Here is a 57,671-nt window from a genome sequence, read left to right on the forward strand (position 1 = left end):
ATCAACGGATGGAAGTGACAATGAAAGATAAGATGGCAAAAGGGAATTTATTTCCAAGTGTCGAAACCTTTAGATGATCTACTTTCACGATGTAACCATTGAATCTTGTCGGATTATGATTTCGAAACGGAGCCTTTCGCTAAATGGCAGGATTGTTGAAGACTTGATTTCGAGACTTCTGTGTTGTGGATAGGGCTGCGGGGAATGACTCGCTTTCCGCGGGAGCGCGGTGAGCCTCCTCAGGCTAACGCCTTGCGGGGTCTCACCCTGCACTTTTTTCCCGCAGGAGTCTCGCCATTCCCCTCCGCCCCTTTGCCATGGCAGATTCTCTAAATCACTACTGGAACAATCAGCTTGAATGACTGAGGAAAGTAGATCATATAACCTCACCACAGCAGGCATTCAGAATTTATAAGCTTGATACAGAGCACTTTATGCCTGCCTTAAAATGGGGAAGAGGGAACAATTTCTCTAGGTATAGGGGTCGTTTCTCTTTACTATGAAAGGGGTGGTTGGGAAGCTGCGAGACTCCCGCGGGAATGGATTGGCTGGCGAGACCCCACAGGACGAAGTCCGAGGAGGCTTGCCGCCATCCCCGCAGGAAAGCGAGTGGCTTCCCAGCCGCCCCTAACGCTCAACCAGGCAATGAACCCCCAGAACATCTCGAAGCTGAGTCTTCAAGAAAAGGGAGCTTTCGTTGAATAGCCAAATATAAAAAAGAGGAACTTCCATAAAATTGGAAGTTCCTCTTTGCGGTAATATCAACACTAAACTTTAACAGAGCCACAAACATAGAAGCGTAGCAAACGAAAATTTTTCAGAACAGATTATTTTGAGACACGAAATACAGCTGATATGATAAATGTTGATTGTTAACATGAATGAAGCATAATAAACCATAAAGAAATGGGGTCTTCTAATGGCAACCAATTTAACGGACGCTAAATTTTCCGTTCTTGACCTTGCCCCTGTCATTGAGGGGGGGACACCGGCAGATTCTTTCCAAAACACCGTAGACCTTGCCCAGCATGTTGAAAAATGGGGATTTACAAGGTACTGGATGGCCGAGCACCATAATATGCCTTTCATTGCAAGTTCTGCAACTGCAGTGGCGATCAGTCATGTACTCCATCACACAGAAACGATCCGGGTTGGTTCTGGAGGGGTCATGCTCCCGAACCACGCCCCGCTCATCATTGCCGAACAATTCGGAACACTTGAGACGCTTTTCCCAGGCCGCGTAGATTTAGGTCTTGGACGGGCTCCTGGAACAGACGGAATGACAGCTCGCGCTTTACGACGAAACCTTGACTCTGATCCGAACGAGTTCCCCGCCATGCTGGATGAACTAAGAGGGTATTTCAATGGGGAACACCACATTCGCTCCATCCCAGGTGAAGGGTTGGACATCCCTATATGGTTGCTGGGTTCCAGCGGTTTTAGTGCCCAACTTGCCGGTCAACTCGGTCTTCCTTTCTCGTTTGCGAGTCATTTTTCACCAAATAACACGCATGGAGCCTTAAATTTATACCGCTCCAGCTTCCAATCCTCTGAGGCCCTTGATGAACCTTATGTGAAAGTAGGCGTCAACGTAGTCGCAGCAGATACAGATGAAGAGGCCAAAAGACTGGCGACATCTCTTCAACAACAATTCCTGAACCTTGTACGCAATACGAACCATCTCCTTCAGCCGCCTGTGGATGATATGGATGAAGTATGGACAGCTCAGGAAAAAGCAGCCCTAAGACAGCAGCTAGGCGCCTCTATAATCGGAAGTAAAGAAACCGTACGAAAACAATTGGAGAATTTCCAACAAGAGACAGAAGCAGACGAAATGATGATCATCTCTCAAATTTACGATCACCAGGCCCGCGTCCGTTCTTATGAAATTGTTGCTGAAATCATGAACGAACAGTAAGTCCCACCTTCCAAACGAACGATAAAAAAGCCCTCTGGGATTCAGAGGGCTTTCTTTCATAAGACGAATGCATAAAAGAGATACACAAAAACCGCTACCGCCAGGAAGAAATTAAAACATGCATGCGGGACCTTCCTTTTTTCCAAATCGACCATCCCACTTATCCATGACATACAACCTAACATCAATAACATGAACGGCAGAATCCGAAAGTCCTCCGTCCATAACCCATATCCGCTCATGGTCAATACAAGCACCCCAAACACATACTTCATCATTTTCAAAACTCGTGGTCGTGTGGATGCTATTTCCATGTCCATACCTCCTTTGCACAAAGCTTCATTGATAATGCATAAGAGCTTGGAAAAAATGATCTGCTGATTGCAAGTGTCGACTCCATTCAATCGACGCGTTAAAAATAATAGATAGTAGTACACCTACAGGAAAAACGGAGGCCGGCCATGCTTCCTTTAGTATCCGCTTCTGTTTGATGAACAGAAAAGAGTAGAACAAAAGGATCAGTCCAATGGCCACACCCAGAATCCACAAAGTGATGCGTTGACTATGCGCATCTCTCTACACTCGTCCTAAACGCCTCCAAGACCGCCTCATTCTCACCAGTTTCCTTGATCGCCTTCGATTGCTGCCGTCCTTCTACCATCCATATGTATGTCTCTTGATTTTTCTTCACCTGATAAAAAAACTCACTCGCTCGTTCTTCACTAATGATCCATGAGGTTTCTGCCTCAGTCACAGAAGGTAGAAGAAAGAAGATCGAAAGAAGCAGGAAGAAACCTCTATTCATGCAGCGCCTCCCTTAAGGAACGAATTCCCTCCAACACGTCCGGATGATCTGTTCCATTCTCTCTCGCATGAAGCAATACCGGCCGAACGGACTCGACAGAACGTCCAAATTCATACATCCAGTCGTAGCGCGGTACCATCCACAAGTGAAAATGGTGGGTCGTATCTTCATTATAAAAATAGTACACGTGTTCAATCCCGAGTACATCCCTTTGGGCTTTTCTTATTTTCGTAATGAAAGTGATATAATCCTGCTGTTCTTCTATCGTCAGTTCATCCAGTCCTTTGACATGACGTTTGGATGCCACAATGACCAGCCCTCTAATTGGATAAGCAACATCCTGATGAGCATGAAAATATTCAGTTTCCGCAATGACTCCCCCATCAGGTTCGACCACACCACTGGTCAACGCACAACTGAGGCACTCCACAGTCACCTTGCTTCCATTTGCTAATGTAATAGTTCTCATTCTTCTCCTCCTGACTTCCCGTGAAATATCATGGAGCTTCTATGAATAAGCCGACTAACCTGCCGATTCCTTTAAAGATCCAACCCGCCAACCGAATGGGAAAGATTAACAACTCAGGGATCCAGGTGAGGACTTCAAACAATATCCCCCATATGTTTCCTTTATTTGAATGTTTCACGTCCCGCTTTGATCGTTTAGTTTTGAAAGTTCCAGGAATAGTCATGACCGATTTCCCTCCCGGTAATTACTTACGGAACGGCACGATTAAACGTTTCAATGGATTGCAAAAATTTCCTTGTCTTAGGAAACACACTCTTTAACAAACTAGAACTATGAAGGAGGTTGAGAGTGATGGGTAAAAGAACTTCACAAATGAACGCAGCAAAGACGAATAACAAAACACCGAAAGAAAGCCTTCCGATTGAAGAAGAAATTGGTCACCGCACGAATAAAAACCGTCCAGTACAAGGACCGGGATCGAATCAATAACAAAAATCCTGAGGGGCTCCCCTCAGGATTTCTTCTGTGGCCTCCGGACTTGATTCCCCCCCTCACTCCATCTTCCCCAGCGCATCATATACTTCCCCAATGGTAGTAAACCCTTCTTCCTTCAGTCCCTTGATACATGAGATCCAGAGTTCGGCTGTAGCCAGACTATCATAATACGCATGATGACGCTGTTTGTTTTGGATACCGAATGCCTTGCAGCCAGCGTCTAAGGTCACTATTGCTTCCTCCTCATGAAGAACCTTGAGCAGGAAGGCCGTATCCACAATCCTATGTTGGAATTTTTTCCTCAATGCCACCCATGTCGCGTGATTCATGAACTGTTTTTCATGGTTTGCATGATGGGCAACCAGCAGGTCGGTTCTCACATATTGAAAAAAATCCTTCAGTGCATCCCTTAAAGGAGGTGCACTTTCCATCATTTCCTTCGTAATTCCTGTCAACGACGCGATTTCCTCCGAAGGAACAACATCCGTATTAACCAGCGTATAAAACCTTTCTGGGTCCATCACCTGGTCCCCTCTGACTTTCACTGCGCCGATGGATAAAATCTGATCCCCTTTGTACGGAAAAAATCCAGACGTCTCCAAATCGAATACTGTAATGTCTAATTGATCAAAAGGAAGGTCGAGCGGGTTCCCGCTTTTCATTTCTCTTTCTAAATTTCTCAAGTATGCCATATTGGAAGGGTCATTTTGATTTAACGAAGAAAATCCATTGCCGATTCTTCCTGATAAATCTTTGACAAATTGGACGAATGGGTTCATGTCGATGCTTCTTTTAAAATGGATTTGGTCATCTGATACAGTCTTTGGGAGGTTCTGACGTGTCTTTTCAATTGCTGTTTTTCTTCTTTCGTCAAATGTTCTACGGTAAGAGTGTGAACCTCACGATAGAGATGCGTTCCTTTTTTTAACGTTAGTCTTTGATTCAGGAACTGCATAAAGCTCTTTTCATAAAAGGAAAGATCCGGATAATGCGTACGAAGGGACTGGAACCTCGATAATGTAGAAGAAGAGGTAAACTGGTGAACAAGAGCAAGGATTCTCATCGCGTTTACGTATGGAAAATATATGGTCTGTTTCAAATCAAAGCGCCCCTTTTTCTCACCGCTGTAGTTTGGAAGCAGCTGCCCAAATACACCCACCCCTTTTTTGACATAGTCGACGTTGTCGATTAACCGAGTTAAAACCTTCGGGTTCTCATCCAGCATTTTAAAAGCGCGACACTTTACTTGATCCAGCAACTCTGTGTGACCCACAATCACCCGGGAGTCGAAGAATATGAGGAAATTCCTAAGCGAATGCCACTCTTTTTCCTTCAGCCACGCAACCGCCTGACGACTGAACATATCGACGGGCTGGCACCATAAAGGGTTTGAGGCCATCACGTTCCCCTCACATCTTTCATAGCCCACAACCGCAAGCCCCTTCTCAACTTCTTCTCCAAGGGTTAAAAAATACGCTTGATTTTTCTCTTCCCCATTATATAGAAGTCCATGATCCTGGTCACTCCATATCGACTGTTCAAATCTTCCGGCACTACCCATGAGAAAAAATGCAAAAGGAGCAGGAGCGGGTCCCTGCTCCTTTTCAATTTTTTCTTTCGCCAAATGAAAGGTATGATGAATCAATTGGTCGTGAAAAGCATTTAATTGAAAGTGGTCCTCCATTACGGAAGGAAACATTTCCGTCCTCCATCGTTTAATGTCTTCATAAGTCTTGAACATCCATTCCATCCTTTTTTAATTCCGTCGTCATTATGCTCCCGACTTTGTTTTTTTCGGGGGTGTCAAATTCTCAGGATAACCATAACCACCATGCTCACTCAAATCAAGACCCATAATTTCTTCTTCTTCGGAGACGCGTAGTCCTCCCATTGCTTTGTCCATGACTTTCAATATGATGAAAGAGACGACAAAAGCATACAAACCACTACTTACAACTCCCAATGTCTGGACCCATAACTGCTCGAAACCACCACCATAAAACAATCCCGGACGCCCAACTGAAGCAAGTTCAGGCGTAGCAAACAATCCATTGGACAACGTCCCCCATACTCCAACAACTCCGTGAACGGACAGTGCAAAGATGGGATCGTCAATTCTCCGTTTATCAAAGAATCGCATACTGAAAAAGACAATGCCTCCACCGATTAAGCCAATTAAAACTGCGGCCCATGGATCTACAAAAGCACAAGACGCGGTAATGGCCACAAGACCAGCAAGAGCACCGTTCAGTGTAGTCGGTACATCCGCTTTACCTGTAACCGCCCAAACCATCAACATAGCACCGATCGCACCAGCGCCGGCAGCAAGCTGTGTATTAAGTGCAACATATCCAAAGAAAGCATCCGCTACACCGAAAGTACTTCCTGCATTGAACCCAAACCAGCCAACCCATAAAATTAGAACACCTAAGGCGGTAAATACCTGATTATGTCCAGCAATCTCATTGGAGGAACCATCTTTATTGTATTTACCGATTCGTGGTTTAAGGATAATGGTAGCCGCTAAAGCCGCCGTGGCACCTGTTAAGTGAACCACGGTGGATCCTGCGAAATCCTGTTTACCGTGCGCCCCTAACCAGCCACCGCCCCAAATCCAGTGAGCGATGACTGGGTAGATGAGAATAGAAAACAATATAGCAAAAATCACATACGCAACTAGTTTGGCTCGCTCAGCAAATCCTCCGAATGCTATGGTCATAGCGATAGCAGCAAAAGCCAGCTGGAACATAAAATCTGTGGATCCCGCCAGACCTTCTCCCATTGTTGTGGCATCGCCGTAAAAGAAATTAGAAAAGCCTACGAAAGCATTCCCTTCCCCATAGATCAGCCCATAACCTAAAGCCCAGAAGACCACGGATACAATCCCTATTGTGAAAACCGTCTTCCCGGCTATATGCCCTGCATTTTTCATTCTTGTCGACCCTGCTTCCAGCAATATGAACCCGCCCTGCATTAGAATGACAAGAATCGTACAGACAATGATCCAAAGGTTATTCATTAAAAATGTCGTGTCCATTCTTCCGACTCCCCTTATGTTAGATTTTATTACATAATATGTTATGTAGCATTGTATCAAAGTCACAATATTTACACAACTGTAAATGTAAGGTTTCTTAACATAATATAAAATTCCATAGGCTGAAAGTGCCTGGAATCTTTCTTTGCTTAACGTTTTTACTCGTTTTACTTCTTTTCACCCTCCTTGAAGCGTCCGTTTGTTTTCCAGATGAATGGTCCTTCCCTTTCACAAATTCAAAATTCAACGAGGGTGCAAATAAAAAAGACCCCTGAAATCAGGAGTCTAATCATTCCACACCATTGACACCGTGAAGCAAATTGAACTTGTTTTGCTTTTGCAGCAACTCTGAGACGGTAACAAACTGATAACCTTCTTTCTTCAATTTAGGAAGGATCTGTTTAAGAGCACCGATGGTTTGAGAACGATCGCCTCCTGAATCATGAAAAAGTACAATATCTCCATTCCTCGTGTTATTCATCACCGTTTTGACAATGTTATGGACACCCGGGCTTTTCCAATCCCGTGTGTCCTGATGCCAGGACCACATCACAACCATATACCCTTCTTCATTTGCCGTATTAACGATAATATCGTTATACACACCACCTGGCGGTCGAAATAAACGTGGTGCATCACCAGTCAGGCTTTCCAGAACGTCTGATGTATTGTCCATCTCATGAATCAGCTCTTCTTTCGTTATCCCTGTAAAATCAGGATGATGAAAACTATGGTTGGCAAGTTCATGTCCATTTCTTACCATTGTTTTGATGATCGAGGGATTTTGCTGAGCTTTTGCCCCGACGACGAAAAAAGTGGCCTTCGCCCCATTTTCCTTTAATATATTGAGAATTTCCGGGGTGAACTCAGAACTAGGTCCATCATCAAATGTAATCGCAATATATTTCGATGATATAGGAACATCCCATATGGCCCTCCCCTGCTCTTCATAATAATTCCGCGGGTGGTCCTTTGCGTAAACGCTTTCAACATTAGTTTGGTTCATACATATAAGAAACATAAGCATCCATATGAGTGTTCTCAAGTGGATCCCCCTTCCTCTATTTACATTCAATCACTGTAAATATGGACGCTGTAATCAGTCCAGCAAACATACAAGTGCCTTTCCATTAGTTTGCAGGTCTGAGTGTTTTATTATCCTGGAAAATAAACGGAAAAAAACACATAAAAACCAGTTCCTGAATGGAAATGGTTTTTATTTTTGAGGCTTAAGAATGGTCCGCTGCAAGGGGGCCCCACCCATCGATACATTTCTCTCAATGAAAATAAAGGATTTGCCGTCGACTTTAAAAACGTAGTCCCCTTGATACGCTACTTCGTGACCTCTTTCATTTAATTCTTTTTTTATAGCCTGGATATACTCTTGATGATTGGTATAGCGTTCATCAAAATCGATTTGCATGTGCCCTTTTCTATACCCCATCAACCAATTAAAGAGAAAAAGCAGCCCGACCGCTGCCACGCCGCTGAAAATCCACATCATGATATCCCTCCTGCATCATCAAGTACGAATAACGGGATACAGAAGTTTCAACCCTATAAAAAAGGCTCTGTTAAAGTTCAGTGTTGATCTTTGCATCAACGGATGGAAGGGACAATAAATGATAGGAAGGTATAGAGGAATTCATTACCAAGTATCAAAACCTTTAGATGATCTCCTTTCACGATATAACCATTGAATCTTGTTGGATTATTATTTCAAAACGGAGTCTTAAGCTAAATGGCATGACTTTTGAAGACTTGATTTCGAGAATTTTGTGTTTTGGATAAGGGCTGCGGGGAATGACTCGCTTTCCGCGGGAGCGCGGTGAGCCTCCTCGGACTACGTCCTGCGGGGTCTCACCAAGCACTCTCTTCCCGCAGGAGTCTCATCATTCCCCTTCGCCCTTTGCCATATAAGTGTCTCGAAACCACTACTTGAAAAATCAGCTTGTATGGGTAAGAGAAGGGAATGATATCATCTCTACCCCATTGTTTAGCATACGCAAATGTTTGATACTACGCACGATCTGCCCGCCTAGGGGAGAAAAATGGGAAACTTACGAATCCATACAGATGTTCGAACCTCAACCATTCAAGCTCACCCTTTTTAAAGTGGCTTCGAGACACTTATAAGGGAAAGGGGGCGGAGGGAAACGGTGAGACTCCTATGGGACGTGTGGGACAGGTGAGACCCCGGAAGGCGTAGCCTGAGGAGGCTCACCGCCCGCCCCATGGAAAGCGAACCTTTTCCCGGAGCCCCTAGCATCACACAAACATCTCGAAGCTGAGTCTTCAAGAAAAGAGCGCTTTCGTTGAATAAGCCAAATATAAAAAAGACCAGATGTCATCTGATCCTTCTGTCTCCATTGAAACATGGACTATTATTTTTCCATCATGCACGGCAGAACCCTGCATTCCGGCTCCTTTTCAGGAATGATATAACCGACCACATCATATCCTTTTCGCTTCAGCAGCCTTGCCGCCAAGTTTTTCTCTACTTCATCAGAAGAGATGAGTACGATGCTGTTTTTGGGAATGTCCTGATGGTGCCGCTCCAAATAAGCCAGCGGAAGACATATGGCATGGTCCAATGAAGCATGGGATGATGTTTGATAATCCCTTGTATCTACAGGGACCATCATGCCATTATTACCCGAGGACAATGCGGATCTATCCATTTTTTTCACATGAGCAGCTGGAAGGTACCGGCGAAGAAAGAAAAGGCTTGCTCCGACAAGTAACGTTACGATTACATACGACATGATGATCCTCCTTTTATCTTGAACTGAAAACATTTTATACCCTGCATGGTATATTTGTCAACTATGTAGCTTCATATTCCCGGGGACTATTAAAACAAAGAATGAGAGCGATTTCCACAAAAAAAGTCTGAAGGATATCCTTCAGACTTTTCAATCTCTATTCAATTGACCATTCGTCCGTGATTTTTCCAATATTTTTTCCGGATGACGACCTTCTGTATTTTACCAGACGCCGTTTTCGGCAGTTCTTCCATAAAAGAAACGCTTTTTGGTGCTTTGAAATGGGCCAGTTTTTCACGGCAGAATAATATCACTTCTTCCTCTGTCAAAACATCCCCGTGCTTCACCACTACTACCGCATGGGGTACTTCTCCCCATCTTTCATCTGGAACAGCCACAACCGCTGCTTCCAGCACTGATGGATGTTCATATAATACGGCTTCCACTTCAATGGATGATATGTTCTCCCCACCACTGATAATGACATCTTTCTTACGATCCACGATTTCGATATTCCCCTCACGGTCCACAACTGCCATGTCGCCTGTATGGAGCCAGCCATCACGAATGGCTTCATTCGTCGCTTCCTCATTTTTAAAATAACCTTCCATCACGTTGTTTGATTTCGTTACAATTTCTCCAATAGAAGCCCCATCGTTCGGTACCACTTCTCCCAGCTCGTCGACAACTTTCACCTGACTGCCGATCATTGCATATCCGGCTTTTGCCTTTAGTTGAAAACGTTCTTCAGCAGGACGATCAATGTCCATCGACCTCAGTTCAGAAGTCGTGATTAACGGTGAAATTTCTGTCATCCCGTATACTTGGATGAATTTCCATTTCAACTCTTCTTCAACCTTGCGTACAAATGCAGGAGGAGGAGCAGAACCTGCAATGACCACTCTAACATCCTGATGTATGATCGGCTCGTCTTTCTCGTAGGCTTCGATTACCATATTCAGCACGGTCGGGGCCATATGTAAAACAGAAACGCTTTGTTTCTTTATCTTTTCCAAGATCATATGGGGGTCTGTTTGGCGAAGCATGACCTGGGTAGCACCATTCGCCGTGTAATAGAAAGGAGACCCCCACCCGTTCACATGGAACATCGGCAGGACATGCAAAAGTGTATCCTGGTCGGAAACGTTCAGGTGATGCATGGATGATAATGCATGGAGATAATTGGAGCGGTGGCTTAACAATACCCCTTTAGGGTTTCCTGTCGTACCACTCGTGTATAGCAGAGAAGCGATGTCATCCTCTGCAACCGAAGCACGATCGTAACTGTCCTCGGAAAAGCTGGCCAGCCAGGTTTCATATCCCTCTGAAGATGAATCCCCATGGACGATTACATGTTGCAGGGAAGGAATCTCTTTTACCACCCCTTCCACAAGAGGAAGCAGCGTATGATCAACCATCAGCACTTTACTTTCGCTATGCTCCAAAATGAAGCGGTAATCCTCTGACTTCAACCTCGTGTTCAGGGGGGTCATGACTGCCCCTAATTGAAAGACGCCGTAGAACCCTTCCAGCATTTCCGTGGAGTTTGGAGCAAGGTACGCTACTTTGTCTCCTTTTCTTATTCCTAAAGATTCGAGCCCTCTGGATAGCTGGTTGACCCTGTTGTTCAACTCACGATAAGTAAATGTACGTTCATCGTCGATAATCGCTGGTTTCCCCCCATATAACTGGACCGCTCTGTCAAGAAACTCCGACAATACCAATGGTACATGCATTAGAAAATCTCTCCCCTTCAGATGATTTAAGCGCTTACACAATATTCTAATTGCAAACCTGTTATATATCAACAGTCCGATTTACATCGTGTGTGTAAACAGTTAAAAAAGACTGCCGGATAGCAGTCTTTTTACATCGATACAGGATCTTCATTGACCTTATCAATTTCAAACCCAAGATCTTTAATCATCCGGTGATCTTCCGTACTTTCCTGCCCACCCGTCGTCAAGTAATCCCCGATAAAAATGGAATTGGCTGGGTAAAGGCTTAATGGTTGAAGGCTTCTTAAATTCACTTCCCGTCCGCCTGAGACGCGGATTTCTTTTGTCGGGTTGATAAAACGGAACAAACAGAGGACCTTTAAACAATAGGACGGAGTAAGTTCGTCAGTCCCTTCCAGAGCCGTTCCATCGATCGCATGCAGAAAGTTAACAGGAATCGAGTCTGCATCAAGTGCTTTCAACGCCCTGGCCATTGCAATAACATCCTGCTTCGTCTCTTTCATACCGACGATTACACCAGAACATGGGGAGATTCCAACTTTTTTAGCGTCATTCACTGTACCTACTCGATCATGGTAGGTATGGCTCGTTGTAATCTTGTCATGGTGATTTTCAGAAGTATTGATATTATGGTTATAACGATCCACCCCTGCTTCTTTTAGCTGAACGGCTTGATCTTCCTTTAAGAGACCGAGGCAGGCACATACCCTCATATCATAATTTTCTTTGATCTCCCTTACAGCTGAAGTTACTATATCGAGCTCACGTTTCGAAGGACCACGACCGCTCGCTACGATACAATAGGTTCCCGACCCCATACGTGAAGCCTTTTCTGCCCCTTTCACAATCGTTTCCCTATCCATCATCCTGTATTTTTGAATAGGCGCACTAGAATCCCTGGACTGTGAACAGTAGCCACAATTCTCAGGACAGAATCCAGATTTTGTATTCACGATCATATTCAGTTTCACTTCATTTGCGTAATACGCTTTTCTAACTTGATAGGCATTATGTAATAAGTCGAGCAGTTCTTCGTCCGAACAATCAAGTACCTCATATGCTTCCTGATCTGTTATTTCTTCCCCATTCAGTGATTTATCTGCTAGTCGATCCCACATAAAAATTCCCCTCTCAACTTTTTGTTAACCTTAAATAATATAAGTTAACATTAAAGTTAGAATATCACACCTTCTTATAAAAATCACGGACATCTTAGCAAAGCACTCCCGCCCAGGGTATTATTCTCAAGAAGATGGAGAAGCAGAAGGAAGACCGCCCCTCTAATGGTCAGGTCTTCCAGTTAAATGGTCTTTATTTCTTTAGAGTTTGTAAGAAATATAAAAACCAGACGGCATGATTCTGCTCATCCGCGGCCGCCTGTCTGAACGTTTCTTTTATTGAAAGGTCCCGGGCCTTTCTTTCAATTTCATAATAAAAATCCGTCGTTTTCTGTTCATCCAAAAAAGCAGTTTCTACCCCTACTTCATACTGATTCGGACACGGCTCCGTGATTTTTGGTGAGGGCTGCCTCCCGGACAATTGCTGATAAACCTTTGTGAACGCATCATAATGACGGATCTCATCCTGGCGAATTTCATTAATCTGCAGCCTCGCTTCCTGAGTCGGAGCGAGGTCAGCCAATGTGTTGTAGCAGGCAATGGCACTATACTCACCATTAATTGCCCTTTCTACATCCTTTACTAAGGACTGGTCATTTTGAGTGCGGAAGAAGCCTTCATATCCATAAGGATTAAACGTGTATCCATACTGATTCCTGTACACACAGATCCCCCTGTTCCTTCATCCAATTATCCTATGACCAACGGGCAGATCATGTCACAGGTCACACCCCTTTTTCCTGAAAATGATTTCAATTCGTTTCTGGTTCCTGATGACCGAATTGATTACCGGGGAACCGAAGATGACCAGACGCATATGGAAGACCTGTGATTCCAATTACCGAACGGAGCAAATATAAATAAAGCGTGACGAAGTTTCCCTTCCTCACGCTTCACACCTTGTTTTTGTAAGTATTCAAATCTTTATTGAAAACGCTCGGATACAATCGGAGCATTTGCTAAAAAGGTCTTCTTGTGCCTTTGCATCTGACGTTCCCCCGATGTTTGCAGCGCTTTCCTGACGAACGCTCCGGGGTACTCGACGACCCACCCTTCCTCATCGATCACGAGGGCGGTTTCGTAATCTCTACAGCGATATTGGAAGATTCGATGCCCTTCATTATCCCCGAGATAAGTATAGACTTGCAGGAGAGGCAGTACTTCTTTTCGCAACACATCAATATAAACCATTTTGAATGTACGTCTTTCACCGATGTTCCAGGATACCCGGTTAATCGGAAGTGTGTTCGAAAACGGTGTGATCGTCAAATCGATGTTAGTTGCGCCATCCAAACTCTCATAATACTTTCCATTCACCCACCATTTATCCTGGTTTTCTGCTTGGATGACAAATGGCTCAGACTCCTCTTCGTAAAATATTTTCACTTTCTTCGTTTTCCAATCACGTCCAAGCTTCATGTCATAAGTAAAACGATGAGGTTCATCTTGATCGACTAGCAACACAGAACCTTTCGCCTCCATATGATCAGGCAACGTTTTTAAGAGTAAATATTCTGCACCTGCAGACTCCAGATGCTGCCACATTACGCGTTGCTCCATACGGTCTCCTCCTCTTTGGATAAATCGACATACCCTTTCATGCGAAGAACTTTCCCGTCTAGTTCCAACCCCATGTACTGCATCCTATTTTTTTCATAAAACCGTCGTGCTTGATGATTCCCCGGTGCCACCCGCAAATGAAATTCATGTAACTGCCGGTTCCTGAGAAAATTCAGGGTGTAATGGTACAGGTACCTCCCTATGGCTTTCCCCCGCTGACTTGGAATGAGGTAGAACAGATGAATGTAACCAATCCTCTGCCCATTGTAGTCTTTTTCGGATATCTCCAACTGACCGATAACTTCTCCATCCTTCTCCGCCATGACAAAACCATCAGAATATTGAGCTGCTTTTTCCCGAGCAAAGGATAAGTAAGCGCACTCATCAAACCCGTCGGTACTTCCGAAACTCACTAGAAATGAATCTTTACGAAAATCCAGAATTGTGGCTTCATCTTTGTCTACATTCATTGCTCTGAACTGAATGATTGTTCCACCTCCATGATTAAAGGGGGTCAAAATGAATCAAACGATCTTGCTCATAGATCATGACTTTATCTCGTGCTCCTCCTCCCCTAAAAATTCGCTGCCCGTATTGAAATTCCTTCCTTATTTACATAGGGAATCAAGAGAGATGAATACTAATACCAACTAAGAAGGACTGAAAGGAGGAAAATAATGTCCTATTCAAAGTGGCGGACACTGAAGAAGGATTTGAAAAAATCACGGAAGACACCAATCGCAACCATGACTTTAGAGGAAAAGAGACTCCTGCAGCGAATTCGCATTCTCACAAGAGAAAACAACCGAAACAATGTGACAAGGACGATGGCTTATTTTCATTATTACGAAAAACATCCCGGCCTTCATTGGGCGCTCCTTGCCCATCTTGTTTCAAGAAATGCTGGTTGGAATATGACGGACTTGAAAGGCGAATACCTTCCAAATATACTGACCAAAAATGAAGAAAACGACTTCTTTATCTTTCTAGAGCGTGGCAACTGGCTTATTTTTCAAGATGCTTACCCCCAGCTGTTGTTATATGAGGAAAGTTTAAAAGCAGAACAACCTCTCTTTCATCTTCTTGATGGATTGAATGTATCCAAATTCATGCTGCCGTTTTGGGAGCGATATTGGGAACAAAAAGATAGTAAAGAGCTGACTCAGGCGCTTATCGTCAATGAGCAGAACTATATTGAAGGTCGTGTCGTCCATAACCCCCGTTACATGAGATCGGTTATAGACAAACTAGTGTTTAAAGCTCAGGATATTCTCTCTATGAATCACATCCTTTTCCCCTATAGCACGACTGGAGAACCAGCGGTCATCGGAGGGACCGTCCATCATTTCTCTGACGTCCATGACCGGGTTCTTCTCGGCCGTTCCCTTTATGAGCTTCTCTATGACAACGAGTCTCGTCTGGAGCAGATAAAGAGATGGTGCACCCTACAAACTCATACAGGATCACGGAAAGATTACTGGCCCCACCTTTTCCATGATGAATACATGGATAAAAGTCCAAAAATATACAGCCCCAAACTGGAACAGGCATGGAAGGACTGTGTCCATACAGCGCCGGAAAAAGAGGACTGGTTTAATAATTTTCGTATGCTTCGTGCCATGAAGAAAAAAGTGAAGAAATTCAGTGGAGATATAGAGCCTGTTTATAACCGGACATTGGAAGAAATCAAGGTCGCTTCTCAAACAAAGGAGACATTGTTCAAACATTGAGGATGATAAGGCTATTTCTAAATCATTGGCTTTATTACCATTTAAAGTTCAGCAAAAAAAGAAATGATTTAGAGCTATTTGTTTGCCTTAGATGCTCCACCTTATAGGTTAAGCTTTACGGCTCTTGTTGCGACCATCGTTTTAATATACGAATCAATGGTTCGGCCACCGCCGAAATCATCTTCGTACATACCAGTAATGACAAACCCTGCGTCCGTCTGTCCTTGCAGTTGATCTTCTAGTGTGTGTCCAAATTCCAGCGTTACCCCCTCTTTCACTTCTTCCTTTTCAAGGGCCGAATAAGGAATGGTTTGGCAAACTTCCAACTGTCCTTCATCCTCTTTGTCTGCATCAAACAAATAAAGGACAGGGTTCATGAAACCTGCAATAAGGCACCCTTCTCTCTTTAAAACACGTGCCGCTTCTCTCCAAACCGGACGGACGTTTTCAATAAATACATTGGAGACAGGGTGAACTATCATATCGAAACTCTCGTCAGCAAAAGAGGATAAATTAGTCATCTCACCCTGCACAGTTTTCAAATCCAGGCCCTCCTTCTGAGCGATTTGTTCATCTTGTTGAAGCTGCCTTCCAGATATATCAAATACGGTCACTTCGGCTCCGGCAACAGCTAGAACCGGCCCCTGCTGCCCACCGCCAGACGCTAGGCAGAGAATTTTCAACCCTTTCAACGAATCAGGAAACCACTCTCTTGGTACCTGTCGATCGGCCGTCACTCCGACCGACCATTCTCCACCACGTGCTTTTTCTATGATGTCGTGAGATACTCCTTGCGTATAACGCACGCCATCTTCTACCTTTTTATCCCATGCTCTACCGTTGTGAGCCGCTGTTCGATTCATTTTTTTCTCTCCTCCATTAACGCTTGGTATGTAGTGCAGGCATAGCATTAAGCGAAATGCACTGTTCTGTTCATGCGCATCCCATATTGCTGCTTCAAGTCATTCATCAGGAATTCCCGGTCTTCCCTTGATAGATACTCAAGATAAATCGTCTCTTCTTCCCCACATTCCAGACGGATAGAAAGCACATCATCTATCTGTTGAATGCGCTGGATCTGTTCATCTTCGATCCTGGCATTCGGATCAGCAATCCCATGTCTAATATCGAGTACATCTTCTTCAATCGTGACATAATCCCGCTCAGGCATACGGTATAAATGGACCATCTGCCATAATCCTAAAAGACAGACCACCACGGATAGAAAAACGATAATCGTGTCGACACGACCATTCAGATAAAGAGACACTCCGGCCGGCACTAAACTTGTAATCCCATGAATCAATGAACCTCTTGCTTTTTTCCTCCACAAATCTGTATTGCTGTATGAATAACTCATTCTCTCCCCCTCTTACCTATCGCAGAACATGCTGGACCTACCATTTAGATGATATTACTTGAATGAAAGCTCACTGTTCATCTATCGTTTGTCCTCTCCTTTTCTTTACGTAGAACTCAGCTGGAACGTTTCAACTTTTCTACATTAGAATAAATCCGAACAACAGAACCAGAGGTATGAATGAACAAAGACCTTCTCTTGGCAAATGGCTCCAGAGAAGGTCTTTATTTAAAATCACTCATTATTCGGCTGATTATTTCTTGAAAGATTTCCAATCAAGGTCACTTTCATTCAATAGTTCCTCAAAGCTTTTGTTCGCTTCTGCACGCTTACGTTCTTCTATGCGTCGCTTTTTCTCCTGTTCTTCACGCTCCACGGCCTGCTGTTTCCATTCCGTCTTTTTGGATTTAAGCTTCGACAGTACATCTTCATTCAGCTGATCCCCAAGAGATCCGGGCTGTTGTTTTTTCTTACTCATACCGTTGCTCCTTCTTTCACATCTTTGATCGGAATAATTGGATTTAAGATGCCATCAGGGCTTGAAAGTCTGAACGTACCTTTTACGAAATCCAACTTCATATCTTTTTTGAAAAAGGTCGCCTGCTGCTGATCGATGATGACATCATAATCGTCATTTTCTACTCGTCGATCCGTAGAGCGTTCCTCCTTTTCCAAACGGATGGTCGGCAGTCCATTGACGCCGCATCCGCATCCTTCCGTATCATAAAAGAGACGGAGCAGTGGACGTTCAGGGTCCTTTATTTGTTCCAACTGGTGGTTTGCATCTTCAGTGATGCGTAACTTCATCGCTCATCCCTCCTGTTCCTTCTATTGTAAAAAAACGACGCTGCCGAGGCAACGGTTCTGTTTTATTCTGCGTAATGGCCACCGACAAGACGGCTGCGATGGCGCGCCGTGCCTGCCTCCGTCCAGGAAACGGCCCGGAGAAGTATATCCTGGCCATAACGTTCCCGAATGTCGTCCATGACATAACCGAGATCTCTTTTCTTATCACGCCCATCATCAAACAAGTCGAGTTGGACATTGGCATCTTCCATAATGTTTCCAAGGGTGATGGAGATCCTTCGTACGACACCCCCGTTGTAAAACCGGTGAAACAGAGTGAGACAGGCATGGTAAATATCCATCGTAATGCTCGTCGGGTGGTCGATGGAAACAGACCGATGGAAGCCCCCGCCCCCTTCACTTTTACTGTAACCGATGCCAAGCGAAATCGTTCTCCCCGCATGCCCCTTTTTACGGGCACGCCGGGCCACTTCCTCACACATTTCCAAAATGACATACTTCACTTCTTCGGGGTCTTGATAATCACGAAGGAGAATTTGACTTTTCCCATAGCTTACCTGGCCATGGATAATCGGTGCACCAGGGTCCGACATGTCGATGCCATTCGCATGGTAATATAGTTGATTCCCCATGACGCCGAATGTTTTTTCAAGACGATCAAGCGGGTATTTCGCTAATTGTCCGACAGACCAGATCCCCATACGGTTCAACCGGTGTTCAAGCCTCGGCCCGATCCCCCACATTTCCGAAAGAGGGGCGACCGGCCACAACTTCTCCCGAAAATCATCATACGTCCAGCGGGCGATTCCTTTCTGTTTCGCTTCCAGATCGAGACAAAGCTTGGAAAGCAACATGTTCGGTCCGATACCGATGGCAGCATCCAGGTGAAATGTTTCTTTCAATTCGTCTACAATCATCTGGGCCGTTTCTTCCGGAATCCCAAATTTCCCTTTATTATTACCGACTTCTAAGAAACTTTCATCGACACTGTACGTATGGATATTTTCTTTCGGGACGAATTTGTGAAACAGGTTTGTGACTTGGGTTGAGACTTCCAGGTACTTCCTCATTTGCGCGGAGACGATGACAATTTCCGGTGCAGAAGGAATTTCAAAAAGACGGCTTCCTGTCCGAATGCCGTACTTCTTTTTCATAGCCGGCGTCGCAGCCAGAACAACACTTCCTCTACGACTCGTATCCGCAACGACAGCGAGCGGCACCGTGAGCGGATCAAGCCCCCGGTCAATCGCTGCACAGCTTGCATAGAAGCTTTTCATATCCACGCACAAAATCCCCCGATCCAGATACCTCCCATAATCGATGTTCGGATTGCCCATAATCGTCCCCACCTCCTTTACTTATCTATACCCTCATTATGCGAATATATGTTCGGTTTATCAAGTGCCAATTCCTGTATAACCAGGTCTTACATATTTTGACGTACCAGGTCATACATAATTTTCCATATCAATCCCTAACAAAAAACCCCTTCTTTCCGTTTGTGGAAAGATAGGGGTCGGGGTGTTGTCGATTATTTTTTGTTGAATTGCTTTTGCATAAGTTTCTCTATCGCGACTGGAGCAAGAGAGTAAACTTTGCTCCCGGAGTCCATCCAGGACGGCATATTGATTTCCCTCTGTTTTGTAAAAAGTTGGTCGACAACGGTTCGTGCTACACGGTTGGGATCAAGCATAATTTTATCGACCGACTTCTCATATTTACCACTCGGGTCAGCCTGCTGAAAAAATTTCGTTCGCACAGGACCGAGATTTACGGACGTGACATAAATGCCGAGCGGCTCCACTTCCATTCTCAATGCATTGGTGAAGCCGATGACCGCATGTTTTGTCGCAGCATAAACCGCTGATTTCGGGGTTGCGATTTTTCCAGCTTGCGATGCAATGTTAATGATGTGTCCTTCCCCGTGCTGTACCAAATGCGGAAGCAGCTGATGAGTGGCACGAAAAAGGGATTTCACATTCACAGACAGCATCCGTTCAATGTCCTGCCAGTTTGATTCCGCCACATGTTCGAACACGGCGATTCCAGCGTTGTTGATCAGTCCGTCAACTGACCCGTGCTCATAACATATCCGGTCGATCGTATCTTTCCATTCCGCATCATTGGATAAATCCGCAGAATACCAAGGACTTTCAATTCCGAAAGCCTCTTCAATTTTTTCAGCGATGATTTCCAGTTTGTAAGACGTACGGGCCACCAGAATCGGAGTCCCGCCTTGGCGGGCGACGTGGATGGCGAGAAATTCACCAATCCCACTTGACGCTCCAGTAATCAGTACTTTCTTTCCTTTTACTCGTTCATTCATCCGATCACCTATTTGCTTGATAAAATTTTTCCTCTTCTACGAAAGTTTCCTTAAGTTTCCCGCTGCTCTCCAGGTAATCCAGTTGTCCGATTGTTTCAGACATCGTTAGTCCGAATTGACTTTCAATATGTTTCGGAAAGAGACGCTTGCATACATCATATGCACGTAAAGGCCCCTCACTAAACATCCGGTAGACCTTCTCGGCCCGATGTTCCTGTTTTTTCAATCGTTCCTGGATCAACTCGTGAGCATGGTCAAATACTTTCCCGTGTCCAGGGTATACCGTCCCAATCTCCCACTTCAACAATTTTTCCATGGATTGACGGTAATCAAGAAGCGGGCGCGGACGTGGATCCCCTGGAAGATAGGGGGGCTCCAATAACGGGTTCGAAGAAATATGGGAGAGCAGATGATCGCCGCCCAGCAAAGCACCATCCCCGCTTCTGAAAAATGATAAATGGCTTTGAGCATGCCCGGGGGTCTCGATCGTTTCCCATTCTTCATGACCCGGCAGAAGGCACCCTTCTTTCAAAGCATGGGTGAGCGTTCCTTCCGAGGTCCATTTCAACGTCTTTCTCAATCCCTTCAGTAAGGGAAAGAAACGATCCGGAACACCGGCTTCCTTATACATCCCTTTGAAAAACTCCTCATAATGAGAAAAATATTCTTCATCCCGTTCAAGCCAGGGCTTCAAATAGGGATGTCCGGCAATCACCTCGACATTCGTCAACCGGTCGACAAGTCCCATGTGATCCGGATGATGATGTGTTAAGATCACCTGTTCAATATCTTCGGCACGGTAACCCACGTCCTTTAATTGTGCGACGAGGGACTCCCAGCAGTCTTCCGTTTTCACACCGGCATCCACCAGGGAAAGACGGTCGCCCTTCAGTAAGTACGCATGCACGTCCCCGACAGCATATGGGGTTGGCAATGTGATTTGAGTAATCGTATCTTTCAATGTCTTCATACACTTCCTCCATACTGAATGATCATTCACTTTCCTTTATTGTAGCATGATTATCCTATCTTTACCTCCCTTATGACAAAGATTACATGCGTCATATAATTCACAATAGTTTTTCTAGTGGGACTTTTTCCAAAAGACTTCAAATAAAAATTACATACCATTATACTTTAACGCGTCATTGTAAATTTTAAAGAAATGTAAAGGTCAATAAGGAGGAAGATCATGGAACAACAGGAAAAGAAAGGGTTGACAATGCGCATACTCGACTGGATTGAGCGCGTCGGGAACAAATTGCCACACCCTGTCACATTGTTCGCAATATTTGCACTCATGGTTGTCGTCGCTTCCTGGATCTTCTCCACGATGAACGTGGAAGTTGAAGACCCAGCGACCGGCGAGACGTTACAAGTCGTCAACTTGCTTTCCAGTGACGGCATTCAATACATGTTTGAGAGCATGGTAGAAAACTTCGTAGGCTTCGCGCCGCTCGGTACCGTCCTCGTTACGATGCTTGGTATCGGAATCGCCGAGCGTTCAGGGCTGATCAGTGCTATGCTTCGTGGACTCGTTACATCCGTACCACGTTCACTGATGACAGCAGCGCTCGTATTCGGTGGTATCATGTCCAGTATGGCAGCTGATGCCGGTTACGTTGTTTTGACACCACTCGGAGCAGTTCTATTTGCCGGTCTTGGCCGTCACCCACTTGCAGGTCTTGCTGCCGCATTCGCGGGTGTATCCGCTGGTTTCAGTGCCAACTTGCTGCTCACATCACTGGATCCATTGCTTGGTGATCTGACAATTCAAGCAGCGGCAACGATTGATCCTGCATACGCTGACACGATTCTTTATACGATGAACTATTTCTTCATGATTGCATCTGTTTTTGTTCTTACGATTGTCGGTACACTTGTCACCGACAAAATCGTCGAACCGCGCCTTGGGGATTACAAAGGTGGCGTAGAAGAAGAAGTCAACTACCTTTCTCCACTCGAGAAAAAAGGGATGATTGGTGCTCTGATCGCGTTCATCGTGACGATCGGGCTGCTATCCCTGCTCGTCGTACCATCCTGGGGACCGTTGCGTAACCCTGATGATTTCTTAGCTTCACCATTTTTCCATAGCTTAGTGCCTGTCATTCTGATCATGTTCTTTGTTCCTGGTTATGTTTACGGGAAGATTACAGACGAGATCAAGAATGATAAGGACGTAGCCAATCAAATGTCTGATACGATGGCAAGCATGGGAATTTACATTGTCCTTGCCTTCACGGCTGGGCAATTCGTAGCCTACTTCAACCATACGAATCTCGGAAAAGTCATTGCTGTCAGCGGTGCAGAATTCCTTGATTCCATCGGTTTCACAGGTATCGGACTTATCATTGCATTCATGTTCGTAGCTGGTTTCATCAACCTGTTCATCGGAAGCTCATCAGCGAAATGGGCGATTATGGCTCCCGTATTCGTACCGTTAATGATGCAGCTCGGCTACTCTCCGGAGCTTACGACACTTGCTTACCGGATTGCCGACTCTACGACGAACATCATTTCACCATTGATGCCATACTTCGCAATCGTCATTGCGTTTGCCCAAAAGTATGATAAGAAGGTCGGTATTGGTACATTGATATCTACCATGCTTCCTTATTCCATTGCATTCTTTGTCATTTGGACATTGATGCTGCTGATTTGGATGCTGACCGGATTGCCGATCGGTCCTGGAGCAGGATTCGAATACAATGGTTAACCCATCCTAAGCAAAAGCGTCCGGAATTGTATTCCGGACGCTTTTTTTAGGACTTACATCTTGACCTGATGCACTGGGAACATGAGATTTCCACCCATACGGATGTCTCATTAAGTATCCATTCATTTTTCCCTCCTGAAAAACTCATGGATAACCCTAGTCAATATTTTCGGTAGCTTTTCAAAGCTATAGGACAGTTCCAAACGTTCGGTCCATTGATGAGGATCCCTTCCAAGTGGACCAATATTGATGATCGGCATTGTAATCGATTCCATCACTTCTGAAGGCCACTCAAAGCCATTGCCGTGGATAGGCATCTGCTTCGTCAAATCTGATAACGAAGAGGTTGAGGAAGTGGGGCCAATAAAGCTCAAGTCGCTTAATCCAGTAAAGTACTCCACTACCTCCAAGTCCTCATTAAACTCTTCTCTCGCATAGTCGATCGCTGTCTTTACCCCGTGCTGAATGTAAGAATCGTCCTGGGAGGATACAGCCGGATAAAAAGGCGGGCTGTAAAAAAGGACGATCATAGGACTGATGTCTTTGCAAATGGAAGCGAGACTTTGGACGAGCGTCGTGGAAAAATCACGGTCTCCCTGGTCTCTCAAATTGACTAACCGGTTCTGTCTGCGGTCGACTTCCATCTTCCCGTAACGTGCCACTGCTTCTTTGTACAATTGGTCATAGGTCAGAATGGTGATGTCCGGATGAAAGGCTGACGACTGCGTTCCTTCCAAATAAAAAGAAGCCTGATGATGGTAATGGTTGATTATTTTTGCTTTTGCGCGCTGCGCTGCCTGCAGGAGTTTTTCATTTAGTTCTGCAATGGACTGCTTCATATAAAGAACATTGTACATCGCAACAGCAGCCTGTGGAGTCTGTACCGAATACTCAAATTTCAAATCGCGCTGCATAAGACTGATGGGCGGAGGCGTCCGTTCTCCATCCACCTTTTCAATAAAGGCTTCATTCAGCTCCATTTCCTGTGCCAAATAGCTGACCATCAAATTAGCATTCAACCCTCCAAAAGGCTCTCCTGCATGGGTTTCTTTTCCGTAACATAAGAACCCGGGCAGCGTCTTTCCGATCGAACCGGTGTACAAATAGTATGCAGGATCACCCGGGTATTTGCTGAACATCGGCTCACCGTTCAGCGCCGCTTTATAGACAAGACCTTCTTTGTCACGGAGATCAGCCAGGGCTGGAAGGGCCGCAAGCATTCCTTCAGAATTCACTTCCTCATCCGGAACAGCTACAAGAAGGAGGTTGCCTTCAAACTCACCTGCCATCGCTTTTTCAAGGAGCGACAGATGGACGGTAAGGCCCGCTTTCATATCCATTGTCCCCCTTCCAAACAGCCAATTCCCTGACTCAAGGTCCCTGGCGGCTTCTTTTGGAAGGTCATCGATATTTTTATGTAGCTCTTGTGTCAGTTCCCTCGGATAAAAAGCGAGGTTTTGATAAGAGCCATAGTCATCCACCCCGACGACATCAACGTGGGAAATCAAGACAAGAGTTTCTTTTGCCTCGTCTTTTTTCACTAAGGCTGTCAGTAATTGACGACCATCCTCCAACGGATGCAAGTTCAGGTGACCGGGGCGTTTTTTATAATAATCGCGATCTTCTAAAATATAATATAAGTATTCGATGATTGCGATTTCTTCATTGCTGTTCGTTATACTTGGATACTCCACGAGGGAACATAGGAGATCCGTCATCTGTTCTTTTGTCTGCCAAATTGTCATGGGGGCTCACTCCTTATTGACTTTTCCTGGATTATCAAACACAATCAAACTCATAAGCTACTTGGAAGAGGTGAACGTCACGATGAAAACCTTGATCTACGCTCATAGAGGTGCGAGCAAGCTGGCCCCTGAAAATACGATGCCGGCATTTGAACTGGCGCGTACAGCCGGGGCGGATGGTATCGAAACGGATGTCCAACTTACAAAAGATCAGATCCCCGTCCTCATACATGATGAAAACCTAAGACGAACAACCAATGGAACAGGGTTCGTACAAGACTATACATATGCTCAGCTGCGCTTGCTTGATGCAGGAAGCTGGTTTTCTCCTAAATTTTCTGACACTTATATTGTAACACTGGACGAGTTTCTACGCTGGTTCCGTGACCAGCCCATGTTTTTGAATGTCGAACTGAAAACTAATGTCATCGCTTACAAAAATATTGAAAGAATCGTCTATGATTCTTTGAAACGTTATCATGTATTGGACCGGACAGTCATTTCAAGCTTCAACCCTGATTCACTTACACGAATGAAAGAGATCAACCCGTCAGTTCAAACAGCGTTCCTCACCTCGACAAAAATGCGCAACCTTCCCCAGTATGCTCGTTCACAGGGGTGTGACGCTCTACATGTCAAACATCGTCTTCTGGATAAGAAACTCGTGAAACGATGCCACAAAGAAAATCTGGATTTGCGAATTTATACGGTCAACCGCCCAACCATGATGAAAAAATGCTACAGCCTTGGAGTTAACGGGATTTTCACAGATGTGCCTCATCAAGCCATCGAATACCGCGACCTTTATCGAAAGCGCAAAAACCGCTGAGATGACTTGGTTCTTAGGCGGACTGGTGATCTTATGGACTTTACTTCTCTTCGATTTCGTCCAGGGCATGAAGAGAATACCGAAATTAGAAGCCACTTCCCCCTCTCCGTCCGTTAACCGGATTTCCATTATAATAGCTGCAAAAGATGAAGAGGATTCGATTAAAAATACGCTTCATACGCTCGTAAACCAGGAGGACGTAACGTTTGAAATCATCGCTGTGAACGACCGTTCCAGTGACCGGACAGGTGAAATCATGGAAGAAGCAGCTGCGATTCACCCAACGATCACAACCCACCACATCAAACAGCTGGCCGGTGGATGGCTGGGCAAAAATCATGCTCTTAAAAAAGGCGCCGAACTTTCGACAGGCGCTTATTTGGTTTTCACAGATGCCGATATCAGATTTGACCCAACCACCCTTGCTCGAGCGATGTCCTTGATGAAGCAACAAAGGCTGGACCATCTGACGGCAGCGCCGAACCTTGAAGCCCACTCCTATGCTTTAAAAGGATTAATCTCCTACTTTTTATTCGGATTCGGCTATTTAAAGCGTCCCTGGACGGCAAATATGGATAAACCGCGGGGAGGAATGGGGATCGGTGCATTTCAAATGGTGTCCAAAGAATGCTATCAGCAGATCGGCACCCATGACATTGTACGGTTCCGTCCGGATGATGACCTTGCATTAGGTCAAAAAATCAAGGAATCGGGCTTTCACCAAAAACTCGTTACCGCTAAGCAACTTTTAACTGTGGAGTGGTATCCTGATTTCAAATCTGCACTCCGCGGGTTTGAAAAAAATGCATTCGCTGGTCTGAATTATTCCATCCCATTGTCCATTTTTTCAATTGCCGGCATCCTCATCTCCCAAGTTCTTCCGTTCGGGATGATGTTTTCTGATAACTTCCTGATTCAAATAATTAGCGCCGTGAACGTCCTTTTGTTATTTTGTTTATATGGTTTAACCACTCATTCGTTTACGACTTATCCAAGGTGGATGATTTTCGGCCTTCCCTTTTATGCCCTTTTATTCGTATTCATGCTATCAAGGGCACTTGCTCTCACCTGGGTCCGGGGTGGAATCGAATGGCGTGGGAACCGGTATTCCACAAAAGAATTGCGAGAGTTTTTCCAAAAATCCGAGGAGGACCATCATTGAAGCACAAATTATTCGACCCTTATACAGTTAAAAATGTCACCTTAAAAAACAGAATCGTCATGTCTCCGATGTGCATGTATTCTTCCGATAATCAGGACGGTCGGGTTGAGCCCTTCCACCTCACCCACTATGAAAGTCGTGCAGCTGGACAAGTCGGTCTCGTTATGATTGAAGCGACGGCCGTTTTGCCGGAAGGACGCATTTCTCATGAGGATTTAGGCATCTGGAATGATGAACATATATCAGGTTTGAAGCAGAATAATCAAGGAATTCATCGTCACGGGGCAAAAGCAGCGATTCAACTCGCTCATGCCGGCCGGAAAGCCAACCTGAAAGATGAAATATTCGCACCTAGTGCTGAGGCTTTCAGTTCGTCCATGAAGATTCCGAGTGAAATGACGACCGAAGACATCAAACGTACAGTGAATGCCTTTCGCATGGCAGCCGGACGTGCCAGAAAAGCAGGGTTTGATATCATAGAGCTGCATGGCGCTCACGGTTATCTGATCAATCAATTTCTTTCCCCTCTTACAAACAAGCGTGAAGATGAATATGGCGGACCAAGAGAGAACCGTTACCGATTCCTTCAGGAAACCATAGATGCTGTGAAAGAAGAATGGGAGGGCCCTTTGTTCGTTAGAATTTCCGGTGAGGAGTATCATGAAGACGGAAACCGGCTGGACGACTTCCTCTATTTTGCCCAGGAGATGAAAGCCCAGGGGGTAGATTTGATTGATGTAAGCTCCGGGGGAGTCGTTCCTGCTTCCATCGATCCATATCCAGGGTATCAGGTCACATTTGCTGAAAAGATCAAACACGGCTCCGGCATCGACACAGGGGCTGTTGGTCTGATTACGACAGGAAATCAAGCGGAGGAAATATTGCAGAATGAACGAGCCGATCTGATATTCCTCGCGCGCGCCCTCTTAAGAAATCCATACTGGGCAAAAGAAGCTGCTGATCAGCTTGGATATCCTTTAGAGGGACCAAGGCAATATACACGTGGCTGGTGATTTTTCTAAACTGTCGGAGATACATCCGGCAGTATTTTTTATGGCATTTCATGTGTGTTCTCCCCCTGCTGGTGGTATGATGATAGGTGTAGGAGAGTGTTGGAAATGGAACTATTTTTTTTAGGCACGGGATCTGGTGTCCCATCAAAAGAAAGAAATGTCTCCTCCCTGGTACTCCGTCTTCTTGAAGAGCGCGGGACGACCTGGGTCTTTGACTGCGGAGAAGGCACACAACAACAAATATTAAATACGAACATACGCCCGAGACGGATTGAAGTGATCTTCATTACCCATCTTCACGGGGATCACATTTACGGATTACCCGGGCTGTTGAGCAGCCGTTCCTTTCAAGGCGGTGAAACGCCTGTAACCGTTTACGGTCCGCGCGGCTTGAAAGATTACATTGATATCAGTCTTGAACTGAGCGGCACACACCTTCGATACCCGCTCTATATTGAGGAAGTTGAAGAAGGAGAACTCTTCGAAGATGAACAATTCATTGTCGAAGCTGTCAAACTTGACCACGGACTTGAGAGTTATGGGTATATCCTGAGAGAGAAAGATAAGCTGGGCGAACTCCAACCGGACAAGCTGAAGGATTTGGGCATTCAGCCAGGTCCAATTTACCAGAAAATTAAAAGCCAGGCCCGGACGGTGTTAGAGGATGGGACCATCATTCACCGGAATGAAGTGCTTGGACCTCCTAAAAAAGGACGGAAAGTAGCTATCCTTGGAGACACTCGTTACCTGCCCGAATTAAAGGAGGTATTAAGAGGGACGGATGTCCTTGTCCATGAGGCAACCTTTGCGGGAGACGAGGAAAAAATGGCTCACGATTACTTCCATTCAACCGTAAAGCAAGCAGCCTCCCTTGCCCAACAAGCCGGCGCAGGAGAACTGATTCTAAATCACCTTTCTTCCAGATATCAAGGGGAAAGTGTTGAAAAGCTCCTTGATGAAGCGAAAGAGATATTCCCGAACACCACAATCGCTCATGATTTCTATCAACATCCGATCAAACGAGGATAAGGGAGGGAACGGTATGCACACTATTGTGAAGGCCCAAAAATCATGGTTTAAAGAAGGACATACCAAAAGCTACAACTTCCGCAAAGAACAACTTTTGAAAATGAAAAAAATGTTGACGACGTTTGAGAAACCGATCCTGAATGCTCTGAAATTCGATATGAACAAATCTGAATATGAAGCTTACGCCTCCGAAATCGCTTTTTTGAAAAGTGAGATCGATCATCATGTGAAGCAGTTGAGGAATTGGATGCAGCCAACCAAAGTGAAAACACCTCTGACCCACACTGGGTCCAAAAACTTCATCCGGAAAGAGCCTTACGGGACTGTGTTGGTTATTGCTCCATGGAATTATCCCATTCAACTCGCTCTAGCTCCGGTCATCGGTGCGATTGCCGCAGGAAATACGGTTATTATCAAACCATCTGAATTGACCCCCACCGTTTCCTGGGTATTGAAGAAAATGGTCGAACAGTACTTCCCCGCTCACTATCTCACGGTTGTTGAAGGAGACAAAGAAGTGACGCAGGAACTTCTAGAACAACCCCTTGATTATATTTTCTTCACAGGTAGTGTACCTGTAGGCAAAATCATTATGGAAAAAGCCAGCAGACAGCTTATTCCGGTCACTCTTGAGCTTGGGGGGAAAAGCCCGACAATCGTTCATAAAGACGCTAATCTCGATCTAGCTGCCAAACGAATCGTCTGGGGGAAATTCACCAATGCCGGTCAAACATGTATCGCCCCGGATTACCTTTACGTTCATCATGAAGTGAAAGCAGATTTGATTCAGGCGATGAAAAAATACATTCACCAATTTTATGGACCTGATCCACTGGAAAATGACGATTATACAAAAATTGTCAACCAGGCACATTTTGAACGGGTCTCGTCCTATTTACATTCCGGCACTACAGTTGTGGGTGGTTCTGTTGATACGTCTACATTAAAAATCACTCCGACCATTCTTGATCAGGTGGTATGGGAAGATGAGGTCATGAAAGATGAGATTTTCGGTCCTGTTCTTCCCGTGTTGACTTATAATGCTCTCGAAGAAGTCATTGATAAAATCAACAGTCGTCCGAAACCACTGGCTTTGTATTACTTTGGAGAAAATGAAATCGATCAACAGCGCATTCTCCACTCGATTTCATTTGGTGGCGGATGCATCAACGACACCCTTTATCACATTATCAATCAGCACCTTCCCTTTGGAGGCGTTGGTGAAAGCGGCATGGGCAGTTACCATGGAAAACGCAGCTTTGATACATTCACACATGAGAAAAGCATTACAAAACAAACAACGCGGTTCGATCAGAATTTCCGCTATCCCGGCTCTCAACTGGGGTTAACCGTATTAAAGAAATTTTTTGGATAGACAATCCTTCGTGAAGAGGACTCTTCTTCCATGTCTTCCTGTACTAAAAAGCCAGCGGCTGAGCCGCTGGCTTTTTTCTTTGGTTCTGTTAATGGTCAGTGATGATATTTGCACCAACAGATTGAAGTGACAATGAATGATGGGATGATTAAAAGGGGTTTATTTCCAAGTATCGAAACCTTTAGATGATCTCCTTTCACGATGTAACCATTGAATCTTGTTGAATTATGATTTCGAAACGGAGTCTTTCGCTAAATGGCAGGATTGTTGAAGACTTGATTTCGAGAGGGTTCGGGGTTCGTTATTGTGTTGAGTGCCAGGGGTGGCTGGGAAGCTACTCGCTTTCCTGTGGGGGAGTGCCGAGCTTCCTCGGGCTTATCGCCCTGCGGGATCTCGCCGATCTCCTTTCTCCCACGGGAGTCTCGCAGCTTCCCAACCACCCCATTCGATCATGCGAGAAACGAACCCCTTTACCAACGTTGGATGGTCTTCCATTACCCCGGTTGTTGTAAGCATAAAACGCTATGTATCAAGCTTTCCGGGTTCGAGCCCCTCGGTTTGGGCGTATGAACCTTATCCTCTCACCAACTAGAATAGCTGATGATTCATGAAGGGGCTTCGAGACCCTGATATAGCCAAGGGGCGGAGGGGGATGGCGAGACTCCTGCGGGAAAAGAGTGCTGGGTGAGACCCCGCAAGGCGTAAGCCTGAGGAGGCCCACCGCGCTTCCGCGGAAAGCGAGTCATCCCCCGCAGCCCCTAACTCCCCCACAAACATCTCGAAGCTGAGTCTTCCACAAACGGGAGCTTTAGTTGAATAATGAGGAACTTCCATAAAATTAGAAGTTCCTCATTTGCAGTAATATCAACACTAAACTTTAACAAAGCCTTTTCTTTAGTCCTGCTGTTTTTTCAAAGCTTCCTGTAAAGAAACATTTTTCAGTTTTCGTTTGGATAATCCAAGGGACACCCAATAGGTGAAGACGATCACCACGAATCCAATCAGCACCATCCACCAGGCTACATCTGTAGGGATAAGGAATCCAGTCTCTTCCACCAGCGAATTCATTGTCTGATCCAAACCTAGACTTGCTAAAGGGATGGAAACAAAATAGGCAATGAGCACAATGGGCGTATACACACTCAATACAAGCTTTGATACTTCCTTATCTTGATAACCCATGACTTTAAATAGTGAAATTGATGGTGAGTTTTCTTCAACGATTAAATTCGTAAGCAAAGTCAAAACAATGACCCCGATCAACACAGCGAAAACGGCCATGCTCACAACAGAAGCTCTTGTTGCTCCTGTTGTAGACTCAAAACTGTCAATCGCTTTTTGCTTATCTTCTACCATATACACGTTCTGACTTCTTTCAGGAGACTGGTCCTGCCACGTGCCTGTATACGCTTCTTCAGGAAAGCCAAGGAATTCATTTAATTGGTCACGGGAAAGGTACAAGTTATTCCCTGTATAAAGATCGGCTACTCCCTTAACTGTTACGGTTATTTCCTTTTCATTCCATGCATTTTCGAGCTGGATGTCATCTCCTTCTCCAACCCCAAGGACTGCTCCTAACGGGGCACTAATAACAGCGCCTTCCGATAACCCTGAACGTAAACTTTCCCCGTCTGCACTTAACTCAATATATTCCGTTTCCTTTTCCATACCAAAAGCTGTTATTTTCACATCTTTATGAACAACACCCAATTCACTCATCGTAAAAGGACTTTGAGATTCACTTGTCTCTTCCGTCATTAACGATTGATAGTGAACAGCATAATCATATTTCAAAATATCTTTATACGTTGTCTCCACCAGTTCATCCATGCTGTTGAATGTGATCAATCCGAATAAAAGCAGAACAGTAGAAAACATGACCCCGACAAAGATATAGAAGCTTCTTGCTTTGCTTCTCACCATTAGTCTCAACCGGAACCTTCTGATAAAACTTCCTTTCTGCAAAAGAGGAAGCTTTTCGAGCCACGATTTTTTTCCACTCGCCATCTCTTTCGGCCGTAAAAGTTTCAACGGTTCTGTACGTAATGTCCGGTTGATGACAAAGGCAGTCAGCAGAATCAGAAGCGATAATGGAAGAATCAGACCAATGACAAGCACGATCGGATCCCAGTCAAACATGGAAAGAGCCGGAAGGTTAAAATAGTTGGCATACAAATTGGATAAAGGAATGGACAAAGCCGCTCCAACGAGTAAACCTCCAATCGTACCTCCTAATCCGATGAGCCAGGCATAACCTAGATAATGCCGGACCATTTCACTCTTTCTATATCCAAGGGCCATGAGTGTTCCAATTTCTTTTCTCTGCATATCCATCCGTCGCTTCATAAGCATGAGGACCATAGCGATTGAAAGAGCCAGGATGAAAAGCGGAAGCGTCGTGGTCATGCTTTTCGCACCTTCAATTTCTGTCTCTACAAAACCGATTCGTGGATTATCTTCCGACTGAACGAACTTCAAAAGGGGTGTTTCACCACTGACAGCTTCCCTGAATCCATCCGGAACGTCACCACTTTCCGTCCAGCCCAAAATTTCTGTCTGACCTTCAAATTCAGAAAAATCGGATCCTGTTACAACACCGATGCCGAACTTTTCAGCATCCGCTAACAAATCATTCATTTGTTCAACCATATAAATGTAATCAGGGAGGTAGACGAATCCGGTAATGTCAAAAGTCTGCTCTCCTACATTAAGCTTATCCTCGACTTCATAGTTATGTTTCTCTGCATACACTTTGGAAATCGCGATTTCCTGATTTCCTGAAGGCTCCTCACCATCAGCAATGTAAGGAAGGTTGATGGCATCCGTCGTCGTAAACATTCTTAACGTCGACTCATCTACTGCAACATCAACATATTTCCGTTTCTCCAAAAGGAGGTCATACTCTTCTTCCCAGGACGAAAGCTGCTCATCTGAAATTTCTCCACCAGCGACAAAATGAAAACTCTCCTGCTTGTAATCCTCAGTAAACGTCTCATTTCTTGATTCCAAAGTCGTAATCGCCATGGAGAGAGAAACGTAAAGCATGACGGCTAGAAGAAGAAGTATGGCCACCCCTGCATACTGAAACTTTTTCTCTTTTAAAGTACGGTATACGGATTTTCTGAGAATCATGACCATGTCACCTTCTCTGGGTCGACAGGGTTTTCATTGTCATAGGAGTCAACAATTTCACCGCTTTTCATCCGAATCACAGCGTGTGCCATATCCCCGATTCCCTGATTGTGGGTGATAATTAGAACGGTCGTTCCATATTGTTCGTTTACGAATTTCAACAGTTTCAGAATGTTCTTTCCCGTTTCTTCATCAAGGGCTCCTGTTGGTTCGTCGCATAGGAGCACCTGTGGATTTTTAATCAATGCCCTTGCAATGGCAACACGCTGCTGCTCCCCGCCACTCAACTGGGATGGGAACTTATCTTTTTTGTCCCACATTCCAACCTTCTCCAACGTATCTTTCATGCCCAGAGGGTTGCTGCTCAATTCCTTCCCTACTTCCACGTTCTCTTCAACTGTTAAGGTCGGAATTAAATTGTACTGTTGAAAAATGAACCCGATGAATTTACGCCGGTAGTCCGTCAGTTGACGGTCTTTCAATTGATCGAGAACAGAATCCCCTACTTTAATCGTTCCTGAATCATACCGGTCAATTCCCCCGATGACATTTAGTAACGTCGATTTCCCCGACCCTGAAGGTCCAAGAATCGTAACAATTTTCTTGTCGGGTACTTCCAAGGATGCCTGGCGAAGCGCCTGCACTGTCACTTCTCCGCTTTTATATTCTTTTGTAACCTGTTTTGCGAAGATTGCCATCTCATCATCTCCAATTAAAAGTTTTGTAATATAAAACATCATTTATTTCATTTTTAGTGTACCTCAATCAGATAAGAAGTCAATAACTTTTTGAAATATATATATGTATAAATTTCATTATTTATTATTTTCCCTCCACTGACAGTCATTGAAATGGAAGAACTTATTATTAATGGCGCTTCCATGAAAAAGACAGGAATTGTGGAAGTTAGATATTGAAACCTTACAAACAAGAAAACCCAGACAAGCGCTAGGCTTTGCCTGGGTTCTCTCTATTAAAAAGATGGAAGGTTGTCCAAATTATTGGATTGAATGCCATCCGGTTCACTGCGCAGATGGTCTTCTCCATCTTTCCCTCGAATGAGGTTCACGTGTTCCAGTTCACCGCTGCGCGCCATATCATGTGCCCGCTTATAATCGACCACTTGTCCTGACGACAGCTGCATTTCAACAATGCTTCCTTGTCCGTTTTTTCTAACGGCGACAATTCGTTCTGGCATCATTCTCAACCTCCTCACATCTATTTTGTCTCTTCTTTACAATCCTATTCTGACGAGGTTATTTTTAGAAAATGAGCAAAAGAAAGTCAGCCCTTGGGCTGCCTTATCCTCCTACATATCGTGAGAAGATTTTTGCTTCTGACGTGTGTGCTGTGCGTTTTTCACTTTATGCGAGCCTTGTGCCGGCTCACCGTAGGCCTGCTTGGGTCCTAGTGGTAAGTTCGGTTGTTCCTGTTGTTTGGGTCCCATACGTCGTCCCATTACCCATCCGCCTCCTTCATTATCTGCGTTTTCGAGCTGCTTCCGGTCCTTCCATCGCAGTCGCTCCAGGATAACTCAGACGCTGATCACGATCGGACTCCACTCTACCGGATTTCTTCAACTTTTTCTCTTGTCTGTCTCTACCCATCTTCACACGCCTCCCTTCTTGCTTAGTATGGAAAAGAGGATGGCGGCTATCCCTGGGAATCATTTTTTGTAATCGTCGAGAAAATCCTTTTGAAAGCTCGTATTTACTTGCGCATCAGATGAATGACTTAAATCACGGAAAGGGTTTTTTCCATATTTTTCTGTTAAATCATCAATGGTTTTATAAAGCTTTTCTTTACTTGCATATTCTTCAAAATTAAACAGGTCCAGCTGTTGACTGACTTCTGATTTCTCAGCAAGGTCACTCGCCGTAACACCAAGCAAACGGACAGGCTGTTGATTCCAATGATCATCAAATAACTGCACCGCTACTTGAAAGAGGTCTTCTGACTTGTGGACAAACTGCTGGAGCTGTCGGCTGCGGGTTACGTTTTTTCTATCATGATAACGTATCATAAGCTGAACATTTCTGGCGAGCACTTTTTTATTCTTCATCCGGGCCTCAACTTTATGGGAAAGTCTGCGGAGAACGCTTTGAATTTCAACATCATCAGTGGTGTCCTGAGGCAGTGTCGTTGAAGTTCCGATACTCTTGAATTCATGGACCGCTTCCGGGTCTACCACTCTTTGGTCAATCCCGTTCGCTCTATTTTTTAACCGCTCTCCATTAATACCCAACACACCCTTCAACTCCAAGACCGGATGTGCAGCTAGTTGACCGATGGTTTCAATTTGTATTTTCCTAAGTTTTTCTGCCGTTTTATCTCCTACTCCATACATTTCCTCAATGGGCATCGGCCATAATTTAGAGGGGAGATCACGCTTTCGAAGGATCGTGATCCCCATCGGCTTTTTCATATCAGATGCCATCTTTGCCAGGAATTTATTAGGAGCAATGCCAATACTACAGGAAAGGTCAAGTTCGTCATGGATACGCTTTTGGATATTCTCCGCGATTTCAGGAGGAGATCCCTGCTCCGCACATTCGGAAATGTCCATGTATCCTTCATCAATGGATACCGGCTGGACCATCGAGGTGACATCTGCAAGTATTTTAAACATTTCTTTAGATGCTGTCCGATATCGTTCAAACGTTGGCCTCATCACAATTAAACCCGGACACAACCGTCTCGCTTCGCCTAGAGGCATTGTCGTCTTGACCCCATATTTCCTTGCCTCATAGCTGCTTGTGACGATAATGCCGCGTCTTTCTTCCGGATTTCCTGCAATGGCCAACGGCTTCCCTTTTAGGGATGGATCAAAAGCCGCTTCCACAGAAGCATAGAAACTGTTCATATCCACATGAAATATGACTCGACCTTTTTTCGGATACCATTTGGACTCCATAACGTACTTCCTCCATTGGAACATTTGTTCTCTATTATACCATGACATGATGATCAATGGATAATCAACGCTCTGCTATTGTGCAATTCTCATGAGGGGTTCTATGCAAAAAGGCTCCCTGCCATCACAGGGAGCCTTTTTTTACTTTATTGAGCTACTTCTTCAATGATGGACGTGACCAACTCAGTCACTTTTTCAAGTTCACTCACAGGCATGCGCTCATTGGTTGTATGAATTTCTTCATAGCCGACACTTAAATTAACTGTCGGTACACCATGACCAGCGATGACATTAGCATCACTTCCCCCGCCGCTTGTCAACAACTCACTTTCACGGCCGATACGCTTCGCTGCTGCCCGGGCGACTTCAACTACTTGATCCCCTGCTTGCTGTTTATACCCTGGATACATAACTTCTATATCCAGTTCAACTTCTCCACCCATTTCTTCAGCTGTTTCCAGAAAAGCCTGCTGCATTTTTTCCACTTGGGCTTTCATTTTATCTGGGTCCAAAGAGCGGGCTTCCGCTAACACTTCGACGTGATCGCATACAATGTTTGTTTTTTGACCACCTTCAAAGCGCCCGATATTCGCCGTAGTTTCGTCGTCAATTCGTCCGAGAGGCATTTTAGCAATTGCTCGGGACGCTAGAGTAATGGCAGAAATCCCTTTCTCAGGGGCAACCCCTGCATGAGCGGTTTTTCCTTTAACCACAGCTTTTATTTTCGCCTGGGTAGGAGCTGCAATGATAATGTTTCCGACTTGTCCATCACTATCGAGAGCATATCCATATTTCGCTTTAAGTAAAGAAGCATCCAAAGCTTTTGCTCCGACAAGGCCGCTTTCCTCACCCACTGTAATGACGAATTGAACATCCCCATGTTCAACCTGTTGTTCCTGAAGAGAACGGATCGCTTCCAGAATAGCAGCAATCCCTGCTTTATCATCGGCCCCCAGAATCGTTGTTCCATCCGTCACAATATAGCCATCTTCAACAGATGGTTTTACACCGTTCCCTGGAACGACCGTATCCATGTGCGAAGTGAAATAAATCATATCTGCACCCTTCTTCGACCCTTCCAAATTACAGATGAGGTTGTTCGCCCCATGACCAGTGACCGAAGCCGCGTCATCCTCCAGGACTTCCAAGCCTAAGTCCTCAAATTTTTGTTTTAATACTTTAGCAATTTCTGCTTCCTCTTCAGTTTCTGAGTCAATTTGAACCAACTCTAAAAATTCCTGAAGCAAGCGTTCTTTATTAATGGCAGCCATCTATAGTTTCCTCCTTCATATGTAAACCTGTTCCTCTTAGTACGTTAGCGGAACGAAAGGACGGTGTCAATTATAGTGGGATGTTGCCATGTTTTTTATACGGACGGCCTTCATGCTTGTTCTTAAGCATGTCCAAAGATTTGATTAAAGTGGCACGCGTTTCTCTTGGATCGATAACATCATCGATCATTCCAAGTCCTGCCGCTACGTAAGGGTTCGCGAATCTTTCTCTATATTCATTAATTTTGTTTTGTCTAGTTTCTTCAGGATTAGTACTTTCGCGAATTTCTTTGGCAAAAATGATATTCGCTGCCCCCTCAGGACCCATCACAGCAATTTCGGCATTCGGCCAGGCATAGACAAGGTCAGCTCCGATCGACTTACTGTTCAGGGCAACATACGCTCCTCCATAAGCTTTTCTTGTAATAACTGTCAGCTTAGGAACAGTCGCTTCTGAATAGGCATACAAAATTTTTGCACCGTGACGGATGATTCCTCCATGCTCTTGTTTGATGCCCGGGAAAAATCCTGTAACATCTTCGAATGTAATCAATGGAATATTAAACGAGTCACATGTACGAATAAACCGCGCCGCTTTATCACTTGAATCGATATCTAACCCCCCGGCCATGTATTTCGGCTGGTTACACACGAGTCCGACTGTTTTCCCGTGCAGACGGGCGAACCCGACGACAATGTTCTTTGCAAAGTCCTTGTGGATTTCAAAAAACGATGCTTCATCGACCACTTCATCGATAATTACACGCACATCGTAAGGACGTAGAGGATCAAAAGGAATTTTGTCTGTAAGATCCGGTCTGAAATGGTCTTCCGGTTCTACATCGATTTCCGGTGTCTTCTCCTCATTATTTTGAGGCAGATAACTGACAAGGTCACGCACAGCGTCTAAAGCAGAAGCTTCATCTGATGTTTTCAAGTGGGCATTACCACTTAAAGAATTATGGACACCTGCGCCACCGAGGTCTTCTGCTGATATCTGCTCACCAGTAACTGTTTCAATTACTTTCGGCCCGGTAATGAACATTTGAGACGTCTTTTCCACCATGATTACGAAATCCGTGATGGCTGGAGAATATACCGCACCACCAGCACACGGCCCCATAATGACGGAGATTTGCGGAATGACCCCTGAGTAAATGGAGTTCCGGTAAAAAACCTGACCGTATCCATCCAAAGAAGATACCCCTTCCTGAATCCGAGCTCCTCCAGAATCGTTCAAACCAATGAACGGTGTACCATTTTTGGCAGCAAGGTCCATGACGGCTGCGATTTTTTTCGCATGCATCTCCCCCAATGCGCCACCATAGACCGTGAAGTCTTGAGCGAACAAGTACACATCCCGTCCATGGATTTTGCCAAAACCTGTGACGACTCCTTCGCCAGGCGCTGACTTTCCATCCATTCCGAACGCATCATGGCGATGTTCGATGAAAGGGTTCAATTCAATGAACGACCCTTCGTCCAACAAATGTTCAATACGCTCTCGTGCCGTCCATTTTCCTTTATCATGTTGTTTAGCGATCCGCTCGTCCCCGCCACCCAGTTCAACTTGACGGCGTTTATCATAAAGTTCATTGATTTTATCAAAAATATCCAAAATTACTCCCCCTCTTCATGTTGACACAACTCGAAAAGTACACCATTTGCAGCTTTCGGGTGCAAAAAGGCGATCTGACTATTATGAGCCCCAGTTTTCGGTTGTTCATGAATCAGACGCACTCCCTGTTCTTTATACTGCTTCAAACGTGCAGTCAAGTCATCAACCTCCAGAGCGATGTGATGAACACCTTCTCCTTTTTTGTCTAGAAACGATCGAATCGGTGAATCCTCACTTATAGGCTCCAGCAACTCGAACATCGTCTCTCCTATCCTTAGGAAGGCGACCCTGACCTGTTCGGATTGAACCGCTTCAACCGCTTCAAGCTCCAAATTCAGGTTGTGCTGATAAAAAGGCAGGGCTGCATCGATGTTTTCCACTGCAATCCCAATGTGGGCGATTTTACTTGGAGCATCCAGGCTCTCTTTATGAAGCATCTGTTTAATATATACAGCAATCGCATCTGTCGGCGACCCGCTTGTGAAAATTTTGTTCACCCCTTTTTCTTCCAGGAAGGGGATGTCTTCCGCTGGTATAACGCCTCCACCTATAACAGGGATATCAGAAGCTCCTTGTTCTTCCAAGGCTTGAACCACTTTAGGAAACAGCGATTTATGAGCCCCGGAAAGAGAAGAAAGACCCACAACATCGACATCTTCCTGTATCGCTGCCCTCGCTATTTGAACGGCTGATTGACGGAGGCCGGTATAAATGACTTCCATCCCGTGATCCCTAAGTGCCTGGGCAATAATCAATGCCCCACGGTCATGCCCGTCTAATCCTGGTTTCGCTATGAGTACACGTATTGGCTTCATCCTCATCATCCTTCCCTACATTCCGGTATATTCGCCAAATTCTTCTCTTAATACGTTTGCGATTTCTCCGACTGTCGCATAAACCTTTACTGCAGCGACAATAAGAGGCATTACATTTTCCTTTCCTTTTGCGGCGCTTCTTAAAGTTTGCAGACACTTGTCGACCGCTTCCTGGTCCCGTGATGATCTTACCGCCTCTGTTTTCTTGATCTGCGCTTGTTCAAGGGCTTCATCTACACGAAGCAGGTCAGCGTGAATTTCCTCTTCCAGCTTATATTCGTTCATTCCGACCACGATGTCATCATTTGATTCAATCCGCTTCTGAGCATCATAAGCTGCTTTATGAATTTCCCGCTGCATATACCCCTCTTCCACCGCCTGTACGGCTCCACCGAACTCTTTAATACGTTCAAGGTACGCTCCAGCTTCTTCTTCAATCTGATCCGTCAAAGATTCCACATAATACGAGCCCGCCAGTGGATCAATGGTATCTGCAACTCCACTCTCATTAGCGATGATCTGTTGTGTGCGCAGCGCAATTCTTGCTGAATCTTCTGTCGGCAACGCAAGGGCTTCGTCACGGGAGTTGGTATGTAGACTTTGGGTTCCCCCCATAACGGCAGCAAGTGCCTGCAGAGTGACCCTTACTATATTGTTATCAGGCTGCTGAGCCGTTAATGTACTTCCTCCCGTTTGGGTATGAAAACGGAGCTTCCAGCTTTTCGGATTCTCTGCTCCATAATGCTCTTTCATGATCTTTGCCCACATGCGGCGCGCCGCTCTGAATTTAGCCGCCTCTTCAAAAAACTGATTGTGCGCGTTGAAGAAAAAGGCAAGGCGAGGAGCAAATTGATCGACTTCAAGTCCTGCTTCAATTGCTGCATCAACGTAAGCCATGCCATTAGCGATTGTAAAAGCTACTTCCTGAACGGCCGTCGATCCAGCTTCACGAATATGGTAGCCGGATATGCTGATGGTATTGAACTTCGGCAGGTTTTCCTGGCAGTAACCAAAAATATCTGTAATAAGCCTCATGGAAGGTTTAGGCGGGAAAATATAAGTTCCACGGGCGATGTATTCTTTTAATATGTCATTTTGAATGGTTCCTGTCAGCTTTGCGGGATCGACTCCCTGCTTCTCGCCTACTGCGATGTACATAGCAAGCAGAATACTTGCCGGTGCATTAATCGTCATCGATGTACTTACTTTATCTAACGGGATTCGATCAAACAATTGCTCCATATCTTTTAGTGAATCTATGGCGACGCCGACTTTTCCTACCTCACCATCCGCCATAGGATCATCCGAATCATATCCAATTTGAGTAGGTAGATCGAAAGCGACAGATAAACCCGTTTGACCCTGTTTCAACAAGTAACGGAACCTTTCATTTGTTTCCTCTGCCGATCCAAACCCGGCATATTGACGCATTGTCCAATACCGGCTCCGATACATGGTCGGTTGAATCCCTCTTGTATAAGGATATTGACCCGGAAAGCCAATTTCCTCTATGTATTTTCCATCCAACTCTTCAGGCGTATACAAGCGCTCAATCGGAAGATCCGAACTTGTATGGAAGGCATCTTTCCGCTCTGGGAAACGCTCCGTTGTCTTTTCAACGTCTTCCTGCCATTTTTGTTTCCATTGGTTTTCCTTTGATGATGTGTTCATTTGAAAGACCTCCTTATTCAGTCCATTCCCATTACTAGCATACCAGAAATAAAGCGCTTACCTATCTTAAAATTACGATGATTCATAATTTTATTGTAAATGATTTTACGCCCTTGTCCAATTTCTCTTTTTTCGGTAAAATGACGGTAGGATTGACTGAGAAGGAGGTAACACACCTTGGCTGCAAAAAAACGATCAAAACGCGAGCGCCGTATGAAAGTCGTCATCTATGTCATGATTTTGTCCATGCTCCTATCCAGTGCATTGGCAGGCGCAAGTTTCTTCTTATAATAAATAAATGACTCATTAAAAAAGCCGAAAGAATGGGCTCTCCATTCTTTCGGCTTTTTTCGATATTACAACTGATGGCTTATTTGATTCTTTTGCCAGTTGCGGTATAGATCCTCCATAGCAGTTTCACTGTCCACAATGATGACATCAGCGTGAAGGGGGATAAGATCGAATAATTTTTCAACATCCGTATTGTTTAATCGGATACACCCGGCAGAGACAGATTTGCCTATGGATTCCGGCCGGTTTGTTCCATGTATCCCATAGATCCTTCCATCTGTTCCTCGTGCATCAAAACCAATCCAGCGGCTTCCCAGCGGATTATCCGGGGCACCTCCAGGTATATCGTTTTTACGATAATAAGGATCCTTGGCTTTGACTTTAATCTTAAACTGTCCTTCAGGCGTCAGCTCTTTTGTTTTACCAACTGCGGCAGGTGCCTTAAAGAGTACCTCGTCCTGTTGATAGAGAATCACTTCATGCGTGGCTTTATTGACGATGATGACAGGATCAGGTGGTGAATGCGGAGGAAGGAGTGGCATGACTAAACTTATGAATAAAAGAAAATGGATCAAAACAATCATCCTCTTTTACTATATAGTCTCCCTCACCCACTTCTCCTATACGTCACTCTTCTTAAAAGACCTTTTAATGATCAAGTAATCCTCAATCTCGTTGAGGAGATGGAAAAGGCTCGCCCGAACCTCAAATTCCTCCCGGGTTTCCGGAAGTGGATTATCCCGGAAGTCTTCTTTCATTTCTTTTAACTTTTTCAAATAAATAACAGCCGTATTCCCTGGATGGACAGCGTCTGCTAAATCATCGAAGAACTCCGCCATCCGTATCCCATGCCGATCCGATACCGATATCCTACTTACGAGAGGAAGCATGCGCTCAAGAAGTTCGAACTGCTTCGTACGCATATGAAAATAATGATAAAAATGGTTATGCGAGCGGAGGAGATGATTCTCAACATCCCTATAAGAAAGCGACTTGGCTTTTTCAAGAAGATCAGCAGTCTCTGTCAACTCCTTACCCGTCCAGTCATTATCACCATTCCGTAAAAATTGAGCAACTTCCCTCAATATTATGGAAAAGTTGTTTTCCACCTCTAGTCTGTATTGATTCAGCTTATTTTCAAGACTTGGCATATATAAATTTAAAAGAAGGGCGGTGCCGATCCCGACTGTGATCAATAACAATTCATTCCATATTGTACTCCAATTAATATTGCCAGACCCGTATAGGTGCAGGATGATGACAGAACTTGTAACTATGCCCGGGGTAATATTAAACCACACCGTGGCTGGAATAAAAGCAAACAGCATCAATCCAATGGCAATCGGGTTGTAGCCTAACAATTCAAAGAAAAGGAAAGAAAACCCCATGGCAAGTACACAGGCAGAGAAGCGGTGCCAAGCACTTAAAAATGACCGTTTTCTCGTAATTTGGATACAAAGAATTGTAAGAATTCCTGCTGAAGCGAAATTTTCAAGCTGAAGCAATTGTGCTATCCATATGGCAAAGGGAGTCCCTAGAGCCGTCTTTATCGTCCGATATCCTATTTTCACTCTTGGGTTCACCTCGAATCTTTCTTAACTGCCGATGTTCCCGGCCGCTTATGTATGGATGATGGGTTACGTAAAAAAGGAGATCTTTGCTATAAAACAAAGATCCCCCTGTATGTTGAATGCTTATACTTCTTCACAATACTCTTCGAAATTGCGCTGAAGCTTTCCGATAACTTCCATCGGATCGAAACCTTCAATATCATGACGCTCGACCATCGTCTGAATTTTACCATCCTTTAAAAGTGCGAAAGATGGAGAAGATGGCGGGTATCCTTCGAAATATTCGCGGGCACGATCCGTTGCTTCACGATCCTGACCTGCAAAGACTGTTACCAGTTGATCCGGGCGCTTATCATAATGAATGGCATGAGCTGCTGCCGGACGGGCGATTCCGCCTGCACATCCACAAACGGAGTTAATCATAACAAGAGTTGTTCCCTCTTTATTCAACGCCTGATCGACTTCTTCAGGAGTCGTCAGTTCCGTATATCCTGCTTGAGTGATCTCTTCACGTGCTTTAGTTACTACATCGTTCATAAAAATATTGAAATCCATTGAACATGGCCCCTTTATAGAAATGCTATGAACATTTTACCAAGATATCTGACATCTTTCAATTGAATTGTCTATGATTTCGTGATACTTGAAAGAGTATACATAGGTTGGGAAGGCTTTTTATGTCTGGGATGATAAAGAAGCTGCCCTCTTTACCAGGGGCAGCTTCTTTGCATTAGTATACGGATGTGTTATCTTCTGACATTTTTTCAAGGATCTCTTTGACACGGGCAAGGAAATTACCGGCTACGAGGCCGTCAAGAACCCGGTGATCCAATGATAAACATAGGTTGACCATATCCCGTGCTCCGAACATGCCATTTTGGTAAACGGGCTTCTTCACGATCGATTCCACCTGCAAAATGGCGGACTGAGGGTGGTTAATTACTCCCATGGACTGCACGGAACCGAAAGAACCTGTGTTATTGACAGTAAAGGTACCGCCTTCCATATCTTTCGATGTAAGCTTGCCTTGACGTGCTTTGTTCGCAAGATCTGTAATATCTTTGGCGATGCCTTTGATACTCTTTTCATCAGCATCTTTAATAACAGGAACAAACAATTGGTCATCCTTAGCCACAGCAATGTTTAAGTTGATGGCTTTTCGCTGGATGATTTTGTCGCCTGCCCACATACTGTTCAATTGAGGATATTCTTTCAATGCCTGAGCGACTGCTTTTACAAAGAAAGCGAAATAAGTCAAGCTGAAGCCTTCCTGCTGCTTGAACTGGTTTTTCTTAGCATTGCGAAGTTCAACAAGGTTCGTGACGTCCACTTCCACCATCATCCATGCGTGCGGAATTTCTGTCTTCGACTTAACCATGTTTGCTGCAATTGCCTTACGAACGCCAGTAACAGGAATTTCAATGTCTCCTTCACCAGCTTGTACATTCGGTGTTTGCGCTGCTGGGGCAGGTGTTGGGGCAGATTTTTTCTCTGCTTGTGCAGGCTGCTCGGTTGGAGCGTCTGCTTGTGCTTCGCCTGCTTTAGGTATATCGCCGCTAGCAATGATGTTCTCGATATCTTTACGAGTAATCCGGCCACCACGGCCGGAACCATCGACTACATTCAAATCAATATCATGTTCTTGTGCAAGCGTCATGACCGCTGGCGAGTACCTTTTCTTACTCTCTTTATCCTGCTGCTTCTCAGGCTTCGAAGCAGCCGATGATTTGTCATCAGCAACTGGGGTTTCCTGTGCAGGGGCTTGTTTATTTTCTTCAGAAGAGGGTTCTTCGGCCGAACCCGCACCTTCCACTTCGATGTAACACATGAGTTCACCGACCTCTATGGTATCCCCTTCAGAAGCGACAAGCTCTTTGATCACACCGGAAAAAGAAGATGGGACTTCTGCATTCACTTTATCTGTCATCACTTCCGCTATCGGATCGTATTTGTTGACCTGATCCCCAGGCTGGACCATCCATGTACTGATCGTACCTTCTGTGACACTTTCACCAAGTTGAGGCATATTGATTTTTTCTACACCCACAGGAATCTCCTCCTTCAATTAAAATTCCGCGAGATCTTTCATCGCTTTTTCTACTTTGTCCGGGTTCATCATAAAATGTTTTTCCATTGTCGGAGCATAAGGCATAGAAGGAACATCAGGACCGGCCAAACGCTGGACCGGAGCATCCAGATCAAATAGGCAGTTTTCACTGATGATGGCTGCGACCTCTGAAATAATTCCACCTTCTTTGTTGTCTTCCGTTACAAGAAGAACTTTCCCTGTTTTGGATGCAGCTTCAATAATTCCTTCTTTATCAAGGGGGTAAACGGTACGTAAATCAAGAATGTGGGCGTCAATGCCTTCTTCCGCCAGCTTCTCTGCGGCTTGCAAAGCAAAGTGGACGCACAGACCATACGTGATTACCGTAATATCCGACCCTTCACGTTTCACATCCGCTTTCCCGATTGGAAGAGTGTAATCTTCTTCTGGAACTTCTCCTTTGATCAGCCGGTAGGCACGTTTATGTTCAAAGAACAGAACAGGATCATTGTCACGGATCGAAGCCTTCAATAAACCTTTGACATCATAAGGGGTGGAAGGCATCACGATTTTCAGACCCGGTTGATTAGCGAATACCGCTTCCACTGATTGGGAATGGTAAAGGGCTCCGTGGACACCGCCGCCATAAGGGGCACGGATAGTAATCGGTGCACTCCAATCGTTGTTGGAACGATAGCGGATTTTTGCAGCTTCTGAAATAATCTGGTTGACAGCGGGCATTATGAAGTCTGCAAACTGCATTTCTGCTACTGGACGCATCCCATACATAGCTGCACCAATTCCGACACCCGCTATTGCAGACTCTGCAAGAGGCGTGTCCAGCACTCTGTCTTCTCCGAATTCATCGTAAAGACCATCCGTCGCACGGAATACGCCTCCACGCTTTCCGACATCTTCACCGAGGACGAAAACTTTTTCATCCCTTTTCATTTCTTCTTTCAAAGCTTGAGTAACGGCTTGAATATAAGATATTACTGGCATTTTTTCTCCCCCTCCTTACTCTTCATATACATACTTCATGGCAGATTCAGCTTCTGCATATGCTGCATTCTCGGCATAATCAGTTGCTTCATTGACAATGGCGTTGATTTCATTATCCATTTCTTTTTCCTTCTCTTCTGTAAGAAGACCCATGTCCCGTAAGTATTGAGCAAAAGTAACGATCGAGTCTTTTTTCTTTGCTTCGTCCACTTCTTCACGTTCACGATACGTACGATCATCATCATCACTGGAGTGAGGAGTCAGACGATAGGAAACGGTTTCGATCAGAGTTGGCCCCTCTCCGTTACGTCCTCTGTCTGCAGCCGCTTTCACCGCTTCATAGACAGCCAGTGGATCGTTACCATCTACTGTGAAACCAGGCATTCCATAACCGATGGCACGATCTGAGACTTTTTCACATGCCAGCTGTTTCGAAACCGGTACAGAAATTGCATATTTATTGTTCTCCACCATGAAAATGACGGGAAGTTTGTGAACTCCTGCGAAGTTCGCTCCTTCGTGAAAATCCCCCTGGTTGGATGAACCTTCTCCGAATGTCACCAGAGAAACAAAGTCCTTTTTCTCCATTTTCCCAGCCAGTGCGATGCCCACTGCATGGGGGACCTGGGTCGTTACTGGAGATGACCCCGTGACGATACGGTTTTTCTTCTGACCGAAGTGTCCAGGCATTTGGCGCCCTCCGGAGTTAGGGTCTTCCGCCTTGGCGAAGCCGGATAGCATAAGGTCCTGAGCTGTCATTCCAAAGGATAAAACAACTCCCATATCCCGGTAGTATGGCAATGCATAATCTTTTCCTCGATCAAGAGCATAAGATGCACCTACCTGGGCGGCTTCCTGGCCTTGACAGGAAATAACGAATGGTATTTTACCTGCGCGGTTCAGCAGCCACATTCGTTCATCGATTCTTCTTGCTAACAACATCGTGCGGAACATATCCAACACCTGTTCATCACTTAAGCCTAAATCTTTATGGCGATTTTCAGCCATGTGGATCCCTCCTTTTTTATTATCCATGGATTTGGTTGCCGTCCACAGCCATCGCCGCTTCTCCGATTGCTTCGGAGAGCGTCGGGTGCGGATGAATCGTTTCGGCGATTTCCCAAGGGGTCGCATCAAGGACTTGAGCAAGAGCAGCTTCAGAAATCATATCTGTTACATGCGGGCCGATCATATGGACACCTAGTAAATCATCCGTTTCTATATCTGCTACTACTTTAACAAAACCGTCCGTTTCTCCATGGACGAGAGCTTTACCGATCGCTTGAAATGGAAATTTGCCTACCTTAACATCGTAACCCTTTTCTTTTGCTGCTTTCTCCGTCAATCCGACACTTGATACTTCAGGACTGGAATAAATACAGGAAGGTACCTGCTCCGTATTCATTGGATGAGGTTTCTGATCAGCCATATGTTCAACTGCAATCATTCCTTCATGGGAAGCGACATGCGCAAGTTGCATACCCCCGATGACATCTCCAATGGCGTAGATATGGGTTTCCTTCGTCTGATAATAACCGTTCGTTTGAATGGTGCCGTTCTCAACTTGGATGTCCGTGTTCTCAAGACCAATGTTATCAACATTTGCTGCCCTTCCCACAGAAACAAGCATACGTTCCGCCTCATAAGTCACCGTTTCCCCGTCAACTTCGGCATCAATTTTGACGGTTTCACCTTTTTCTATCGTATCCGGCAGGACTTTAGCGCTTGTTACAACGTCTACACCCTTTTTCTTCATCTGCTTCAACATTTCCCTGGAAATATCTTCGTCTTCCGTAGGTAATATGTGCGGTAAATATTCAAGAACCGTCACTTTCACACCAAAGTCAGCAAGCATTGATGCCCATTCAATTCCGATAACTCCGCCGCCGACGATCATAATCGATTCAGGAAGCTCTTTCATATGTAGAGCTTCATCCGAACTCATGACATGCTTGCCATCAATTTCAAGACCAGGCAGGGACTTGGGACGGGAACCCGTTGCTACCAGAACATTTTTTGGAATCAACATTTCATTCTCTTCCCCGTTGTTCATTTCAACGGAAATGGTACCTGCTGTCGGGGAGAAAATAGAAGGGCCTAATATTCTACCGAAACCTTCATAGACATCGATCTTCCCTTTTTTCATCAATCCTTGAACACCTTTATGTAGAGTGTCTACAATTGATTGCTTCCGCTCTTGAACTTTCGTGAAATTCAGTGTTGGGTTCTCAGCAAGAACGCCGTAACGATCCGCTTCTTTTGTTTGTTTAAATACTTCTGCACTGCGCAGGAGCGCCTTGGAAGGAATACATCCCCGGTGAAGACATGTCCCACCTAGTTCTCTTTTTTCAACGATTGCAGTTTTAAGTCCTAGTTTTGCTGCTCGGATAGCTGCCACGTAACCACCTGTACCGCCTCCGAGTATGACCAAATCGTATTCTTGTGCCACCTTGGACACTCCTTTCTATTCTTGAAAGTTAGGATACTGTTTTGGAACTTCTTCTTTATTCAGGACTCGTAACGTCCCTTCATTCAATGCTTCAAGTTCATTTTCACCCGGATAGATCAATACATCGGCAATCCAGTGCACACGCTTGGAAATTTCTTCGACGAATGCTTTGCCGTAGGCAAGGCCGCCGGTGAGCGCAATGGCATCCACTTTCCCTTCCATAACTGCACTCATGCTTCCAATTTCTTTAGCAATTTGGTAAGCCATAGCGTCGAAAACAACTTTCGCTTTCTTATCTCCATTAGCTACCATCTCTTCTACCTCACGGGCATCATTCGTATCCAGGTAAGCCATCAGTCCCCCCTGCCCGACCAGTTTCTTCATAATTTCATCTCTGTAATACTGTCCGGAAAAACACAAGGAAACGAGATCACCCGCTGGAACTGTCCCTGCCCGCTCTGGTGAAAAAGGTCCGTCGCCGTGTAAACCATTGTTCACATCGACTACACGGCCGCCGACATGGGCACCTACCGTAATTCCTCCACCCATGTGGGTCACAATTAAACGTGAATCCTTATAAGATAAGCCCAGTTCATCGGCCGCTCTTCTAGCAACTGCTTTTTGGTTCAAGGCATGAAAAATACTTTTTCTTGGAATCTCCGGTACACCAGAAACACGGGCTAACTCCTGAAGCTCGTCAACGACGACCGGGTCGACTATATAGGCACCGATATTCAACCCCTGCGCGATTTCATTCGCGATGATTCCTCCTAAATTAGACGCGTGTTCCCCATTGTATCCATTCTTCAAATCTTCAAGCATGGCATCGTTGACCTCATATGTCCCTCCTTCAATCGGACGTAAAAGGCCTCCTCTTCCGCAGACGGCACTTAATTTGCTGATGTTAATGCCTTCCTGGTCGAGTTCTTCGAGAATGACACGCTTGCGAAATTCATATTGATCGATGATACGTTTATATGAGCTGATTTCATCCGCAGTATGGCGGATTGTCTTTTCAAAAACGACTTCCTGATCATCAAAGACTCCTATTTTTGTTGACGTGGAGCCCGGATTGATGACCAGAATACGATGTGTTTGCAATTCCTAAACCCCCGTTATCCGTTCTGTCTTCTGCTTAAGATGTGATGGCCGTTCTGAAGGAACTGACTGCGGGATCTGCGCATACGCTCGATACGTTCTTCCGCCATGCGGTCTGCAGCCACATATGTCGGGATATTATCTCTGCGTGAAATTTCGAATACCCGGGCTACATTATCATAAATTGTTTCTACACGCTTCATGGCACGATCTTTGTTATATCCGTGAAGCTCATCCGCAACGTTGATCACGCCCCCTGCATTGATAACATAATCCGGTGTGTACACAATGCCTTTTTCATGAAGGATGTCTCCATGCTTCGTTTCTTTTAACTGGTTATTTGCTGCTCCGGCGATAACTTTTGCTTTCAATTGAGGAATGGTTTCATCATTGATCGTTGCACCTAGTGCACATGGTGCATAGATGTCACAATCTACACTGTAGATGTCATCAGGATCGACAGCTTTTGCTCCGAACTCTTCGACAGCACGATCGACAGCTTCTTTATTTATATCCGTTACAACAAGATGGGCTCCTTCTTCATGGAGGTGACGGCAAAGAGTAAAGGCAACATTTCCGACACCCTGAACAGCAATTGTCTTTCCTTCAAGTGAATCCGTTCCGAAACCTTCTTTTGCTGCGGCTTTCATCCCGCGGTAAACACCATAAGCTGTGACTGGAGATGGGTTACCAGAAGAACCAAAAGCAGGAGAAATTCCTGTTACATAATCTGTCTCTTCATGAATAAGATCCATATCCTGTACAGTTGTACCTACATCTTCAGCAGTAATGTAACGACCATTCAACCCTTGAATATAACGACCGAATGCACGGAACATTTCTTCGTTCTTTTCTTTTTTAGGATCGCCGATGATGACCGTCTTCCCTCCACCAAGGTTCAGACCGGCTGCAGCGTTTTTATACGTCATCCCTTTGGCTAAACGAAGCGCATCCTCTACCGCATCATCTTCTGAAGCGTATGTCCACATCCGCGTTCCTCCGAGTGCAGGGCCAAGCGTTGTGTCATGAATAGCAATAATTGCTTTTAATCCGGATTGTTCGTCGTGACAAAATACCAACTGCTCATAATCGTACTCTTGCATATAGCTGAAAATTTCCATTTTTATTCCTCCTATTATTGACTGGCTTTTAAAGCTAAAGCCAGTGAAAAAATCTTACTTTCTGCATCATCTGATCTCGACGTCAAGACAATCGGAGCTTTTGCTCCACTGATGACGCCAGCCACTTTACCTTTGGCAAAATAGATAAATGATTTATATAAGGCATTGGCCACTTCAATGGACGGTACGACAAGAATGTCTGCCTGTCCTGCGACCTCTGAGGTAATCCCTTTTTGTTCTGCTGCCTTTGGATCGACAGCATTATCAAAAGCAAGGGGGCCATCCACTATACAGCCTTTCAACTGCCCACGTCTATTCATCTGGGTTAAGAGGGCAGCATCCTGCGTAGCGGGCATGGCAGGGTTAACGACCTCCACAGCAGCAAGGGGAGCAACTTTGGGATTCCCCCAACCCGCCCGGGTCGCGATTTCCACGGCGTTATTTATAATTTGAATTTTTTCTTCGAGGGTTGGAGCGATATTCATCGCAGAGTCTGTAAGGAATATCAACCGGTCACGCCCTGGAATTTCAAATAAAGCGACGTGTGATAGAATGGATCCTTTCCTCAGCCCATACTCTTTATTAAGAACCGCCTTCAATAAAGCCTTCGTATCGATATGGCCTTTCATGACCACATGTGCTTCCCCGTTATGAACGGCTTTCACAGCAGTTGCTGCACTATCCCCTTCAGAGGAATGGATGACCGACAGTCCTTCCTGGTTCAAATCCAAGCCGACCTGCTTCGCCTTCCTTTCAATTTCTGAGTGGTCTCCGATTAGGAAGAACTCAGCTAAATTAGATTGGCGTGCTAATTTTACTGCTTTCAATACTTCCTCATCTGCCGCCTGAGCAACAGCGACCGTTTTTAATTCATGACGGTCAATCTGATTTACTAATTCGTCCAGCTTCTTCATATGTCACCTCTTCCCTTCTACTTGTATGCAACATTTATGCCAATCTCAAAAGACGCTAAAATTGGTTTATAATAAGGTTTTACACTTTGCAAGAATTTGCATCATGAAAAATTTTGCATGCTGTTTTTGTCTAAAGAATACTTCTCTAATTTATAATATAAATTCCTAATTGAGATCCCAAGAGCCTTCGCTGTTTTTGTTTTATTGAAATCATGAGAACGGTATGCAGCTGCAAGCAGGTTCTTTTCATAATCATCCACTGCCTGCTGCAGCGTTTCTCCCTGCCATGAGTCCTCACTATTTCCATCTGGAGTGCCTTTCGGTTGATTCTTCAAGCGGGGCAGGTGTTCAAGTCTAATGGTATCTTCCATATTCTCCATATAGATCATCGCTCTTCCAATAATGTTCTCGAGTTCTCTCACATTGCCTGGCCAATCATAATCTTTCAACATTTTAAAAGCATCCTCATCAACAGAAGTTACGTGTCTTCCATAATCTTCATTCAATTTCTGGATCAGGTGACGAGTCAATAAATCTACATCCTCAATCCTTTCCCGAAGAGGAGGAATGTAAATCGGGAGTCTGTTCAATCGATAATAAAGGTCTTCTCTAAAATCCCTGTGCATGATTGCCTTTTCCAGGTTAAGGTTTGTCGCTGCAATGACACGGACATCAACATGAACAGGTTTTGTCCCCCCGACCCTGATGATCTCGTTTTCCTGCAGCACCCTCAATAGTTTAGCCTGCATTTGCAACGTGAGTTCACCGATTTCATCCAGGAATATACTGCCGTGGTTTGCTTCTTCAAACAATCCTTTCTTCCCGCCTCGTTTCGCCCCAGAAAAAGCACCTTCTTCATACCCGAATAATTCACTCTCCAGCAGGGACTCTGCTATTGCCGCACAATTGACACGGATAAACTTATTATGGCGCCGCTTGCTCTCATTATGAATCGCGTGCGCGAAAAGTTCTTTCCCTGTTCCCGACTCTCCCCTGAGCAGCACAGAAGCCGGAGTACGAGCACCCACTTTCGCCTGCTCCAACGCAAGGGTCATTTCCTGAGACTGACCGATAATATCATCAAAGGTGTATTTCGCTTCTAAACTGCGAATAATCTGTCTGGCTCGTTTCAACTCACTAGTCAATGCCTGAATCTCTGAAACATCGTGCAGGACACCGACACTCCCTTTTAGCTTCCCATCAACAATCACAGGCGCGACATTGACGAGGACATCCTTTTTCGATGGGCCAACCTTCATCCGGACTCCACGGACAGGCCTGCGCGTTCTCAGAACCTTCATGTGCATACTTTCCCCTTCTGAGATATCGACGGTCGCAGGTTTCCCAACAATTTCTTCTTCAGAAAGTCCGGTAATTTTCGTATAGGCAGGGTTGATCATTAAACCGCTTCCATTTTCATCGACAACAGAAATCGCCTCATCCGAAGAATGGATGATGGCTTCGAGCATCGTTTTGACTTCTTTAAGATCCGTAATTTCCTCAGCAAGGTTTACAACTTCCGTAATATCTTTAAAAACGGCGAACGCACCGATAATTTTTTGGTCTTCACCAATCATTGGGATACGCGTGGTCACAACCTTCTTCCCATTCCCTAACGCAAGCTTCTTGTTTACTTCTTCCTTGCGGGAAGTTAAAACTTGAGGGAGCCTTGTATCCGGAATAATTTGCTGGATAGGTTTCCCAATCATCGTTTTGCGTTCCAAGCCCACAATACGCTCAGCGCTTCGATTGATGAATGTTATATCCCCTTTATCATTAATAACGATCATTCCGTCATGAATACTGTTCAAAATCAGATGTTGATTCTCTGTCTGCTGCTTCAATTTCTGAACGAGCGACTCTTTTTCTTCAAGTAACTCTGCCGTCACATATGCGACAGATCCTGGAATAACAACAGTGGAACGACTTCTTACTTCACGAATTTCATTAAAGACCTCTTCTTCACCTGTAGCTTCAATAACAATGTCAATCTCTTTATGTATCCAATCCTGCCAAAAACGGTCGGTCGGTATCCCGTACCTTTCAGCTAACATAAATCCCGGTGCGTTCGGGTCTATGTCTGTCACAGCGACCACGAACATCCGGTCCATCTGCTTCAATAACTTTAACAGGGCAGTTCCACCTTTCCCCGCTCCGACAATCAACACACGTTTCATTTCACCACACCCTGCAACTTTTTGCGTAACTTTATCGTACCCCATTCTGCACATTTTGGCAAGTGTGTCGATAGTTCCCTCATGCCCCGCCATTTGATATACTTGTTCATGGATTGAATTAAAGGAGTTACGTCTATGCGATTAATTGCATTATTATTACTAGTCACTCCCGGATTGATCGCTGTTTACGGCATTAAACTGATCCGTGACGCACTGTTCGGCGAATTTCATCAAATTTTTTTCCACATAGCTTTGCAGGGACTTGCGGGCGTTTTGTTCGTAACTGGTGGTCTTGCATTTATTGGTGGCTTCATCCTGCACAGGGATCGAAAACGAAATTTGACTAAAGGGCGCTTTAAGTCAAAGGAATGATTTTAAAATCTGAAGAAACACACCATTGGGACGAAGGAGTTTTGTTCTGTGACAGAATTTGAAATGTTTAGAAAGCAGTACCCTTTTGATTTGCTTTCTGATGAGGAATTCGAAGAGATCTTTGGAAACGCGGTCGTCAAAGAGTTCTCTAAGAATGAATTCATCATCCATGAAGATCAGGAAGACGATACCATCGATATTCATTTCATGGTATCTGGACTCGCAAAAAATATCATGCACCGTTCGAACGGCAGACAACTTTCCGTCAGGTTTTATTATCCCGGTGACTTGGTAGGGGTGATGATACTTCTTACAAGCGGAGAAATGAGGTTTTCCGTTCAGGCGCTTGAGCCTATCAAAACCATTTGCTTTGAACGCGAACCTTTCTTAAAAGTGATGTCTAACAATACACACTTTTCAAAAGTAGTTATGGATGGCATCAGCCATTTAATGAAGAGTTTATATGACGAAGTAAAATATAAAAGTTCTACGACAGACGAACAGGACGATCGAGAATTGTATAAAAAGAGGGCAGATGCTTATATGGAGCCCCCTACATTTATTCACCCAGAAGCATCCATTGAAAAAGCAGCCCGTATGTTACAGCAACAGAAGATCGAGGCTTTAATTGTCAGTGACGACCAACAGTCCATGCAAGGCATGATCGGCTATGGCGAGATTTTAAAGGCTTATTTTGAGAACGATCACAAAAACCCAGTCAAAGCTTATATGTCTGAAGAAGCTTATGAAATCAATGAACAAGAATTCATCTACGACGCCTTGAGTTACTTGAAGCACCACCCTACGGAAATCATACCTGTCCTCCACAAGGACAAGGTAGTGGGTATTCTAAGGCAATCGTCCTTTTTTACAATTAAGAATTCCGTTTATTTCGACCTAACGTATAAAATATCCAATGCTACCACTATTGATGAAATCAAGCCACTTTCCCCGATTCATAATGAACGTTTTCAGAAATTCGTGGCAAGTTTAATTAAAGATCATATGTTTGCCTATGATATCGCGGAACTTATGACGAACTACAATGACCGCATCCATAAGCAAGTCGTACAAATCGCTGAAGATGAAATGATTCGGGAAGGTCATGGAGCACCTCCGATCAACTATTGTTTCCTTGTTATGGGTAGCGAAGGTCGAAAAGAGCAGGCGTTCTCCACCGATCAGGACAATGCGATTATCTTAGCCGACCATGACAATAGTAAACACAAAGCAAAAATTGACGAATATTTTGAGGTCTTCACAACCAAAATCAATGATATGTTGAATGCCTGCGGTTTTCCATACTGTACAGGTGGCATTATGGCAAAAGAACCGAAATGGCGACAGCAGATGAGTGCCTGGCATGCGAGTATCGACCAGTGGATCAACAAGATGGATGCCGAAGAAATCCGTGATTTCACCATTTTCATGGACTTCCGTCCCATCACCGGTGACTATTCCCTTGCCTATGATTTAAAAAAATATGTAACGAAACGTGTCCAAAAGTCATTAAACCTGCACCAATTACTGATGAAGGACACCCTCCGTTTCCGTGTTCCTGTTCAACCATTCGGTAGAATTTCAGGAATTGGGAAAAAACGGACATTGAATTTAAAAAAATCTGCCATTATGCAGATTGTTAATGCTATCCGCATCTACAGTATGAAATACGGAATAGAAGAGATCAACACGATCAACAGATTGGAAGCCTTGGCTGAACAGGAGCGTTTTCACCCAAGGGATGTAGAGAATGCCAAGACCGCTCTTCACCGCCTGATGTTGTTTCGACTGAAAGCGAACTTGCAGCAGTTGGATGAGAATGATCCATTGAGCAATGATTTAAAACTGGGTCCATTAAAGAAGGACGAGCGTCGCTCCCTTCGAGAATCCCTCATTATAGCCAAACGACTTCAACAGGTATTGGAATTGAGTTACAACCGAAATCGGGTGGTATGATGATGCCTGTCGACTTACAGATCATTAAGTATCTGCTATTCGAAAAACCTATGTATTATTTTAAAATTAAGCCTTTTTTAAAATGGCATCAGTATGAGGTATTGCAAAATCAACTGACACAATTTCATCGTAATGAGGACCTGAAACATCAACCATTGGAAGACTTGGATTATACAATTTTCGATTTGGAAACGACGGGGTTCTTACCAGAAATCGGGCATGAAATTATATCGATTGGTGCGATCCGCCTGCACGGATTGCATGCGTGCCATATGGAAAAATTCCATCAGGTGATTCGCCCCATCCGACCCGTTAATAAACAAACCCTCAGATTGACTGGCCTTTCCAAGGACCGTTTAAAAAATGCAAGTCCATTCATAGAGGGCTTTCAAAATTTCATGGACTTTAGTGAAGGATCGGTCATAGTGGCTCACCCGGCCAAATTTGATATGCGATTCTTAAGGACGATGCTGAAAAGATGGAAGCTCCCTGACTACAAACCGCACGTCATTGATTCACAGCTCATGGCCCAGTGGCTCTTACCAAACGTCAAACATCAGCTTGATCCATTATTGAAATATGTCGGTATCGAAAAAAGAGATCGGCACCATGCATTGAATGATGCCATCATGACCGCGGAATTATTTCGTTATCTCCTCTCTCATACAATCACAAATGATATCCAAACGTTGGAACAACTCCATAAAGTCTTGGCTGAACAACAAAAAACGAAGCAGTGAACCACTGCTTCGTTTTACAATTCATTCAAAGAACGTATGATAAAGGGATCGGACAGCCTTACCTAAACCAGCTGACTTAACACCGAACATCATCGAAACTTCTGATGACCCCTGGTTAATCATCTCAATATTTACCCCCGCTTCGCGGAAAGCAGCTGCTGCGCGACTTGCAATTCCAATCGTCTGGTTCATTCCTTCCCCTACAATCATAATCATAGCCATTTCCCGCTCAATCAGAACGGTATCCACTTCTAACTCTTCTTTTATCCGCCCTACAACTGTTTGTTCTTTCTCAGGCGGCAGCTGGTGTTCCCGGATAACCACTGACATGTCATCGATTCCAGAAGGGGCATGCTCGAAAGAAACTTCTTCATCTTCCAAAATCTGAAGCAACCTACGCCCAAAACCGATCTCTCTGTTCATTAAGTATTTACTCACATATAGGTTTAAGAACCCATCATCACTCGCTATCCCAACGACATGACTTTCTCTCTCAGGGAGATCAGCTACAATC

Annotated in this window: 57 protein-coding genes (1 of these 57 only partly in view); 13 read left to right on the plus strand and 44 right to left on the minus strand. The window is 44.8% G+C overall.

Annotated features, from left to right (window positions below):
* The first annotated feature begins 919 nt into the window (after positions 1 to 919).
* On the plus strand, positions 920 to 1,918 hold the full coding sequence (locus ACXADE_RS12440; protein ID WP_474980784.1) for an LLM class flavin-dependent oxidoreductase: 999 nt from the start codon (positions 920 to 922) through the stop codon (positions 1,916 to 1,918).
* 56 nt (positions 1,919 to 1,974) lie between these two features.
* Here the strand turns inward: ACXADE_RS12440 and ACXADE_RS12445 are convergent, their stop codons facing one another.
* From ACXADE_RS12445 to ACXADE_RS12455, 3 genes are all read right to left on the minus strand, one after another.
* Positions 1,975 to 2,232 carry a hypothetical protein gene (locus ACXADE_RS12445; RefSeq protein WP_474980785.1) on the minus strand — a complete coding sequence of 86 codons (258 nt, stop codon included), beginning with the start codon at positions 2,230 to 2,232 and terminating at the stop codon, positions 1,975 to 1,977.
* Positions 2,233 to 2,480: 248 nt separating this feature from the next.
* Complete coding sequence (locus tag ACXADE_RS12450; RefSeq protein WP_474980786.1) at positions 2,481 to 2,723, minus strand: hypothetical protein; 243 nt, start codon at positions 2,721 to 2,723, stop codon at positions 2,481 to 2,483.
* Positions 2,716 to 3,192: an HIT family protein gene (locus tag ACXADE_RS12455; RefSeq protein ID WP_474980787.1), complete on the minus strand. Its 477-nt coding sequence runs from the start codon at positions 3,190 to 3,192 to the stop codon at positions 2,716 to 2,718. The genes ACXADE_RS12450 and ACXADE_RS12455 overlap by 8 nt, the downstream gene beginning before the upstream one ends.
* Positions 3,193 to 3,543: 351 nt before the next feature.
* Between ACXADE_RS12455 and ACXADE_RS12460 the strand changes: the two genes are divergently transcribed.
* Positions 3,544 to 3,681: a hypothetical protein gene (locus tag ACXADE_RS12460; RefSeq protein WP_474980788.1), complete on the plus strand. Its 138-nt coding sequence runs from the start codon at positions 3,544 to 3,546 to the stop codon at positions 3,679 to 3,681.
* 62 nt (positions 3,682 to 3,743) lie between these two features.
* On the opposite strand, the gene ACXADE_RS12465 is transcribed toward ACXADE_RS12460, so the two are convergent.
* The 11 genes from ACXADE_RS12465 to ACXADE_RS12515 form a co-directional block, all read right to left on the minus strand.
* Entirely contained in the window at positions 3,744 to 4,466 is a 723-nt protein-coding gene (locus tag ACXADE_RS12465) for an exonuclease domain-containing protein (RefSeq protein ID WP_474980789.1), read from the minus strand.
* Entirely contained in the window at positions 4,463 to 5,428 is a 966-nt protein-coding gene (locus ACXADE_RS12470) for a DUF294 nucleotidyltransferase-like domain-containing protein (RefSeq protein WP_474980790.1), read from the minus strand. The genes ACXADE_RS12465 and ACXADE_RS12470 overlap by 4 nt, the downstream gene beginning before the upstream one ends.
* A gap of 30 nt (positions 5,429 to 5,458) precedes the next feature.
* Positions 5,459 to 6,724, minus strand: coding sequence for an ammonium transporter (locus tag ACXADE_RS12475; RefSeq protein WP_474980791.1), 1,266 nt, complete (start codon positions 6,722 to 6,724; stop codon positions 5,459 to 5,461).
* Between the two features lie 289 nt (positions 6,725 to 7,013).
* Positions 7,014 to 7,769 (minus strand): polysaccharide deacetylase family protein, encoded by a 756-nt coding sequence (locus tag ACXADE_RS12480; protein ID WP_474980792.1) that lies wholly within the window; start codon positions 7,767 to 7,769, stop codon positions 7,014 to 7,016.
* Positions 7,770 to 7,940: 171 nt separating this feature from the next.
* Entirely contained in the window at positions 7,941 to 8,228 is a 288-nt protein-coding gene (locus tag ACXADE_RS12485; protein WP_474980793.1) for a hypothetical protein, read from the minus strand.
* Positions 8,229 to 9,108: 880 nt separating this feature from the next.
* Positions 9,109 to 9,489, minus strand: coding sequence for a hypothetical protein (locus ACXADE_RS12490; protein WP_474980794.1), 381 nt, complete (start codon positions 9,487 to 9,489; stop codon positions 9,109 to 9,111).
* A gap of 161 nt (positions 9,490 to 9,650) precedes the next feature.
* The gene (locus ACXADE_RS12495; RefSeq protein ID WP_474980795.1) at positions 9,651 to 11,225 is read right to left on the minus strand and encodes a long-chain-fatty-acid--CoA ligase; all 1,575 of its coding nucleotides are present in this window, start codon (positions 11,223 to 11,225) and stop codon (positions 9,651 to 9,653) included.
* Positions 11,226 to 11,356: 131 nt separating this feature from the next.
* Positions 11,357 to 12,346 (minus strand): biotin synthase BioB, encoded by a 990-nt coding sequence (bioB, locus tag ACXADE_RS12500; RefSeq protein ID WP_474980796.1) that lies wholly within the window; start codon positions 12,344 to 12,346, stop codon positions 11,357 to 11,359.
* A gap of 193 nt (positions 12,347 to 12,539) precedes the next feature.
* Positions 12,540 to 13,010: a ferritin-like domain-containing protein gene (locus ACXADE_RS12505; RefSeq protein WP_474980797.1), complete on the minus strand. Its 471-nt coding sequence runs from the start codon at positions 13,008 to 13,010 to the stop codon at positions 12,540 to 12,542.
* Positions 13,011 to 13,270: 260 nt separating this feature from the next.
* A complete protein-coding gene (locus ACXADE_RS12510) occupies positions 13,271 to 13,906 on the minus strand; it encodes a putative glycolipid-binding domain-containing protein (protein ID WP_474980798.1) in 636 nt (211 codons plus the stop codon).
* Positions 13,891 to 14,376: a GNAT family N-acetyltransferase gene (locus tag ACXADE_RS12515; RefSeq protein ID WP_474980799.1), complete on the minus strand. Its 486-nt coding sequence runs from the start codon at positions 14,374 to 14,376 to the stop codon at positions 13,891 to 13,893. Before ACXADE_RS12515 ends, ACXADE_RS12510 begins: the two co-directional genes overlap by 16 nt.
* A 207-nt stretch (positions 14,377 to 14,583) precedes the next feature.
* Between ACXADE_RS12515 and ACXADE_RS12520 the strand changes: the two genes are divergently transcribed.
* A complete protein-coding gene (locus ACXADE_RS12520) occupies positions 14,584 to 15,636 on the plus strand; it encodes a DUF2515 family protein (RefSeq protein ID WP_474980800.1) in 1,053 nt (350 codons plus the stop codon).
* Between the two features lie 101 nt (positions 15,637 to 15,737).
* Here ACXADE_RS12520 and ACXADE_RS12525 read toward each other — a convergent pair whose 3' ends face one another.
* From ACXADE_RS12525 to ACXADE_RS12555, 7 genes are all read right to left on the minus strand, one after another.
* On the minus strand, positions 15,738 to 16,499 hold the full coding sequence (locus tag ACXADE_RS12525; protein WP_474980801.1) for a class I SAM-dependent methyltransferase: 762 nt from the start codon (positions 16,497 to 16,499) through the stop codon (positions 15,738 to 15,740).
* 47 nt (positions 16,500 to 16,546) lie between these two features.
* A complete protein-coding gene (locus ACXADE_RS12530; protein WP_474980802.1) occupies positions 16,547 to 16,996 on the minus strand; it encodes a hypothetical protein in 450 nt (149 codons plus the stop codon).
* A 253-nt stretch (positions 16,997 to 17,249) separates the two neighbouring features.
* Complete coding sequence (locus ACXADE_RS12535; RefSeq protein WP_474980803.1) at positions 17,250 to 17,474, minus strand: YqkE family protein; 225 nt, start codon at positions 17,472 to 17,474, stop codon at positions 17,250 to 17,252.
* Positions 17,471 to 17,803, minus strand: coding sequence for an iron-sulfur cluster biosynthesis family protein (locus ACXADE_RS12540; RefSeq protein ID WP_474980804.1), 333 nt, complete (start codon positions 17,801 to 17,803; stop codon positions 17,471 to 17,473). The genes ACXADE_RS12535 and ACXADE_RS12540 overlap by 4 nt, the downstream gene beginning before the upstream one ends.
* A gap of 62 nt (positions 17,804 to 17,865) precedes the next feature.
* On the minus strand, positions 17,866 to 19,140 hold the full coding sequence (locus ACXADE_RS12545) for a Y-family DNA polymerase (RefSeq protein ID WP_474980805.1): 1,275 nt from the start codon (positions 19,138 to 19,140) through the stop codon (positions 17,866 to 17,868).
* A 194-nt stretch (positions 19,141 to 19,334) separates the two neighbouring features.
* On the minus strand, positions 19,335 to 20,129 hold the full coding sequence (locus ACXADE_RS12550; protein ID WP_474980806.1) for an SDR family NAD(P)-dependent oxidoreductase: 795 nt from the start codon (positions 20,127 to 20,129) through the stop codon (positions 19,335 to 19,337).
* Between the two features lie 4 nt (positions 20,130 to 20,133).
* Positions 20,134 to 21,099 carry an MBL fold metallo-hydrolase gene (locus tag ACXADE_RS12555; protein ID WP_474980807.1) on the minus strand — a complete coding sequence of 322 codons (966 nt, stop codon included), beginning with the start codon at positions 21,097 to 21,099 and terminating at the stop codon, positions 20,134 to 20,136.
* 222 nt (positions 21,100 to 21,321) lie between these two features.
* Between ACXADE_RS12555 and ACXADE_RS12560 the strand changes: the two genes are divergently transcribed.
* A complete protein-coding gene (locus tag ACXADE_RS12560) occupies positions 21,322 to 22,845 on the plus strand; it encodes an AbgT family transporter (RefSeq protein WP_226590718.1) in 1,524 nt (507 codons plus the stop codon).
* A 122-nt stretch (positions 22,846 to 22,967) separates the two neighbouring features.
* Here ACXADE_RS12560 and ACXADE_RS12565 read toward each other — a convergent pair whose 3' ends face one another.
* Complete coding sequence (locus ACXADE_RS12565; RefSeq protein ID WP_474980808.1) at positions 22,968 to 24,590, minus strand: M20/M25/M40 family metallo-hydrolase; 1,623 nt, start codon at positions 24,588 to 24,590, stop codon at positions 22,968 to 22,970.
* Positions 24,591 to 24,672: 82 nt separating this feature from the next.
* Between ACXADE_RS12565 and ACXADE_RS12570 the strand changes: the two genes are divergently transcribed.
* The 5 genes from ACXADE_RS12570 (at position 24,673) to ACXADE_RS12590 (ending at position 29,998) form a co-directional block, all read left to right on the plus strand.
* Positions 24,673 to 25,419, plus strand: a complete 747-nt coding sequence (locus ACXADE_RS12570) for a glycerophosphodiester phosphodiesterase (RefSeq protein ID WP_474980809.1) — start codon at positions 24,673 to 24,675, stop codon at positions 25,417 to 25,419.
* Entirely contained in the window at positions 25,361 to 26,581 is a 1,221-nt protein-coding gene (locus tag ACXADE_RS12575; RefSeq protein WP_474980810.1) for a glycosyltransferase family 2 protein, read from the plus strand. The genes ACXADE_RS12570 and ACXADE_RS12575 overlap by 59 nt, the downstream gene beginning before the upstream one ends.
* Entirely contained in the window at positions 26,578 to 27,594 is a 1,017-nt protein-coding gene (gene namA, locus ACXADE_RS12580; RefSeq protein WP_474980811.1) for an NADPH dehydrogenase NamA, read from the plus strand. Before ACXADE_RS12575 ends, namA begins: the two co-directional genes overlap by 4 nt.
* Before the next feature lie 105 nt (positions 27,595 to 27,699).
* Positions 27,700 to 28,623: a ribonuclease Z gene (gene rnz, locus ACXADE_RS12585; protein ID WP_474980812.1), complete on the plus strand. Its 924-nt coding sequence runs from the start codon at positions 27,700 to 27,702 to the stop codon at positions 28,621 to 28,623.
* A gap of 13 nt (positions 28,624 to 28,636) precedes the next feature.
* Complete coding sequence (locus tag ACXADE_RS12590) at positions 28,637 to 29,998, plus strand: aldehyde dehydrogenase (protein ID WP_474980813.1); 1,362 nt, start codon at positions 28,637 to 28,639, stop codon at positions 29,996 to 29,998.
* 894 nt (positions 29,999 to 30,892) lie between these two features.
* Here ACXADE_RS12590 and ACXADE_RS12595 read toward each other — a convergent pair.
* The 10 genes from ACXADE_RS12595 to ACXADE_RS12640 all read right to left on the minus strand — a co-directional run bounded on the left by ACXADE_RS12595 (position 30,893) and on the right by ACXADE_RS12640 (position 41,419).
* Positions 30,893 to 33,130 carry an ABC transporter permease gene (locus ACXADE_RS12595; protein WP_474980814.1) on the minus strand — a complete coding sequence of 746 codons (2,238 nt, stop codon included), beginning with the start codon at positions 33,128 to 33,130 and terminating at the stop codon, positions 30,893 to 30,895.
* Entirely contained in the window at positions 33,127 to 33,828 is a 702-nt protein-coding gene (locus ACXADE_RS12600) for an ABC transporter ATP-binding protein (protein ID WP_474980815.1), read from the minus strand. Before ACXADE_RS12600 ends, ACXADE_RS12595 begins: the two co-directional genes overlap by 4 nt.
* A gap of 275 nt (positions 33,829 to 34,103) precedes the next feature.
* A complete protein-coding gene (locus ACXADE_RS12605) occupies positions 34,104 to 34,328 on the minus strand; it encodes a DUF3892 domain-containing protein (RefSeq protein ID WP_474980816.1) in 225 nt (74 codons plus the stop codon).
* Positions 34,329 to 34,439: 111 nt separating this feature from the next.
* A complete protein-coding gene (locus ACXADE_RS12610) occupies positions 34,440 to 34,589 on the minus strand; it encodes a small acid-soluble spore protein P (RefSeq protein WP_474980817.1) in 150 nt (49 codons plus the stop codon).
* A 19-nt stretch (positions 34,590 to 34,608) separates the two neighbouring features.
* Complete coding sequence (locus tag ACXADE_RS12615) at positions 34,609 to 34,737, minus strand: YpzI family protein (protein WP_089651799.1); 129 nt, start codon at positions 34,735 to 34,737, stop codon at positions 34,609 to 34,611.
* A gap of 59 nt (positions 34,738 to 34,796) precedes the next feature.
* Entirely contained in the window at positions 34,797 to 36,044 is a 1,248-nt protein-coding gene (locus ACXADE_RS12620) for a DNA polymerase IV (RefSeq protein ID WP_474980818.1), read from the minus strand.
* A 146-nt stretch (positions 36,045 to 36,190) separates the two neighbouring features.
* Positions 36,191 to 37,315 (minus strand): M20/M25/M40 family metallo-hydrolase, encoded by a 1,125-nt coding sequence (locus ACXADE_RS12625; RefSeq protein WP_474980819.1) that lies wholly within the window; start codon positions 37,313 to 37,315, stop codon positions 36,191 to 36,193.
* 70 nt (positions 37,316 to 37,385) lie between these two features.
* On the minus strand, positions 37,386 to 38,936 hold the full coding sequence (locus ACXADE_RS12630; protein ID WP_474982226.1) for an acyl-CoA carboxylase subunit beta: 1,551 nt from the start codon (positions 38,934 to 38,936) through the stop codon (positions 37,386 to 37,388).
* Positions 38,936 to 39,748: a methylmalonyl-CoA epimerase gene (gene mce / locus ACXADE_RS12635; protein WP_474980820.1), complete on the minus strand. Its 813-nt coding sequence runs from the start codon at positions 39,746 to 39,748 to the stop codon at positions 38,936 to 38,938. Before mce ends, ACXADE_RS12630 begins: the two co-directional genes overlap by 1 nt.
* Before the next feature lie 15 nt (positions 39,749 to 39,763).
* Positions 39,764 to 41,419, minus strand: a complete 1,656-nt coding sequence (locus tag ACXADE_RS12640) for an acyl-CoA mutase large subunit family protein (protein WP_474980821.1) — start codon at positions 41,417 to 41,419, stop codon at positions 39,764 to 39,766.
* Between the two features lie 177 nt (positions 41,420 to 41,596).
* Between ACXADE_RS12640 and prli42 the strand changes: the two genes are divergently transcribed.
* Positions 41,597 to 41,710, plus strand: coding sequence for a stressosome-associated protein Prli42 (prli42, locus tag ACXADE_RS12645; RefSeq protein WP_474963635.1), 114 nt, complete (start codon positions 41,597 to 41,599; stop codon positions 41,708 to 41,710).
* 65 nt (positions 41,711 to 41,775) lie between these two features.
* On the opposite strand, the gene ACXADE_RS12650 is transcribed toward prli42, so the two are convergent.
* The 11 genes from ACXADE_RS12650 to ACXADE_RS12700 all read right to left on the minus strand — a co-directional run bounded on the left by ACXADE_RS12650 (position 41,776) and on the right by ACXADE_RS12700 (position 54,089).
* Positions 41,776 to 42,294 carry a L,D-transpeptidase gene (locus ACXADE_RS12650; protein WP_474980822.1) on the minus strand — a complete coding sequence of 173 codons (519 nt, stop codon included), beginning with the start codon at positions 42,292 to 42,294 and terminating at the stop codon, positions 41,776 to 41,778.
* A 36-nt stretch (positions 42,295 to 42,330) separates the two neighbouring features.
* Positions 42,331 to 43,281: an aromatic acid exporter family protein gene (locus ACXADE_RS12655; RefSeq protein WP_474980823.1), complete on the minus strand. Its 951-nt coding sequence runs from the start codon at positions 43,279 to 43,281 to the stop codon at positions 42,331 to 42,333.
* 123 nt (positions 43,282 to 43,404) lie between these two features.
* Positions 43,405 to 43,836, minus strand: a complete 432-nt coding sequence (locus tag ACXADE_RS12660; RefSeq protein WP_474980824.1) for a BrxA/BrxB family bacilliredoxin — start codon at positions 43,834 to 43,836, stop codon at positions 43,405 to 43,407.
* A gap of 175 nt (positions 43,837 to 44,011) precedes the next feature.
* On the minus strand, positions 44,012 to 45,328 hold the full coding sequence (locus ACXADE_RS12665) for a dihydrolipoamide acetyltransferase family protein (RefSeq protein WP_474980825.1): 1,317 nt from the start codon (positions 45,326 to 45,328) through the stop codon (positions 44,012 to 44,014).
* Between the two features lie 18 nt (positions 45,329 to 45,346).
* The gene (locus tag ACXADE_RS12670; RefSeq protein ID WP_474980826.1) at positions 45,347 to 46,330 is read right to left on the minus strand and encodes an alpha-ketoacid dehydrogenase subunit beta; all 984 of its coding nucleotides are present in this window, start codon (positions 46,328 to 46,330) and stop codon (positions 45,347 to 45,349) included.
* 15 nt (positions 46,331 to 46,345) lie between these two features.
* Positions 46,346 to 47,338, minus strand: coding sequence for a thiamine pyrophosphate-dependent dehydrogenase E1 component subunit alpha (locus ACXADE_RS12675; protein WP_474980827.1), 993 nt, complete (start codon positions 47,336 to 47,338; stop codon positions 46,346 to 46,348).
* 19 nt (positions 47,339 to 47,357) lie between these two features.
* Entirely contained in the window at positions 47,358 to 48,779 is a 1,422-nt protein-coding gene (gene lpdA / locus ACXADE_RS12680; protein ID WP_474980828.1) for a dihydrolipoyl dehydrogenase, read from the minus strand.
* A 15-nt stretch (positions 48,780 to 48,794) separates the two neighbouring features.
* Positions 48,795 to 49,880 carry a butyrate kinase gene (gene buk / locus ACXADE_RS12685; RefSeq protein ID WP_474980829.1) on the minus strand — a complete coding sequence of 362 codons (1,086 nt, stop codon included), beginning with the start codon at positions 49,878 to 49,880 and terminating at the stop codon, positions 48,795 to 48,797.
* A 14-nt stretch (positions 49,881 to 49,894) separates the two neighbouring features.
* Entirely contained in the window at positions 49,895 to 50,998 is a 1,104-nt protein-coding gene (gene bcd / locus ACXADE_RS12690) for a branched-chain amino acid dehydrogenase (RefSeq protein ID WP_474980830.1), read from the minus strand.
* 14 nt (positions 50,999 to 51,012) lie between these two features.
* Positions 51,013 to 51,912 carry a phosphate butyryltransferase gene (gene yqiS / locus ACXADE_RS12695; protein ID WP_474980831.1) on the minus strand — a complete coding sequence of 300 codons (900 nt, stop codon included), beginning with the start codon at positions 51,910 to 51,912 and terminating at the stop codon, positions 51,013 to 51,015.
* 101 nt (positions 51,913 to 52,013) lie between these two features.
* Positions 52,014 to 54,089 (minus strand): sigma 54-interacting transcriptional regulator, encoded by a 2,076-nt coding sequence (locus tag ACXADE_RS12700; RefSeq protein ID WP_474980832.1) that lies wholly within the window; start codon positions 54,087 to 54,089, stop codon positions 52,014 to 52,016.
* A 135-nt stretch (positions 54,090 to 54,224) separates the two neighbouring features.
* On the opposite strand from ACXADE_RS12700, the gene ACXADE_RS12705 reads away from it, so the two are divergent.
* Genes ACXADE_RS12705 through ACXADE_RS12715 form a run of 3 tightly spaced genes read left to right on the plus strand, consistent with a single transcriptional unit; the run spans position 54,225 to position 57,157 of the window.
* Complete coding sequence (locus tag ACXADE_RS12705) at positions 54,225 to 54,461, plus strand: DUF2627 domain-containing protein (RefSeq protein ID WP_474980833.1); 237 nt, start codon at positions 54,225 to 54,227, stop codon at positions 54,459 to 54,461.
* 48 nt (positions 54,462 to 54,509) lie between these two features.
* Positions 54,510 to 56,417, plus strand: coding sequence for a DUF294 nucleotidyltransferase-like domain-containing protein (locus ACXADE_RS12710; protein ID WP_474980834.1), 1,908 nt, complete (start codon positions 54,510 to 54,512; stop codon positions 56,415 to 56,417).
* 2 nt (positions 56,418 to 56,419) lie between these two features.
* A complete protein-coding gene (locus ACXADE_RS12715; protein WP_474980835.1) occupies positions 56,420 to 57,157 on the plus strand; it encodes a 3'-5' exonuclease in 738 nt (245 codons plus the stop codon).
* Positions 57,158 to 57,178: 21 nt separating this feature from the next.
* Here ACXADE_RS12715 and ACXADE_RS12720 read toward each other — a convergent pair whose 3' ends face one another.
* A protein-coding gene (locus ACXADE_RS12720) for an aspartate kinase (protein WP_474980836.1) crosses the window boundary here: on the minus strand, positions 57,179 to 57,671 show its 3' end. 857 nt of this gene lie beyond the right edge of the window; only the last 493 of its 1,350 coding nucleotides appear in the window; its start codon lies off the right edge, out of view; it ends in the stop codon at positions 57,179 to 57,181.

Source organism: Halobacillus sp. ABR2_026, assembly GCF_056158545.1.

Excerpts from the sequence above, each read along its gene's own strand:
- ACXADE_RS12485 (WP_474980793.1), bottom strand. The coding sequence starts at position 8,228 with ATGATGTGGATTTTCAGCGGCGTGGCAGCGGTCGGGCTGCTTTTTCTC.
- ACXADE_RS12520 (WP_474980800.1), top strand. The coding sequence starts at position 14,584 with ATGTCCTATTCAAAGTGGCGGACACTGAAGAAGGATTTGAAAAAATCA.
- ACXADE_RS12440 (WP_474980784.1), top strand. The coding sequence starts at position 920 with ATGGCAACCAATTTAACGGACGCTAAATTTTCCGTTCTTGACCTTGCC.
- ACXADE_RS12625 (WP_474980819.1), bottom strand. The coding sequence starts at position 37,315 with ATGGCTGCCATTAATAAAGAACGCTTGCTTCAGGAATTTTTAGAGTTG.
- ACXADE_RS12605 (WP_474980816.1), bottom strand. The coding sequence starts at position 34,328 with ATGCCAGAACGAATTGTCGCCGTTAGAAAAAACGGACAAGGAAGCATT.
- ACXADE_RS12675 (WP_474980827.1), bottom strand. The coding sequence starts at position 47,338 with ATGGCTGAAAATCGCCATAAAGATTTAGGCTTAAGTGATGAACAGGTG.
- rnz (WP_474980812.1), top strand. The coding sequence starts at position 27,700 with ATGGAACTATTTTTTTTAGGCACGGGATCTGGTGTCCCATCAAAAGAA.
- ACXADE_RS12595 (WP_474980814.1), bottom strand. The coding sequence starts at position 33,130 with ATGATTCTCAGAAAATCCGTATACCGTACTTTAAAAGAGAAAAAGTTT.
- ACXADE_RS12705 (WP_474980833.1), top strand. The coding sequence starts at position 54,225 with ATGCGATTAATTGCATTATTATTACTAGTCACTCCCGGATTGATCGCT.
- ACXADE_RS12700 (WP_474980832.1), bottom strand. The coding sequence starts at position 54,089 with ATGAAACGTGTGTTGATTGTCGGAGCGGGGAAAGGTGGAACTGCCCTG.
- ACXADE_RS12660 (WP_474980824.1), bottom strand. The coding sequence starts at position 43,836 with ATGGATTTCAATATTTTTATGAACGATGTAGTAACTAAAGCACGTGAA.
- bioB (WP_474980796.1), bottom strand. The coding sequence starts at position 12,346 with ATGTGGGATCGACTAGCAGATAAATCACTGAATGGGGAAGAAATAACA.
- ACXADE_RS12535 (WP_474980803.1), bottom strand. The coding sequence starts at position 17,474 with ATGAGTAAGAAAAAACAACAGCCCGGATCTCTTGGGGATCAGCTGAAT.
- ACXADE_RS12530 (WP_474980802.1), bottom strand. The coding sequence starts at position 16,996 with ATGAGTTATTCATACAGCAATACAGATTTGTGGAGGAAAAAAGCAAGA.
- ACXADE_RS12565 (WP_474980808.1), bottom strand. The coding sequence starts at position 24,590 with ATGACAATTTGGCAGACAAAAGAACAGATGACGGATCTCCTATGTTCC.
- ACXADE_RS12445 (WP_474980785.1), bottom strand. The coding sequence starts at position 2,232 with ATGGAAATAGCATCCACACGACCACGAGTTTTGAAAATGATGAAGTAT.
- ACXADE_RS12615 (WP_089651799.1), bottom strand. The coding sequence starts at position 34,737 with ATGGGTAGAGACAGACAAGAGAAAAAGTTGAAGAAATCCGGTAGAGTG.
- ACXADE_RS12470 (WP_474980790.1), bottom strand. The coding sequence starts at position 5,428 with ATGTTCAAGACTTATGAAGACATTAAACGATGGAGGACGGAAATGTTT.
- ACXADE_RS12640 (WP_474980821.1), bottom strand. The coding sequence starts at position 41,419 with ATGAACACATCATCAAAGGAAAACCAATGGAAACAAAAATGGCAGGAA.
- ACXADE_RS12475 (WP_474980791.1), bottom strand. The coding sequence starts at position 6,724 with ATGGACACGACATTTTTAATGAATAACCTTTGGATCATTGTCTGTACG.
- ACXADE_RS12515 (WP_474980799.1), bottom strand. The coding sequence starts at position 14,376 with ATGAATGTAGACAAAGATGAAGCCACAATTCTGGATTTTCGTAAAGAT.
- ACXADE_RS12650 (WP_474980822.1), bottom strand. The coding sequence starts at position 42,294 with ATGATTGTTTTGATCCATTTTCTTTTATTCATAAGTTTAGTCATGCCA.
- ACXADE_RS12560 (WP_226590718.1), top strand. The coding sequence starts at position 21,322 with ATGGAACAACAGGAAAAGAAAGGGTTGACAATGCGCATACTCGACTGG.
- ACXADE_RS12715 (WP_474980835.1), top strand. The coding sequence starts at position 56,420 with ATGCCTGTCGACTTACAGATCATTAAGTATCTGCTATTCGAAAAACCT.
- yqiS (WP_474980831.1), bottom strand. The coding sequence starts at position 51,912 with ATGAAGAAGCTGGACGAATTAGTAAATCAGATTGACCGTCATGAATTA.
- ACXADE_RS12450 (WP_474980786.1), bottom strand. The coding sequence starts at position 2,723 with ATGAATAGAGGTTTCTTCCTGCTTCTTTCGATCTTCTTTCTTCTACCT.
- mce (WP_474980820.1), bottom strand. The coding sequence starts at position 39,748 with ATGAAGCCAATACGTGTACTCATAGCGAAACCAGGATTAGACGGGCAT.
- ACXADE_RS12525 (WP_474980801.1), bottom strand. The coding sequence starts at position 16,499 with ATGAATCGAACAGCGGCTCACAACGGTAGAGCATGGGATAAAAAGGTA.
- ACXADE_RS12570 (WP_474980809.1), top strand. The coding sequence starts at position 24,673 with ATGAAAACCTTGATCTACGCTCATAGAGGTGCGAGCAAGCTGGCCCCT.
- ACXADE_RS12455 (WP_474980787.1), bottom strand. The coding sequence starts at position 3,192 with ATGAGAACTATTACATTAGCAAATGGAAGCAAGGTGACTGTGGAGTGC.
- ACXADE_RS12670 (WP_474980826.1), bottom strand. The coding sequence starts at position 46,330 with ATGCCAGTAATATCTTATATTCAAGCCGTTACTCAAGCTTTGAAAGAA.
- ACXADE_RS12620 (WP_474980818.1), bottom strand. The coding sequence starts at position 36,044 with ATGGAGTCCAAATGGTATCCGAAAAAAGGTCGAGTCATATTTCATGTG.
- ACXADE_RS12460 (WP_474980788.1), top strand. The coding sequence starts at position 3,544 with ATGGGTAAAAGAACTTCACAAATGAACGCAGCAAAGACGAATAACAAA.
- ACXADE_RS12545 (WP_474980805.1), bottom strand. The coding sequence starts at position 19,140 with ATGGGCAATCCGAACATCGATTATGGGAGGTATCTGGATCGGGGGATT.
- ACXADE_RS12600 (WP_474980815.1), bottom strand. The coding sequence starts at position 33,828 with ATGGCAATCTTCGCAAAACAGGTTACAAAAGAATATAAAAGCGGAGAA.
- ACXADE_RS12590 (WP_474980813.1), top strand. The coding sequence starts at position 28,637 with ATGCACACTATTGTGAAGGCCCAAAAATCATGGTTTAAAGAAGGACAT.
- ACXADE_RS12575 (WP_474980810.1), top strand. The coding sequence starts at position 25,361 with ATGTGCCTCATCAAGCCATCGAATACCGCGACCTTTATCGAAAGCGCA.
- ACXADE_RS12610 (WP_474980817.1), bottom strand. The coding sequence starts at position 34,589 with ATGGGACGACGTATGGGACCCAAACAACAGGAACAACCGAACTTACCA.
- ACXADE_RS12490 (WP_474980794.1), bottom strand. The coding sequence starts at position 9,489 with ATGTCGTATGTAATCGTAACGTTACTTGTCGGAGCAAGCCTTTTCTTT.
- ACXADE_RS12540 (WP_474980804.1), bottom strand. The coding sequence starts at position 17,803 with ATGAAGTTACGCATCACTGAAGATGCAAACCACCAGTTGGAACAAATA.
- ACXADE_RS12555 (WP_474980807.1), bottom strand. The coding sequence starts at position 21,099 with ATGAAGACATTGAAAGATACGATTACTCAAATCACATTGCCAACCCCA.
- ACXADE_RS12495 (WP_474980795.1), bottom strand. The coding sequence starts at position 11,225 with ATGCATGTACCATTGGTATTGTCGGAGTTTCTTGACAGAGCGGTCCAG.
- ACXADE_RS12550 (WP_474980806.1), bottom strand. The coding sequence starts at position 20,129 with ATGAATGAACGAGTAAAAGGAAAGAAAGTACTGATTACTGGAGCGTCA.
- ACXADE_RS12510 (WP_474980798.1), bottom strand. The coding sequence starts at position 13,906 with ATGGAGCAACGCGTAATGTGGCAGCATCTGGAGTCTGCAGGTGCAGAA.
- ACXADE_RS12465 (WP_474980789.1), bottom strand. The coding sequence starts at position 4,466 with ATGAACCCATTCGTCCAATTTGTCAAAGATTTATCAGGAAGAATCGGC.
- bcd (WP_474980830.1), bottom strand. The coding sequence starts at position 50,998 with ATGGAAATTTTCAGCTATATGCAAGAGTACGATTATGAGCAGTTGGTA.